The organism is Streptomyces sp. NBC_01294 (genome assembly GCF_035917235.1).
GTDB lineage: Bacteria > Actinomycetota > Actinomycetes > Streptomycetales > Streptomycetaceae > Streptomyces > Streptomyces caledonius.
Genome location: NZ_CP108423.1, coordinates 5,335,418 through 5,393,088, shown reverse-complemented (window position 1 = coordinate 5,393,088; position 57,671 = coordinate 5,335,418). Strand labels below are relative to the sequence as shown.

45 protein-coding genes and 1 tRNA gene (2 of these 46 running past the window's edge) are annotated in these 57,671 nt (G+C 72.8%); 33 read left to right on the top strand and 13 right to left on the bottom strand.

Translation table 11 applies throughout. The features are described from left to right. Positions 1-1,809 carry the 3' portion of a beta-N-acetylglucosaminidase domain-containing protein gene (locus tag OG534_RS24365; protein ID WP_326590684.1) on the top strand. Its footprint begins 1,215 nt before the window's first position, so 1,809 of the gene's 3,024 nt are visible here — the last part of the coding sequence; the start codon falls outside the window, past its left edge; the stop codon is at positions 1,807-1,809. Positions 1,810-1,969: 160 nt separating this feature from the next. Here OG534_RS24365 and OG534_RS24360 read toward each other — a convergent pair whose 3' ends face one another. Beyond that, positions 1,970-2,506: an HNH endonuclease gene (locus tag OG534_RS24360; protein ID WP_326590683.1), complete on the bottom strand. Its 537-nt coding sequence runs from the start codon at positions 2,504-2,506 to the stop codon at positions 1,970-1,972. Positions 2,507-2,764: 258 nt separating this feature from the next. Here OG534_RS24360 and OG534_RS24355 point away from each other — a divergent pair, with 258 nt between their 5' ends. The 14 genes from OG534_RS24355 to OG534_RS24290 all read left to right on the top strand — a co-directional run bounded on the left by OG534_RS24355 (position 2,765) and on the right by OG534_RS24290 (position 21,968). Next, complete coding sequence (locus tag OG534_RS24355; protein WP_442807143.1) at positions 2,765-3,844, top strand: mechanosensitive ion channel family protein; 1,080 nt, start codon at positions 2,765-2,767, stop codon at positions 3,842-3,844. 151 nt (positions 3,845-3,995) lie between these two features. After that, complete coding sequence (locus OG534_RS24350; protein ID WP_326590681.1) at positions 3,996-5,291, top strand: ROK family transcriptional regulator; 1,296 nt, start codon at positions 3,996-3,998, stop codon at positions 5,289-5,291. A gap of 128 nt (positions 5,292-5,419) precedes the next feature. Continuing rightward, positions 5,420-6,754, top strand: coding sequence for an ABC transporter substrate-binding protein (locus OG534_RS24345; protein WP_326590680.1), 1,335 nt, complete (start codon positions 5,420-5,422; stop codon positions 6,752-6,754). A 5-nt stretch (positions 6,755-6,759) separates the two neighbouring features. Continuing rightward, positions 6,760-7,704: a carbohydrate ABC transporter permease gene (locus tag OG534_RS24340; protein ID WP_326590677.1), complete on the top strand. Its 945-nt coding sequence runs from the start codon at positions 6,760-6,762 to the stop codon at positions 7,702-7,704. Further along, the gene (locus OG534_RS24335; protein WP_326590676.1) at positions 7,701-8,540 is read left to right on the top strand and encodes a carbohydrate ABC transporter permease; all 840 of its coding nucleotides are present in this window, start codon (positions 7,701-7,703) and stop codon (positions 8,538-8,540) included. The genes OG534_RS24340 and OG534_RS24335 overlap by 4 nt, the downstream gene beginning before the upstream one ends. Before the next feature lie 5 nt (positions 8,541-8,545). Next, the gene (locus OG534_RS24330; protein ID WP_326590675.1) at positions 8,546-9,820 is read left to right on the top strand and encodes a 6-phospho-beta-glucosidase; all 1,275 of its coding nucleotides are present in this window, start codon (positions 8,546-8,548) and stop codon (positions 9,818-9,820) included. Further along, a complete protein-coding gene (locus OG534_RS24325) occupies positions 9,817-10,821 on the top strand; it encodes an N-acetylglucosamine kinase (RefSeq protein WP_442807142.1) in 1,005 nt (334 codons plus the stop codon). The genes OG534_RS24330 and OG534_RS24325 overlap by 4 nt, the downstream gene beginning before the upstream one ends. Positions 10,822-11,026: 205 nt before the next feature. Continuing rightward, positions 11,027-12,412 carry a hypothetical protein gene (locus tag OG534_RS24320; RefSeq protein WP_442807141.1) on the top strand — a complete coding sequence of 462 codons (1,386 nt, stop codon included), beginning with the start codon at positions 11,027-11,029 and terminating at the stop codon, positions 12,410-12,412. Between the two features lie 170 nt (positions 12,413-12,582). Next, on the top strand, positions 12,583-13,533 hold the full coding sequence (locus OG534_RS24315) for a glutamate ABC transporter substrate-binding protein (RefSeq protein ID WP_326593793.1): 951 nt from the start codon (positions 12,583-12,585) through the stop codon (positions 13,531-13,533). 115 nt (positions 13,534-13,648) lie between these two features. Next, positions 13,649-14,929: a hypothetical protein gene (locus OG534_RS24310; protein WP_326593791.1), complete on the top strand. Its 1,281-nt coding sequence runs from the start codon at positions 13,649-13,651 to the stop codon at positions 14,927-14,929. Continuing rightward, positions 14,926-17,976 carry a tetratricopeptide repeat protein gene (locus tag OG534_RS24305; protein ID WP_326590674.1) on the top strand — a complete coding sequence of 1,017 codons (3,051 nt, stop codon included), beginning with the start codon at positions 14,926-14,928 and terminating at the stop codon, positions 17,974-17,976. Before OG534_RS24310 ends, OG534_RS24305 begins: the two co-directional genes overlap by 4 nt. 3 nt (positions 17,977-17,979) lie before the next feature. Then, positions 17,980-19,566 carry a protein phosphatase 2C domain-containing protein gene (locus tag OG534_RS24300; protein ID WP_326590673.1) on the top strand — a complete coding sequence of 529 codons (1,587 nt, stop codon included), beginning with the start codon at positions 17,980-17,982 and terminating at the stop codon, positions 19,564-19,566. Between the two features lie 33 nt (positions 19,567-19,599). Next, on the top strand, positions 19,600-20,925 hold the full coding sequence (locus OG534_RS24295) for a VWA domain-containing protein (protein ID WP_326590671.1): 1,326 nt from the start codon (positions 19,600-19,602) through the stop codon (positions 20,923-20,925). A 14-nt stretch (positions 20,926-20,939) separates the two neighbouring features. Then, on the top strand, positions 20,940-21,968 hold the full coding sequence (locus tag OG534_RS24290) for an FHA domain-containing protein (RefSeq protein WP_442807140.1): 1,029 nt from the start codon (positions 20,940-20,942) through the stop codon (positions 21,966-21,968). A 15-nt stretch (positions 21,969-21,983) separates the two neighbouring features. Here the strand turns inward: OG534_RS24290 and OG534_RS24285 are convergent, their stop codons facing one another. Continuing rightward, positions 21,984-23,000 carry a methyltransferase domain-containing protein gene (locus tag OG534_RS24285; RefSeq protein ID WP_326590669.1) on the bottom strand — a complete coding sequence of 339 codons (1,017 nt, stop codon included), beginning with the start codon at positions 22,998-23,000 and terminating at the stop codon, positions 21,984-21,986. A 99-nt stretch (positions 23,001-23,099) separates the two neighbouring features. Between OG534_RS24285 and OG534_RS24280 the strand changes: the two genes are divergently transcribed. Next, positions 23,100-23,504, top strand: coding sequence for a globin (locus OG534_RS24280; protein WP_326590667.1), 405 nt, complete (start codon positions 23,100-23,102; stop codon positions 23,502-23,504). Positions 23,505-23,614: 110 nt separating this feature from the next. On the opposite strand, the gene OG534_RS24275 is transcribed toward OG534_RS24280, so the two are convergent. The 4 genes from OG534_RS24275 to ettA form a co-directional block, all read right to left on the bottom strand. Continuing rightward, positions 23,615-24,733: a right-handed parallel beta-helix repeat-containing protein gene (locus OG534_RS24275; protein WP_326590665.1), complete on the bottom strand. Its 1,119-nt coding sequence runs from the start codon at positions 24,731-24,733 to the stop codon at positions 23,615-23,617. A gap of 202 nt (positions 24,734-24,935) precedes the next feature. Next, positions 24,936-25,667, bottom strand: coding sequence for a hypothetical protein (locus OG534_RS24270; RefSeq protein ID WP_326590664.1), 732 nt, complete (start codon positions 25,665-25,667; stop codon positions 24,936-24,938). After that, on the bottom strand, positions 25,664-26,134 hold the full coding sequence (locus tag OG534_RS24265; RefSeq protein WP_326590662.1) for an acyl-CoA thioesterase: 471 nt from the start codon (positions 26,132-26,134) through the stop codon (positions 25,664-25,666). The genes OG534_RS24270 and OG534_RS24265 overlap by 4 nt, the downstream gene beginning before the upstream one ends. 10 nt (positions 26,135-26,144) lie before the next feature. After that, on the bottom strand, positions 26,145-27,809 hold the full coding sequence (gene ettA, locus OG534_RS24260) for an energy-dependent translational throttle protein EttA (RefSeq protein WP_326590661.1): 1,665 nt from the start codon (positions 27,807-27,809) through the stop codon (positions 26,145-26,147). Between the two features lie 857 nt (positions 27,810-28,666). Between ettA and OG534_RS24255 the strand changes: the two genes are divergently transcribed. After that, positions 28,667-29,431, top strand: a complete 765-nt coding sequence (locus OG534_RS24255; RefSeq protein WP_326590660.1) for a maleylpyruvate isomerase family mycothiol-dependent enzyme — start codon at positions 28,667-28,669, stop codon at positions 29,429-29,431. Between the two features lie 9 nt (positions 29,432-29,440). Here OG534_RS24255 and OG534_RS24250 read toward each other — a convergent pair. Beyond that, a protein-coding gene (locus tag OG534_RS24250; protein WP_326593788.1) for an IS5 family transposase occupies positions 29,441-30,237 on the bottom strand; the annotation gives its coding sequence in 2 pieces (ribosomal slippage) (positions 29,441-29,902 and positions 29,905-30,237; 795 coding nt in all). A 732-nt stretch (positions 30,238-30,969) separates the two neighbouring features. Between OG534_RS24250 and OG534_RS24245 the strand changes: the two genes are divergently transcribed. The 3 genes from OG534_RS24245 (at position 30,970) to OG534_RS24235 (ending at position 33,866) form a co-directional block, all read left to right on the top strand. After that, complete coding sequence (locus OG534_RS24245) at positions 30,970-32,019, top strand: hypothetical protein (protein WP_326590659.1); 1,050 nt, start codon at positions 30,970-30,972, stop codon at positions 32,017-32,019. A gap of 325 nt (positions 32,020-32,344) precedes the next feature. Continuing rightward, positions 32,345-33,124, top strand: coding sequence for a hypothetical protein (locus tag OG534_RS24240; RefSeq protein ID WP_326590658.1), 780 nt, complete (start codon positions 32,345-32,347; stop codon positions 33,122-33,124). Between the two features lie 106 nt (positions 33,125-33,230). Next, a complete protein-coding gene (locus OG534_RS24235) occupies positions 33,231-33,866 on the top strand; it encodes a hypothetical protein (RefSeq protein WP_326590657.1) in 636 nt (211 codons plus the stop codon). 16 nt (positions 33,867-33,882) lie between these two features. On the opposite strand, the gene OG534_RS24230 is transcribed toward OG534_RS24235, so the two are convergent. The 5 genes from OG534_RS24230 to OG534_RS24210 form a co-directional block, all read right to left on the bottom strand. Next, a complete protein-coding gene (locus OG534_RS24230) occupies positions 33,883-35,358 on the bottom strand; it encodes a bifunctional phosphatase PAP2/diacylglycerol kinase family protein (protein WP_326590655.1) in 1,476 nt (491 codons plus the stop codon). A gap of 99 nt (positions 35,359-35,457) precedes the next feature. Then, the gene (locus OG534_RS24225) at positions 35,458-36,687 is read right to left on the bottom strand and encodes a thioester domain-containing protein (RefSeq protein ID WP_398562655.1); all 1,230 of its coding nucleotides are present in this window, start codon (positions 36,685-36,687) and stop codon (positions 35,458-35,460) included. Between the two features lie 74 nt (positions 36,688-36,761). Continuing rightward, positions 36,762-37,169: a single-stranded DNA-binding protein gene (locus OG534_RS24220; protein WP_326590654.1), complete on the bottom strand. Its 408-nt coding sequence runs from the start codon at positions 37,167-37,169 to the stop codon at positions 36,762-36,764. Positions 37,170-37,268: 99 nt separating this feature from the next. Further along, positions 37,269-39,113: a GTPase gene (locus OG534_RS24215; RefSeq protein WP_326590652.1), complete on the bottom strand. Its 1,845-nt coding sequence runs from the start codon at positions 39,111-39,113 to the stop codon at positions 37,269-37,271. 4 nt (positions 39,114-39,117) lie between these two features. Further along, a complete protein-coding gene (locus tag OG534_RS24210; protein ID WP_326590650.1) occupies positions 39,118-40,740 on the bottom strand; it encodes a dynamin family protein in 1,623 nt (540 codons plus the stop codon). 332 nt (positions 40,741-41,072) lie between these two features. Between OG534_RS24210 and OG534_RS24205 the strand changes: the two genes are divergently transcribed. After that, positions 41,073-41,145, top strand: a tRNA-Arg gene (locus OG534_RS24205). 111 nt (positions 41,146-41,256) lie between these two features. Continuing rightward, a complete protein-coding gene (locus OG534_RS24200; protein ID WP_326590648.1) occupies positions 41,257-41,406 on the top strand; it encodes a hypothetical protein in 150 nt (49 codons plus the stop codon). Here OG534_RS24200 and OG534_RS24195 read toward each other — a convergent pair. Then, positions 41,403-42,284, bottom strand: coding sequence for an AfsR/SARP family transcriptional regulator (locus OG534_RS24195; protein ID WP_326590646.1), 882 nt, complete (start codon positions 42,282-42,284; stop codon positions 41,403-41,405). The genes OG534_RS24200 and OG534_RS24195 overlap by 4 nt on opposite strands. A gap of 328 nt (positions 42,285-42,612) precedes the next feature. On the opposite strand from OG534_RS24195, the gene OG534_RS24190 reads away from it, so the two are divergent. The 11 genes from OG534_RS24190 to OG534_RS24140 form a co-directional block, all read left to right on the top strand. Next, positions 42,613-44,817, top strand: a complete 2,205-nt coding sequence (locus OG534_RS24190; RefSeq protein WP_326593786.1) for a TOMM precursor leader peptide-binding protein — start codon at positions 42,613-42,615, stop codon at positions 44,815-44,817. A 181-nt stretch (positions 44,818-44,998) separates the two neighbouring features. Continuing rightward, a complete protein-coding gene (locus OG534_RS24185; protein WP_326590645.1) occupies positions 44,999-47,026 on the top strand; it encodes a sensor histidine kinase in 2,028 nt (675 codons plus the stop codon). A gap of 60 nt (positions 47,027-47,086) precedes the next feature. Continuing rightward, positions 47,087-47,707 (top strand): response regulator transcription factor, encoded by a 621-nt coding sequence (locus tag OG534_RS24180; protein ID WP_326590644.1) that lies wholly within the window; start codon positions 47,087-47,089, stop codon positions 47,705-47,707. A gap of 111 nt (positions 47,708-47,818) precedes the next feature. Next, the gene (locus OG534_RS24175) at positions 47,819-48,595 is read left to right on the top strand and encodes an alpha/beta fold hydrolase (RefSeq protein WP_326590643.1); all 777 of its coding nucleotides are present in this window, start codon (positions 47,819-47,821) and stop codon (positions 48,593-48,595) included. Positions 48,596-48,788: 193 nt separating this feature from the next. Beyond that, on the top strand, positions 48,789-49,370 hold the full coding sequence (gene cysC / locus OG534_RS24170; protein WP_326593785.1) for an adenylyl-sulfate kinase: 582 nt from the start codon (positions 48,789-48,791) through the stop codon (positions 49,368-49,370). Continuing rightward, entirely contained in the window at positions 49,367-50,305 is a 939-nt protein-coding gene (gene cysD / locus OG534_RS24165) for a sulfate adenylyltransferase subunit CysD (protein WP_326590642.1), read from the top strand. Before cysC ends, cysD begins: the two co-directional genes overlap by 4 nt. Before the next feature lie 2 nt (positions 50,306-50,307). Further along, complete coding sequence (locus tag OG534_RS24160) at positions 50,308-51,696, top strand: sulfate adenylyltransferase subunit 1 (protein ID WP_326590641.1); 1,389 nt, start codon at positions 50,308-50,310, stop codon at positions 51,694-51,696. A 356-nt stretch (positions 51,697-52,052) separates the two neighbouring features. Beyond that, positions 52,053-54,767: an FAD/NAD(P)-binding protein gene (locus OG534_RS24155; RefSeq protein ID WP_326590640.1), complete on the top strand. Its 2,715-nt coding sequence runs from the start codon at positions 52,053-52,055 to the stop codon at positions 54,765-54,767. Between the two features lie 447 nt (positions 54,768-55,214). Beyond that, a complete protein-coding gene (locus tag OG534_RS24150; RefSeq protein ID WP_326590639.1) occupies positions 55,215-55,541 on the top strand; it encodes a TcmI family type II polyketide cyclase in 327 nt (108 codons plus the stop codon). Continuing rightward, positions 55,538-56,812, top strand: coding sequence for a beta-ketoacyl-[acyl-carrier-protein] synthase family protein (locus OG534_RS24145; protein WP_326590638.1), 1,275 nt, complete (start codon positions 55,538-55,540; stop codon positions 56,810-56,812). The genes OG534_RS24150 and OG534_RS24145 overlap by 4 nt, the downstream gene beginning before the upstream one ends. Continuing rightward, positions 56,809-57,671: the 5' portion of a ketosynthase chain-length factor gene (locus OG534_RS24140; protein WP_326590637.1), read on the top strand. It continues 358 nt past the right edge of the window; the window shows 863 of its 1,221 coding nt (coding positions 1-863); the start codon lies at positions 56,809-56,811; its stop codon lies beyond the right edge, outside the window. Before OG534_RS24145 ends, OG534_RS24140 begins: the two co-directional genes overlap by 4 nt.

The following is a 57,671-nucleotide window of genomic DNA, read 5'->3' as shown; positions in this document are numbered from 1 at the left end:
GCCTACCGGACGGCCCTGGCGGGCGCGCTGGACGCCCGGGTACAGGTGGCCTGGACGGGCGTGGGCGTGGTGCCGCGCACGATCACCGGGAAGGAACTGGCCGGGGCGCGCTCCGCCCTGGGGCAGCAGCCCCTGATCACCATGGACAACTACCCGGTCAACGACTGGGACCCGGGCCGCATCTTCCTCGGCCCGTACGCGGGCCGCGATCCCGCGGTGGCGGGCGGCTCGGCGGCGCTGCTGTCCAACGCGATGCAGCAGCCCATCCTGTCGCGGATCCCGCTCTTCACGGCGGCGGACTTCGCCTGGAACCCGCGCGGCTACCGGGCCGGCGAGTCCTGGCAGGCGGCGGTGCGCGATCTCGCGGGCTCCGACCCGCGGGAGCGCGAGGCGGTGGCGGCGCTGGCCGGGAACACCGCGTCGTCCGGGCTCAACCAGGAGGAGTCGGCGTACCTGAAGCCGCTGCTCGAACAGTTCTGGAAGGCCCGGGCCGCGGGTGATCCGGCGGCCGGGACCGAGCTGCGCAAGGCGTTCACGGTGCTGCGCGAGGCCCCCGCCCGGCTGACCGCCCTGTCGGACGAGGCCGGCCCCTGGCTGGAGCGGCTCGCGCGCTACGGAGCGGCCGGCGAACTGGCCGTGGACGTCCTTCAGGCCCAGGCCCGCGGGGACGGGGCCGCCGCCTGGCAGGCCTCCCGGGCCCTCGCCGAGGCGCGCGAGGCGCTGGCCGAGCCGGGACCCGCCCAGGTGGACCAGGCCGTCCTGGACCCCTTCCTGGCGAAGGCGGCGGCGGAGGCGGACGCCTGGACCGGCGTCGCCCGCACGACCGGCACGGTGACGAAGGACGCGCAGGCCTGGACGGTGCGGCTGGACTCCGCGCGCCCGGTGTCGGCGGTGACGGTGATGACGGACCCGTTCCCGACGGGCGCCCGGGGCGCCGTGGTGGAGCTGCACGTACCGGGCGAGGGCTGGCGCAAGGTCGGCGACGCGGCGGCGTCGGGCTGGACCCAGGTCGACACGGCGGGGCTGCGCGCGGACGCGGTGCGCCTGGCCTGGGCCGGGGCCGCGCCCGTGGTGCACCAGGTGGTGCCGTGGTTCGGGGACGGCCCCCGGGCCCGCTTCGAGCTGGCGGACGGCGGCAAGACCGATGCCGAGGTCGGCGGCGCCCCGCAGCGGGTCACGGCGCAGCTGTCCGCCCTCGGCCCCGGCGAGGTCCGCGGGCCGCTGTCGGCGCAGCCGCCGGCGGGCATCGAGGTCCGCCTCCCGCAGACCGTGGTGGTCCCGCGCGGCGGCCGGGCCTCGATCCCGCTGGAGGTCGTCGTCGCCGCGAACACCCCGCCGGGCAGCTACCAGGTCCCGGTGACCTTCGACGGGGAGTCCCGCACGCTGACCGTGCGGGCCGTGCCCCGTACCGGCGGCCCGGACCTCCTGCGCACCGCGCGGGCGAGCTCCTCGGCGGACGAGACGGCCGGCTTCCCGGCCTCGGCGGCCGCGGACGGCTCCCCGAACACCCGCTGGTCGTCACCGGCGGTGGACGGCGCGTGGTGGCAGGCGCAGCTGACCGCCCCGGCGCGGATCGGGCGGCTGGAGCTCCACTGGCAGGACGCGTACCCCTCGGCGTACCGGGTGGAGACCTCCGCGGACGGGGTGACCTGGCGCCCGGCGGCGGCCGTCACGGCCTCCCGGGGCGGCCACGAGTCGCTCCGGCTGGACGCCCCGGACACCCGTTTCCTGCGGGTCACGTGCGACAGGCGCGCGACGCGCTACGGGTGCTCCCTCTGGTCGGTGGAGGCGTACGCGGTCACGCCGTAGCCCTGGCGGGGCCCCGCGGTAGCCCTGGCGGGTCCGTGCCGGAGTCCTTGCGGAGCCGCGCCGACGCGGGGCACCCCCACGCGTCCGGGTGCGGCGCCGCTGCGGGGGCCTGCCCCCGGACCCCCGCGCCTCACACGCCGGCGGGGCTGGATTCTGCCCGCTATGACGCCGCGACTCCGATGCGTTCCAGCGCGTCCTCGGCCCCGTACGGCTGGAGGTACGGCATCCACCGGGGATCCCGGTGCCCCGTGCCGATGATGCGCCAGGCCAGGCCCGACGGCGGCGCCGGCTGGTGGCGCAGGCGCCAGCCGAGTTCCAGCAGGTGCCGGTCGGCCTTGACGTGGTTGCAGCGGCGGCACGCGGCGACGACGTTGTCCCAGGCGTGCAGGCCGCCCCGGCTGCGCGGGATGACGTGGTCGACGCTGGTGGCGACGGCCCCGCAGTACATGCAGCGGCCGCCGTCCCGCGCGAACAGGGCGCGCCGGGTGAGTGGAACGGGCCCCCGGTAGGGGACCCGCACAAAGCGCTTGAGCCGAACCACGCTGGGAGCGGGGACGACCCTCGTCGCGCTGTGCAGATAGGCGCCGGATTCCTCCAGGGAGACTGCTTTGTTCTCCAGGACGAGGACGAGCGCGCGGCGGAGCGGTACGACGCCGAGGGGCTCGTACGACGCATTGAGGACCAGGACGTGCGGCACGGACTGCCTCCTTGTACGCCGGCGGCGCGTGGCTCGCGCCGGGACGATCTGCTCTCCAGTCTCTCCTTACGGCTGGTCGAAGCGCCACCACGAGCCCGTAACGGGTCCGAGGTGTTTTCAACCACAGTCAGTTCATCCCCAGGTGAGTCTGGTCTCTCCCTCGAACACGGCACCAAGGTGAAGGGATTGCCCCGTTAGTGTGGTTGTTCTGCCCGTCACCGTTCTGCGCGCAGACCGCTATACCTGGAGGTTCCCGTCGTGCCCTGGCCCGCCGCTCTGCTGCCGTCGGCAGCCGAAGTCCCGGACGCGCCCGCCTCGGTCAAGGAGGCGCAGGCGAGCGTCACCGAGGCCGCCAGCTTCATCGAGCAGAACTGGGCCACCTGGCTGAGCATCGGCCTGCGGATCCTGCTGATCGTCGTCATAGCGGCGGTCATCCGCTCGGCGGTCCGCAAGGCACTGACCAAGCTGATAACCCGGATGAACACCAGCGCCGAGGCGGTCGAGGGCACCGCGCTCGGCGGGCTGCTGGTCAATGCCGAGCGGCGGCGCCAGCGTTCGGAGGCCATCGGCTCGGTCCTGCGTTCGGTCGCTTCGTTCCTTATCCTCGGCACGGCCGCGCTGATGGTCCTGGCCGCGCTGAAGATCGATCTGGCCCCGCTGCTGGCGAGTGCCGGTGTGGCCGGTGTGGCGATCGGTTTCGGTGCCCGGAACCTGGTGACGGACTTCCTCTCCGGCGTCTTCATGATCATGGAGGACCAGTACGGGGTGGGCGACAAGATCGACGCGGGTGTGGCCTCGGGCGAGGTCATAGAGGTCGGACTGCGGGTGACCAAGCTCCGCGGGGACAACGGCGAGATCTGGTACGTGCGCAACGGCGAGATCAAGCGGATCGGCAACCTCAGCCAGGGCTGGGCGACGGCGGGCGTGGACGTCCAGGTCAAGCCGTCGGAGAGCCTGTCCAGGATCCGCGAGGTGGTCCAGGAGGTCGCCGGCGCCATGGCGAAGGAGTCCCCGTGGGACGAGCGCCTGTGGGGTCCGGTGGAGGTGCTGGGCCTGGACGAGGTGCTGCTCGCCTCGATGACGGTCAAGGTGTCCGCGAAGACGATGCCGGGCCAGCAGTTCGCGGTGGAGCGGGAACTGCGCTGGCGGATCAAGGAGGCCTTCGACGCCGCGGGCATCGCGATCATCGGCGGCCTGCCGGCCGCGGACGAGGACGAGGCCGCGGCGGACCCGTCGGCCTCCGTCGCCCCGCCCTCCGCGCTGGCGAACCCGGCCTCCCCGCAGTCGCTGGCCACCGCCCCGATCCCGCCGCCGTCCGGCCCGCGGATCGCCAAGTAACCGCACGCACCCCCGCTGCCCCGCAGGTCATCAGGTCATCCGGTCATCCGGTCATCCGGAATGACAGCCTGCGGGGCAGCGCCATTGACACGGCTCGAAGAGTGATAGGAAACTTACCTAACAGATCACCTCGGTGAGGGAGAGCCGCCCGATGCCCGCCGCCACGCCCGGAACGCCCAGCCTGTTGCGCGCCATGAACGACCGGGCCGCACTCGAACTGCTGCTGACGCACGGCCCGCTGTCCCGGACCCGCATCGGGCACCTGACCGGCCTCTCCAAGCCCACCGCCTCCCAGCTGCTGGCCCGCCTGGAGGCCGCCGGACTCGTCGTGGCCACCGGCACCGACGGCGGCCGCCCCGGCCCCAGCGCCCAGCTCTACGCGATCAACCCCCGGGCCGCGTACGTCGGCGGCCTCGACGTCACCCCGGGACGCGTGCTGGCCGCCGTCGCCGACCTCACCGGCACGGTGATCGCCTCCCACGAGGTCCCGTACACCGAGGGCGCGCAGGCCGTCGACCAGGTGACCGAGGCCCTCGGCGGAGCCGTCAAGGCCGCCGGACTGCACCGCTCCGACCTGCACCGGGTGGTCATCGCCACGCCGGGCGCCTTCGACCCGCACACCGGCCGGCTGCGTTACGCCAGCCACCTCCCCGGCTGGCACTCCCCCACCCTCCTCGACGACCTGGCGGCGGCCCTGTCGATGCCGGTCGAGTACGAGAACGACGTCAACCTCGCCGCCGTCGCCGAACAGCGCCTCGGCGCGGCCCGCGGCCACGAGGACTTCGTCCTGCTGTGGAACGAGGAGGGCCTCGGCGCCGCCCTGGTCCTGGGCGGCCGGCTGCACCGCGGCTGGACCGGCGGCGCGGGCGAGGTGGGCTTCCTGCCCGTACCCGGCCGGCCGCTGGTCCGGCAGGTCACCCGGGCCAACTCCGGCGGCTACCAGGAGCTGGCCGGCGTGGAGGGGCTGCCCCGGCTCGCCGCGGAACTGGGCGTCGAGGCCCCGCCCGGGCCCGCCGCGCCCGCCGCGCCCGCCGCCAACGCCCCGGGCGCCCCCGGGACTCCTGACACCGATGCGCCCGGTGCGCCCGACGCACCGCCCGGCCCGCACAGCCCGGAGGTCGCCGCCGCCGTCGCACTGCTCGCGCAGGCCGCCGCCACGCCCGAGGGGCCCCACCTGGCCTTCCTCCAGGCCTACGCGACCGCGCTCGCCACCGGTCTGGCCTCGGTCGTCGCCGTGCTGGACCCGGAGATCGTCGTCCTGTCCGGAGCCGCGATCAGCGCGGGCGGCGAGCCGCTGCGCGCGCTGCTGGAGGCCGAGGTCGCCGAACTGGCACCCTCCCGGCCCCGCCTGGTCCCCGGCGGAGTAAGCGAACGGGCGGTCCTGCACGGCGCGCTGGAGAGCGCACTGGCCGCCACCCGGGACGAAGTGTTCGACACCTCCCGCTGAACCGCCCCACCCCCACCCCCGGCACCCCCACGCACCCCACCCCGCCCGCAAACCCACTGGCACCTGCCACTGGCACCTCCACCAGCCCCCACCGGAAGTTTCGTCCTCCGCAGAGAGCGAGCCCCGCCATGCCCAGAACCGGACGCCTGACCACCGCAACCGCCCTCCTCGCCGCGATATCCGCACTCGCCACCGCCTGTACGGGCCAGGGCGCCGACACCGCCGCCGACGATCCGAAGGCGGAGGTCACCCTCACCTTCTGGCACGGCTGGTCGGCGCCCGGCGAGACCAAGGCGATCGAGGACAACATCGCCCGGTTCGAGAAGGCGCACCCGAACATCAAGGTCGAGGTCACGGGCAACATGACCGACGACAAGGTCAACCAGGCGCTGCGCGCGGGCGGTGACAAGGCCCCCGACGTGGTCTCCTCCTTCACCACCGACAGCGTGGGCAAGTTCTGCAACTCCCGCGCCTTCGTCGACCTGAACCCCTTCCTGAAGAAGTCCGGGATCGACAAGACGAAGGTCTTCCCCAAGACCCTGCTGGAATACACGCAGTTCAACGACAACCAGTGCACGCTGCCGCTGCTGAACGACGCCTACGGCCTCGTCTACAACAAGACCGCCTTCGCGGCCGCCGGCATCACCGCACCGCCCAGGACCTGGAGCGAGTTCACCGAGGTCGCGCAGAAGCTGACGAAGCCCAAGGGCGACTCGTACGAGCAGGTCGGCCTGATGCCCACCTTCCACGGCTACGAGACCACCCCCATGCGGCTGGCCGCGCAGTGGAGCCCCGCCTACTTCGGCCCCGACGGGAAGTCCAACCTGGCCGCGGACCCGGCCTTCGCGAAGATGCTGACCGCGCAGAAGGACCTGGTGGCCAAGCTCGGCGGCTACGAGAAGCTGGAGCGGTTCCGCTCCACGTTCGGTGACGAGTGGAGCGCCGAACACCCCTTCCACACCGGCCGGGTGGCCATGCAGATCGACGGCGAGTGGCGGGCCCCGATGGCCAAGGAGGCCGGCGTCGCGTTCGAGATCGGCACCGCGCCGCTGCCCGTCCCGGACGAGCAGGCCGCCGACTACGGCAAGGGCTACCTCTCCGGCACGATCATGGGCATCGCCGCGGGCAGCAAGAAGCAGAACGCGGCCTGGGAGCTGGTCAAGTACATGACGACCGACACCGAGGCGGTGGTGGCCTTCGCCAACTCCATCCACAACGTGCCGTCCACGCTGGCCGCCCTGGAGTCCCCGAACCTCCAGGTGACCCCGGAGTTCAAGACGTTCCTCGACATCGCCCGGCACCCGAAGTCCAGCACCACCCCGGCCCAGGCAGACGGCGGCACCTACCAGCTGACCTTCACGGACTTCGCGTACGCGGTCGAGAAGGGCGACGTCGCCGACATCCCGGCCGGTCTCGCCAGGACCGACCGGCAGATCGACACGGACATCGCGAAGGCGAAGTAGCCGCGATGACCAGCGCGCACGCCCTGCGGTCGAAGCACCGCCGGTCCGCCCTGCGGACCGCGGCCTTCATGTCCCCCTGGCTGATCGGCTTCTCGGTCTTCTTCGCCTACCCACTGCTGTCCACCCTGTACTTCTCCTTCACCCGGTACGACGGCTTCCGGCAGCCCGCCTTCAACGGCCTGGACAACTGGAGCTACGTCTTCACGGACTATCCGCTGTTCTGGCCGGCGATGCGCAACACCCTGTGGCTGGTCGTGGTGATGGTGAGCTGCCGGGTCGTCTTCGGCCTCGGCGTCGGCCTGCTCGTCACGAAGATCAAGACGGGGGTCGGGGTCTTCCGGACCCTGTTCTACCTGCCCTACCTGGCCCCGCCGGTCGCCGCGACCCTGGCCTTCGTCTTCCTCCTCAACCCCGGCACCGGCCCCGTCAACACCCTGCTGGACTCCGCGGGCCTGCCCACCCCCGGCTGGTTCACCGACGCCGACTGGTCCAAACCCGCACTGACCGCCCTCGCCCTGTGGGGGGTGGGCGACCTGATGGTCATCTTCATGGCCGCGCTGCTCGACGTACCGAAGGAGCAGTACGAGGCCGCCGAGCTGGACGGGGCCGGCCCGTGGGCGCGCTTCCGGCACATCACCCTGCCGAACATCGCGCCGATCATCATGTTCGCCGTGGTCACCGGGGTCATCCAGGCCATGCAGTACTACGCCCAGCCGCTGGTGGCGGGAAAGGTCGCGGCCGGGGTGATCGGCGGCTCGGGCCAGCAGTTCGAGCCCGGCTACCCCGACAAGTCCACGCTGACCCTGCCGCAGCTCGTCTACAACCTCGGCTTCCAGCGCTTCGACTACGGCACCGCGTGCGTCGTCGCGCTCGTCCTGTTCGCCCTCTCCATGGCGTTCACCGCACTCCTGATGCGGCGCCGCGGCGGTCTGATCGGAGCAGGCGAATGAGCGCCCGCGGCCGCAAGGCGGTCCTGCACTGGGTCGGGGTGCACGCGCTCGGCGTGGCCGCCGCCCTCTTCTTCGTCCTGCCGTTCGTCTTCCTGCTCCTCACCTCCCTGATGGGCGACCGGCAGGCGCTGACCCGCGACCTGTGGCCCGACACCTGGGAATGGGGCAACTACACCGCCGTGTGGCACACCCCGGGCTTCCTGACCTGGTGGCGCAACACGCTGCTGTACGCCGGACTCGGCACCCTGTTGACCGTGGTCTCCTCCGTGCCCGTCGCGTACGCGCTCGCCAAGTTCCGCTTCCGCGGACGGCGGCTCTCCCTGCTCCTCGTGATCGCCATGATGATGCTGCCGCCGCAGGTGGTGGTCATCCCGATGTACCTCTTCTGGGCCAAGCAGCTCGACCTCTCGGGCACCCTGTGGCCCCTGATCATCCCGATGGCCTTCGGCGACGCCTTCTCCATCTTCCTGCTCCGCCAGTTCCTGCTGACCATCCCCGACGAGTACCTGGACGCGGCCCGCGTCGACGGCTGCGGGGAGGTGCGCACCCTGCTGCGCGTGGTCCTGCCGATGGCCAGGCCCGGGATCGCCGCCGTCGCGCTCTTCCAGTTCTTCTGCGCCTGGAACGACTACTTCGGCCCGCAGATCTACGCCTCCGACAACCCCGCCGCCTGGACCCTCAGTTACGGACTGGAGTCCTTCAAGGGGGCGCACCACACCAACTGGAACCTGACCATGGCCGCGACCGTGCTGGTCATGGCACCGGTGATCGTCCTCTTCTTCTTCGCCCAGAAGGCGTTCGTCGAGGGAGTCACCCTGACCGGCGTGAAAGGCTGACGACGATGAAACTCGCAGTGGTGGGCGGCGGTTCCACCTACACCCCCGAACTGATCGACGGCTTCGCACGGCTGCGCGACACCCTGCCCGTCAGCGAGCTCGTACTGATCGACCCGGCCACCGAACGGCTGGAGCTGATCGGCGGCCTGGCCCGGCGGATCTTCGCCCGGCAGGGACACCCCGGCCGCGTCACCACCACCGCCGACCTCGACGCGGGGGTCGAGGGGGCCGACGCGGTCCTGATCCAGCTGCGCGTCGGCGGGCAGGCCGCCCGGCTGCGGGACGAGACCTGGCCGCTGGAGTGCGGCTGCGTGGGGCAGGAGACCACGGGCGCGGGCGGGCTCGCCAAGGCGCTGCGCACCGTCCCGGTCGTCCTCGACATCGCCGAGCGGGTCCGGCGGGCCAGCCCGGACGCGTGGATCATCGACTTCACCAACCCGGTCGGGATCGTCACCCGGGCCCTGCTCCAGGCCGGGCACAAGGCGGTCGGGCTGTGCAACGTCGCCATCGGCTTCCAGCGGAAGTTCGCGGCCCTGCTGGAGCTGGCACCGGCCGACGTCCACCTCGACCACGTGGGCCTGAACCACCTCACGTGGGAGTTCGGCGTGCGCAGGGGCGGCCCCGACGGCGAGGACCTGCTGGCGCGGCTGCTGGCCGATCACGGCGAGGCCGTCGCCGCGGACCTCCACCTGCCGCGGGCGGTGCTGGACCGGCTCGGCGTCGTCCCCTCCTACTACCTGCGCTACTTCTACGCCCACGACGAGGTCGTACGGGAACTCGGCACCAGGCCCTCGCGGGCCGCCGAGGTCGCCGCGATGGAACGAGAACTGCTCGCCCTGTACGGGGACCCCGCGCTGGATGAGAAGCCGGCCCTGCTGGCCAAGCGGGGCGGCGCCTTCTACTCGGAGGCCGCCGTGGACCTGGCGGCCTCGCTGCTGGGCGACGGCGGCCCGGCCTTCCAGGTGGTCAACACCCGCAACGACGGCACACTGCCCTTCCTGCCGGACGACGCGGTCATCGAGGTGCAGGCGCGTGTCCGGGGCACGAACGGCTCCGGCCCGCGGCCGCTGCCGGTGCCGCGGCTGGACCCGCTGTTCGCCGGGCTGCTCTCGCACGTGACGGCGTACGAGGACCTCGCGCTGGACGCGGCGCTGCGCGGCGGGCGCGATCGGGTCTGCAAGGCGCTGCTGGCGCATCCGCTGGTCGGCCAGTTCGACCTGGCCGAAGGGCTGACCGACCGGCTCCTCGCCCACAACAAGGAGCACCTGCCGTGGGCATGACCCGCACGACCCGCATGAGCCTGCCTTCGGTGCTGGCGGTCGACGCGGGCAACAGCAAGACCGACGTGGCGCTGATCGCCGCCGACGGCACCGTGCTGGGCACCGGCCGGTCCGGGGGCTTCCAGCCTCCGCGCCACGGCGTGGAGGCGGCGGTGGACGTCCTCGGACAGGCCGTCGCCGAGGCGGTGGCCGCCGCCGGACTGCCCGCGGCCGGGCCCGGATCCCCGTACGCCGCCCGGGTGTCGGCGTGCCTGGCCAACGCCGACCTGCCGGTGGAGGAGCGCCGGCTCGCGGACGCGATCGGCGCGCGCGGCTGGGGCGCGGCCACCGACGTGCGCAACGACACCTTCGCCGTCCTGCGGGCCGGCGTGGACGAGCCCCGCGGTGTCGCGGTGGTGTGCGGGGCGGGCATCAACTGCGTGGGGATGACCCCGGACGGGCGGACCGCGCGCTTCCCCGCCCTCGGCCGGATCTCCGGCGACTGGGGCGGCGGGGGCAGCCTGGCCGAGGAGGCCCTGTGGTGCGCGGCCCGGGCCGAGGACGGGCGGGGCGGGGCGACGGAGCTGGCCCGGGCGCTTCCCGCGCACCTCGGCCACGACTCGATGGCCTCGCTGATCGAGGCGCTGCACCTGGGCGGCGTCCCGCACGGCCGGCGGCACGAGCTGACCGCGGTGCTGTTCGCGGTGGCGGCCGCCGGGGACCCGGTGGCGCTGTCGCTGGTGCACCGCCAGGCGGACGAGATCGTGGCGATGGCGTCGGTGGCGCTGTCCCGTCTGGGCCTGCTCGACGAGGAGGTCCCGGTGGTCCTGGGCGGCGGCGTCCTGGCGGCCCGGCACCCCCAGCTCAACGACCGGATCGCGACGGCCCTCACCGCCCGGGCCCCGCGCGCCCTGATCACCGTGATCACGGCCCCGCCGGTGCTGGGCGCCGGGCTCCTGGGCCTGGACGCGGTCGGCTCCCCTCCCGGGGCCCACGAAAAACTCCGTACCCATTTCGGATGAACCCGCCCCGGAAGGCGGCGGGTCTGGAACCGTGGCGCCGGTGAACGCGTATTGAGGTGAAGGGCGTGACGGAGGGCGCCCGCGGGCGCATCGCCCTGGATCCGGCACCGGGTGCTGTGGTCCACCGGCACTACGGCCATACTGCTGCGCAGGGGGTACCTCCCGGCGTTGGCCGGGGGACGACAGGACCGAGGGGGAGGTCACGGTGGCGATCACATCACGCGCGCCCGCGCCCGGGGGCGGTGTTTCCGTGCCGCCCGACGGGCCGCCGGGGCGCAGCACCGCCTGGGCCGAGGGCGTGGAGCGGCTGCGCGAGGCGGCGACCACCGAGCCGGGGCGGCTGCGGATCATCGGGGCCGTCCTGGCCGCGCTGATCGTGCTGTTCGGCACGGTGAGCGTGTGGGAGATCTCCGGCCGGTCGACCGCGGCCGACGACGTGGTGGGCCGCAGCCAGCCGCTGAGCGCGGACGCGGCGAGCATCTACCGCTCCCTCGCGGACGCCGACACGACCTCCTCCAGCGGGTTCCTCCTGGGGGGTCAGGAGCCGCGCGAGGTCCGCCAGCGGTACGAGAAGGACATCGCCAACGCCTCCAAGCTGCTGGTCAGCGCGGCCGCCAACACCGGCGGCAACGAGGACTCGCGCGAGCAGATCGCCCTGCTGAGCGAGCAGCTGCCGCGCTACACGGGCCTGATCGAGCAGGCCCGGGCCACCAACCGGCAGGGCCTGCCGCTGGGCGGTGCCTATCTCCGCTACGCCAACGAGCAGATGACCACCCAGCTGCTGCCCGCCGCGCAGCGGCTGTACGAGGCGGAGACCGGCCGGCTCTACACGGACCACGACGACGCCCGCTCCTGGCCGCTGGCCTCGCTCGGTCTGGGCGTGCTCGCGGTCGCCGCCCTGGTGTGGGCGCAGCGGCGCAACTACCTGCACACCAACCGGGTCTTCAACCACGGACTGATGGCCGCGACGGCCGCGTCGGTGGTGGTCCTGCTGTGGCTGGCCGTGGGGCACACCGTGGCCCGGTCGTCGCTGAGTGAAGCCCGGGCGGACGGGCAGGAGTCCATGAAGGTGCTCAACGACGCGCGGATCGCATCGCTGAAGGCGCGCGCCGGTGAGAACCTGACTCTGATCGCGCGGGGCGCCGTCCTGGCGGACGACAAGAAGTCCGACAAGTACGACGTGGAATTCACGAACAACATGAAGCAGCTGGACGCCGGACTGGCGACCGCGCTGCAACTGGCCGACGACGAAGCCGGCCGGACGCCCGTGAGCCGGGCCGTGGACGGCGTGAAGCAGTGGAAGCAGCGGCACACGGCGGCCCGGGAGGCGGACTTGAAGGGGGACTACGAGGCCGCGCTGCCCCTGGTCGTCGGGGACGCGAAGCACAAGGAGAGCAGCGGGGCCGCCTTCGACACGGTGGACGCCTCGCTGGAGCTGGCGGTGGCCCACGAACAGCGGGAGTTCACCCGTGCGGCCCGGGACGGGATCGGCGCGCTGGGCGGTCTGGTGACGGGGTCCGCGATCCTGGTGGTCGTCGGCGCGGCAGCGGCTCTGCTCGGTATCGGGCGCAGGCTTTCGGAGTACAGGTGAGAGCGATGCGGATACGAGCGAGGCGGGCCGCCGAAGGTCACGAGGGTTACGAGGGCCGCGAAGGCCGTGCGGGTCGCGGCGGCTTCGAGGGCCGCGAGGCGGCTCCGGTCGCGGTGTCCGGGATACGGCGGGCGGCGGGCCGGCTGCGCGGCTGGGGCGGGGTGAGCGCGATGGCCGCCGCCTGTGCGATGACGGCCGCGGTCGTGCTGCTGCCGCTGGCCCACGCGACGCCGGACGCGGGCGCGCCGCCGGTCCGCAGGCCCGCGGCCATGGCGGCGGCCCCGGCCGCACCGTGGGTCCTCACCGACACCTGCCAGGACCCCGAGGCCAGCCTGCGCCCGGCCGAGGTGGACGGGGCGGCCATCGCGCGGATCAAGGCTGCGGGCAAGCTCGTCGCCGGCGTGGACCAGAACAGCTTCCGCTGGGGCTACCGCAACCAGACGGCCGAGGGCAGCCGCCTGGACGGCTTCGACATCGACCTGGTCAAGGCCATCGCCAAGGACATCCTGGGCGACGAGAACGCGGTCATCTACCGGGCGATCCCCACCAGCCAGCGCATCCCTGCCCTGCAGGAGGGCCGCGTCGACATCGTCGTGCGGACCATGACCATCAACTGCAAGCGGCTGGAGGACGTCGCCTTCTCGACGGCCTACTTCGAGGCCGGGCAGCAGGTGCTGGCCCCCAAGGGCTCGCCGATCACCGGGTACGACACCTCGCTGAAGGACAAGCGGATCTGCTTCGCGGCCGGTTCCACGGCGGAGGCGGCGCTGAAGGCCCAGTCGTACGGCTCGGTGCCGGTCACCGTGGCCAACCAGCTCGACTGCCTGGTCCGGCTCCAGCTGGGCGAGGTGGACGGCATCATCACGGACAACGCCCTCGCGGCCGGCCAGGCCGCGCAGGACCCCGCGGTGCAGCTGGTGGGCTCGCCCTTCACCCGCGAGTTCTACGGGGTGGCGATGAACAAGGACGCGTCGGACCTGGTCCGCCGCGTCAACAAGGTGCTGGAGAACTACCGCGCGGGCGGCAGTGACAGCCCGTGGATGAAGGCGTACCTCAAGCACCTGCAGCCCGTGCTGCCCGGCGTGTCCGCGCCGCCCGCACCCAAGTACCGGGACGGCTGAGGCGGTGGCGATTTCGGGGCCGGAACCGGGCGCGGGGTCGGACACGGAGGCGGAGGCGGACACGAAGGCGGCAGCGGAAGCGGAGGCACGGTCGGTGGAGGCGTGGTCGGCAGTGATGGACAGGGACGGCGTCGACCGCGCCCTGACCCGGCTGGGCGCGGAGCACGAGGCCGTCGAGACCTCGCTGCTCGCCCTCCAGGACCACGCCGGGCGCCGGCTGCTGGAAGGCGCCGCGCTGACCGGGGTCACCAAGGAGCGTTGGGTGGTCGCCGACGCGGACATCACCCGGCTGTGGACGTACTTCGACGCGTACAGCGGGGCCCTGACGGCCGCCCGGGAGGTCCGGGAGCGGCGCCGCTGGCCGAACCGCGAGGACCTGATCGAGCTGACCGAACGGCTGCGCGGGCCCGGTGTGCTGATCGCCGGGGCCGCGGCGGAGGGCGTAGCGCTGGCCGAGCGGCTCTCGCTCGCCGAGCTGGTGGCCCGGATGAACGACCTGTACGCGCGGTCGCTGGACGTGGTGGTCGCCGCCGACGCCGTGTGGTCGGCGCTGCCCGCCAGGATCGACCTGCTCGGCGCCGAGCTGCACCGCACGCGCTCGCTGGCGCACTCGGTGGGCGTGCGCCCGGGCGAGCACCCCTCGGGCGACGACCTGGAGGACATCACCGCCGAGCTGGCGCAGCTGCGGGCGCAGGTGATCGCGGATCCGCTGGCGTTCTGGCTGCCGGCGCCGGGGAGTTCGCCGCCCGGCGGCGGCCGGCCGGACACCGGGCGCTACGACCGGGCCGCGCTGGCGCTGGAGGACGTACGCCGTGAGGTCGAGGCGGTCCTGGCGGTGCGGCAGGACGCCGAGCAGCGGCTGATCAGCCTGCGGGACGTGCTCTCGCGGGCGGACCGGACCCTGGCGGAGGCGCGGACGGCGCGCGGCGAGGTGCTGGCGAAGATCGCCGCGTCCGAGGTGCCCGCGGTCAGCGGCCCGCCGACGGTGCTGCAGGAACAGCTCGCGGCGGCGGCCGAGCACCGGCGCCAGGCCCGCTGGCACCGGCTGTCGCCCCTGCTGGAATCCCTGGAGGAGCGGGCCGAGGAGGAACTGCGCCGGGCCCGTGAATCGTTGACGGCGGTGACGGCGCCGCTGGCCGTACGGGCCGAGCTGCGCGGGCGGCTCGACGCGTACAAGGCGAAGGTGGCCCGCCACGGGATGGCGGAGGACCCCCTGCTGATCGAGCGGTACGACACGGCCCGGCGGATGCTGTGGAGCGCGCCCTGCGACCTGCGGGCCGCGGAACAGGCCGTCCTGCGCTACCAGCAGGCGACGGCGGAGTCGCTGGCGCCGCAGCCACCGGAGCACCTGCCTGAGCAGTTCCGGCCCGACGGGCCGGGGAAGGAGGACGCATGAGCCTGATCGGAACCGCGTGCGTTCGCCCCGGCTGCCCGGGGGCGTACGAGGACATGGGCGGCGGCGAGGTGTACTGCGACACCTGCGGGCTGGCGCCGATCGGCGCGGTCGCGGCGGGTGCGGACGAGCTGGTGTCGCCGCCGACGGGGATGACGAGCGCGGCCCGGGGTTCCCTGGGGTCCGGCGGGTCCCGGGGGTCGATGGGCTCGCAGGGGTCCCACGGTTCGGCACGGTCCTCGGCCTCGGCGCGCTCCTCCCGGTCCTCCTCCTCCCGGCGCTCGGTGTCGGGGCGGCTGTCGCGGTCGCTGCCGGGGACGGCGTCCACCCGGTCGGTGTCGGTGCGCAGTTCGGGCTCGGCGGCCTCGGGCCGCAGCCGGCTGGGGGCCGGGCTGGTCAACGTACCGGAGGTGCCGCGTCCGGATCCTTCGGCGGCGGTCCTGGAGAACCCGGAGGTGCCGGAGCGCAAGCGGTTCTGCTCGCGCTCGGACTGCGGGGCTCCGGTGGGCCGGGCCCGGGGGGACCGGCCGGGGCGGACGGAAGGGTTCTGCACCAAGTGCGGGCACCCCTACTCCTTCGTGCCCAAGCTGAACCCCGGCGACGTGGTGCGCGGCCAGTACGAGGTCGCGGGCTGCCTCGCGCACGGCGGACTCGGCTGGGTGTACCTGGCGGTGGACCGGGCGGTCGCGGACCGGTGGGTGGTGCTCAAGGGCCTGCTGGACACCGGGGACCAGGACGCGATGGAGGCCGCGATCTCGGAGCGGCGCTTCCTCGCGGAGATCGAGCACTCCAACATCGTGCGGATCTACAACTTCGTCGAGCACCTGGACCAGCGGACCGGTTCGCTGGACGGGTACATCGTCATGGAGTACGTCGGCGGCAAGTCGCTGAAGGAGATCGCGAACGAGCGGCGCCGGCCGGACGGGCGGCGTGACCCGCTGCCCGTGGAGCAGGCCTGCGCGTACGGCATCGAGGCGCTGGAGGCGCTCGGTCACCTGCACAGCAGAAACCTTCTGTACTGCGACTTCAAGGTCGACAACGCCATCCAGCAGCAGGACCAGCTGAAGCTGATCGACATGGGCGCGGTGCGGCGGATGGACGACGAGGAGTCGGCCATCTACGGCACGGTGGGCTATCAGGCGCCGGAGGTCGCGGAGCTGGGCCCGTCGGTCGCCTCCGACCTCTACACGGTGGCGCGGACGCTGGCCGTCCTGACCTTCGACTTCCAGGGCTACACCAACGTGTTCGTGGATTCGCTGCCGGACCCCGAGCACATCGAGGTGTTCCGGCGGTACGAGTCCTTCTACCGGCTGCTGGTCCGGGCGACCGACCCGGACCCGGGGCGGCGGTTCGCGTCCGCGCAGGAGATGGCGGACCAGCTGACGGGCGTGCTGCGGGAGGTGGTCGCGCTGCAGACGGGCCGGCCGCGGCCGCAGCTGTCGACCCTCTTCGGCCCGGAGCTGCGGGTTCCGGACACCCGGCTCTTCGCCGACGCGCCGGGGACGGCCGTGTCCCTCCTGGGCTACCGGCCGGTCGCTTCCCGGCCGTTCGCCTCCCGGCGGGGTGGCGGGCTGTTCGCGCGCGGCCGCGGCGCGTCCGTCCGGGCCTCCGCCGCGGCCGGGCAGCCCGGCCCGGGCGGACAGCCCGGCGGTACCCCGCCGGGCAGAAAGACCAGGCCGGCAGGCCGGACCGGGGCACACGCGCCTGGTGGCACGGCTCTGCCCGGGGCGGCTCCGGCCGCAGGACCGGGCGGGGCGCCCGGTCCGTGGGCGCAGGCGCCCGGGGCGGCCGGGGGCTCGGCCTCGACGCCTCCCGTCGGAGGCTCCGGACCGTGGGCGCCCACGCACCTCGGCACCACGCCTCCGGGCGGCACGCCCGTGTCCGGGGCGCCGGGAGGCGCCGGCCCGCTGGTGGCCGGTGGCGCCGCGTCGGCCTGGGGTGCGCCGTTGCCCGCGCTCGGGAGCACGGCCACGCACGTGGCGGCCGCACCGGTACCGGGCCCCCGGCAGGGGCCCGCGACCACGGGGACGCCGTCGGCTCCGGCCACGGGTGCGGGTGCGGGTGCGGGTGCGGCCACGGGTGCGGGTGCGGGTGCGGTGCTCGCCCCCGTGTCTCCGCCGGCACTCGCGGGAGCGGCCACCGCACGCGACACCGCGCTGGCCCTGCCCGTGCCGCTCGTGGACGCGGGCGACCCGAACGCCGGTTTCCTGACCGGACTGCTGGCCTCCGCGCCGGGCGACCTGCTGGGCGCCCTGGGCGCGGCGCCGTCCGACTCGGCCGAGCTGCGGCTGCGGGAGCTGCGGGCCCGGCTGGAGCTGGGCGAGCTGCCCTCGGCCGGGCGCACCCTGGCCGAGCTGGAGGCCCTGCACCCGGACGACTGGCGGGTGGTGTGGGCCCGCGGCATCGCCTCGCTGGCCACCGGCGACAACGAGATAGCGGCCCTGTCCTTCGACGCGATCTACGACGCCTTCCCCGGCGAGCCCGCACCGAAGCTGGCCCTCGGGCTGTGCGCGGAGGTGCTGGGCCAGCTGGACAACGCCGCCGAGTACTACCGCCTCGTGTGGATCACCGACCCCGGATTCGTGAGCGCGGCCTTCGGGCTCGCCCGGGTCCAGCTGGCCGCGGGCGACCGGGACGGAGCCGTGCGCACGCTGGAGTCCGTACCGGAGGCGTCGATCCACTACACCGCCGCCCGGGTGGCGGCCGTACGCGCACGTCTGCGCGACCGGTCCCCGCAGGAGCCGCTGCTGGCCGATCTGGGGGCCGCAGCCGACCAGGTGGAGGCCCTGCGGCGGTTCGGGCTGGACCCGGAACGGCAGGAACGGCTCGCGACGGAGGTTCTGGGCTCGGCCCTGGACTGGGTACTGTCGGGTAGCCGGGGTTCCGACCCCGGCCGGACCTCGCTGCTCGGCAGCCAACTGGACGAGCAGGGCCTGCGCTTCGGACTGGAGCGCTCGTACCGCGTTCTCGCACGGCTGGCGCGGCGCGGCGAGGAGAGGATCGAACTGGTGGAGCGGGCAAACCGTTTCCGTCCCCGGACGTGGGTGTGAGTGATGTCGATGCATCGGCTGTCGGGCTGCCCCAGCTGCGCGGAACCCCTGGAGGAGGGTGACCGTTTCTGCGGCGTCTGCGGCTACGCCGTGACCGCTCCTCCCCCGGCTGCGTCCAGGGACCACCCGACCCTCCCGATCCCGCAGGCGCCACCGGCTCCCCCGGCGCCGCCGGTCGCCGCCGGACCGGGTGCGGGCCCCGCCGCGGGCGGCTACGGGGTCCCGGCCCCCAGTGCCTCCCCCGGCGTCTCCCACGGCGCCGCCGAACCCGCCCCCGGCTGGGGCAGCGTGGCCGCGGCCGCGCCGACGCTGGTGGGCGACCCCGCCGACTGGGCGCTGGCCCCGGCGGAACCGGCGGCGGAATCCGCACCGGGCCCGGCCGGAGCCCCGTACGCGGCGGCCGGCCACGAGGACCCGTACGACACCGCCACGCCGCCGGACGGGACGCCGTGGGGCGCCGCGGAGCATGCGTACGGCGCCGGGGCGCAGGCGCCCCAGGCCGCCCGGTACGACCTGCCCGGCGACGCCACTCCCCCGGAGGGCACCGCGTATCCCGCGCAGCCCGCGGGCGACCCGTACGCCGCCGAGCCCGCCCCCGAGCCGGCGTACGGCACCCCGCCCCAGCCCGGCGCGGCGGAGGGCGGGAAGACGTGCGTCGCCTGCCGGGCCGGACACGTCGACACCGACGGGTACTGCGAGCACTGCGGGCACGCACAGCCCCGGGAGCGCGACCACCTCGAAGAGGAGCTCGGGAGCGTCGCCGCCGTCAGCGACCGGGGGCTGCGCCACCACCGCAACGAGGACTCGTTCGCGGTGGCCGCCACCGCCCTGCCCGACGGCTCCGCCGCCACCGTGGCCATCGTGTGCGACGGCGTCTCCTCCGCGAGCCGCCCCGACGAGGCCTCGGCCGCCGCGGCCGGCGCCGCCAACGAGGCGCTGCTCGAAGCGCTGCCCCGCGGCACCCACCCCCAGGAGGCCATGCACGAGGCGATCCTGGCCGCCGCGGCCGCGGTGAACGCGCTGGCCCCGGAGGTCCCCGGCGCGCAGAACGCCCCCGCCTGCACCCTGGTGGGCGCGGTCGTCAGCGGCGGCCTGCTCACCATCGGCTGGGTGGGCGACAGCCGGGCGTACTGGGTGCCCGACGACCGGGCCGCCCTGCCCCGCCGCCTCACCGAGGACGACTCCTGGGCCGCCCAGATGGTCGCCGCGGGCCTGATGGGCGAGGCCGAGGCCTACGCCGACGTCCGCGCGCACGCCATCACCGGGTGGCTGGGCGCCGACGCGTACGAACTCGAACCGCACACCGCGACCTTCAAGCCGGACCACCCCGGTGTGGTGGTGGTCTGCACCGACGGACTGTGGAACTACGCGGAGTCCGCGCGGGAGATGGCCCAGGTGCTGCCCGCCGACGCCGCGGTCCGCCCGCTGCACAGCGCGCAGGTGCTGGTGGGACACGCGCTCGACGGCGGCGGCCACGACAACGTCACCGTGGCCGTCGTGCCGTTCGCCACGCAGGAACCGGGACCCGCGGCGGAGCCGGGCCCGGCGGCACGACCGGAACCGGAAGTGGAAGCGCGCCCGCAGGTCTGACCCGCCTGCCCGAGCCCCCTAGGAGTCCCATCGATGGCGAATTTCGCCAAGCCGAGCGCCCCGCGCTTCAGCGTGGAGGTGTACCAGAACGAGTTCCTCCCGGAGGGCGGGCGGGACGTCCACGCGATCGTCACCGTGACCGCCACCGGCGGGGCCACCGCCACCCGCGCGGCGGCCGCCGAGGGCACGGCAGCCGTTGTGATCATGGTCGACTGCTCGGGCTCCATGGAGTACCCGCCGGAGAAGATGCGCGGCGCCCGCGAGGCCACGGCGGCCGCCGTCGACACCCTGCGCGACGGGACCTGCTTCGCGGTGATCGCCGGTACGCACGTGGCCAAGGAGGTCTACCCGGGCCAGGGCCGCCTCGCCGTGGCCGACCCGGCCACCCGCGCCCAGGCCAAGGAGGCCCTGCGCGGGCTCACCGCCGGCGGCGGCACCGCCATCGGCACCTGGCTGCGCCTGGCCGACGGCCTGCTGCGCCAGTCCACCGCCGCCATCCGGCACGGCATCCTGCTCACCGACGGACGCAACGAGCACGAGGAGCCGGCCGTGCTCCGCGCCACTCTCGACGCCTGCGCCGGGCGCTTCACCTGCGACGCCCGCGGGGTGGGCACGGACTGGGAGGTCAAGGAGGTCACCGGGATCGCGAGCGCGCTGCTCGGCTCCGCCGACATCGTGGCCGACCCGGCCCACCTCGCCGAGGACTTCACGCTCATGATGGAGAACGTCATGGGCAAGGAGGTCGCGGACGTCTCGCTGCGGCTGTGGACGCCGGTGGGCGTGGAGATCCAGTACGTCAAGCAGGTCGCGCCCACCGTCCAGGACCTGACACCCCGCCGCACCGAGGCGGGCCCGCGCGCCGGGGACTACCCGACCGGGTCGTGGGGCGACGAGTCCCGCGAGTACCACGTGTGCGTCCGCGTCCCGGGGGCGGCCGTCGGCCAGGAGATGCTCGCGGCCCGCGCCACGCTCGTCCTGCCGGGAACGGCCGGCGGGGCCGCGACCGTCCTGTCCCAGGGCCTGGTGCGCGCGGTGTGGACGACCGATCTGGCCGCGTCCACCGCCATCAACCCGCAGGTCGCCCACTACACGGGGCAGGCGGAGCTGGCGCAGGCTATCCAGCAGGGCCTCGAAGCCCGCAAACTGGGCGATGTCGACGGCGCCACGGCCAAACTGGGGCGCGCGGTACAGCTGGCGAGTGTCTCCGGGAACGCCGACACAGCAAGACTCCTTGCGAAGGTGGTGGATGTCGTGGACGCGGTGGCGGGTACTGTGCGGCTGAAAGCGAAGGTCGCCGATGCCGACGAGATGACTCTTGAAACGCGTTCGACACAGACCGTCCGAGTGAAGAAGACCTGAGAAGACCTGACGTGATGACGCAGGGAGAAGAAGGGGGAAGCGCCGCCATGCCGACCTGCCCGAACGGGCACCAGTCCGCCTCCGACGACTGGTGCGAGGTCTGCGGCCACCGCATGGCTGCCTCGGAGGGCCCGCCCGCGGTGCCCTCCTACGGCTACGGCTTCCCCCCGTCCGCCGGTGCCCCGACCGCCCAGGCCGAGCTCTGCCCGCAGTGCCGCACCCCGCGCGAGGCCATGGCCCCGTTCTGCGAGGAGTGCCGGTACAACTTCCTGACCCGTTCGGCGACCTCGTACGCGCCGCCGGCCCCGGACCCGGGGCCCCAGGCGACGGGCGTCGGCTCGGGTCCCGGTGCCCCGCCCCCGCCGCCGCCCGTGCCCGCTCCCGGGACCTACACGCAGGACCACTTCGAGTACCAGGGCTCGCGGCCGTCCCGGGTCAACCGGCCGGCCGAGCCGCTCCAGCGCGAGGACGACTGGCTGCTGCCGCCGCCCGCGCACGAGCCGCAGCGGGAGTACCAGCAGACCCCGCAGCCCCAGTACCAGCAGCAGCCCCCGCAGCAGCAGCAGTACCAGGCGCCTCCGCAGCAGCAGTACCAGCAGCAGCCTCCGCCGCAGCACCAGTCCTTCCCGATGCAGGGCGGGGCCTGGACCGCGACGATCGGCCCCGACCGCTCGTACTTCATGGCGATGATGCAGCGCAGCGGCCCCGAGGCGGCCGGGCTCAACCTGCCCGCCTACTCCCCGGAGCAGCACCTCCCGCTGTCCGGCGGCCAGATCACCATCGGCCGCCGCCGCGCCTCCACGGGCGAGTCCCCCGACATCGACCTGTCGGTGCCCCCGGAGGACCCGGGCGTCTCCCACCAGCACGCGGTCCTCGTCCAGCAGCCCGACCTCAGCTGGGCGGTGGTGGACCAGAACTCCACCAACGGCACCACGATCAACGGCGGCGAGGAGCCGATCCAGCCCTACGTCCCGGTGCCGCTCTCCGACGGCGACCGCGTCCACGTGGGTGCCTGGACCACCATCACCATCCGCCGCGGCTGATCCGCTCCGGCCGATTCATCCCTCCCCCAGGGGCCATACGTACGGTCCCTGGGGATCGTCGAGCCATGACCACTGGCCCTCCGCGCTGACCGAGACCCCGAAGCGCTCACGGGCCGGCCGGCCCTCGCGGCGCCACAGGTCCAGGGCCTCGCGGGGGTGCAGTACGCCCGCGGTCAGCACGAGCATGAACTGGAAGCGCTCGTTCTCGACCAGCTCGTACGGGATCCCGTACGACACGCCGTCCGGGTCGGGCGGCGGCGCCGCCGTGGCCCCGCGCAGCGGGACGAAGTAGGCCGAGGTGTGCAGGAAGTTGCCCTCGGCGAAGTCGGGGTCCCGCACCGTGAGCGCGATCAGGCCGGTCGACAGCGGGGCCAGGATCCGCGCCCCCGGCCGGCACTGGCCGAGCCAGGCGTGCGGGATCAGCGGCAGCGTGCAGGTCACCATGATCCGGTCGAAGGGGCCCCGGGCGGGGCAGCCGCGCGCGCCGTCCCCGGTGACCACGGCCGGATGGTAGCCGAGCTGGGCCAGGTGCGCCCGCGCGGACTCGGTGATCTCCTCGTCCAGGTCCACGGTGGTCACGTGCTCCTCGCCGAGCCGGTGGCAGAGCAGGGCCGCGTTGTAGCCGGTGCCCGCCCCGATCTCCAGCACGTCGTCGCCGTCGCGCACGTCGAGGGCGGCCAGCATCTTCGCCATCAGGGAGGGCTGGCTGCTGGAGGAGACCAGCCGGCCGTCGCGCAGCCGGGTCGCCAGCGGGGTGTCCACGTAGACCCCGCGCAGCCAGCGGGCACGGCGCTCGGGGTCGGGGTCCTCGGCCCAGAGCCGTTCGTGACCGGCGCCGCGGCCGGTCCAGAAGTAGGGGACGAAGACGTGCCGGGGCACGGCGGCGAACGCCGCCAGCCAGCGCGGGTCGTCCAGCACGCCGGCGGCGGCCAGCTCGCGCACCTGGGCGGCGTGCGCGGTCTCCCGCAGGTCGCGTGTCCCGGTCTGCTCGGTGCGTGCGGAGCGTGGGGTGTGTGCCGTGTGTGCACCCATGCCTCCACTGTCCTGCGCGCGGCCGCCGGGTGCGAGCGCGGGCCCCCGCGAAGTCCTGGGACCCCGGTCCTCCGTCCGGGCGTCTGAGACGATGGTCGGGTGAATGACATTCCGCACGGCACGCTTCAGGAGCAGACCTTCTACGAGCAGGTGGGCGGCGAGGAGACCTTCCGCCGCCTCGTCCGGCGCTTCTACCAGGGGGTCGCGCAGGACCCGCTGCTGCGCCCGATGTACCCGGAGGAGGACCTGGGCCCCGCCGAGGAGCGCTTCACGCTGTTCCTGATCCAGTACTGGGGCGGTCCGACCACCTACAGCCAGCACCGCGGCCACCCGCGCCTGCGGATGCGGCACGCCCCGTTCCAGGTGGACGCGGCGGCCCACGACGCCTGGCTGAAGCACATGCGGGTCGCATTGGACGAGCTGGGCCTGGCGCCGGAGCACGAGGCCCAGCTGTGGAAGTACCTGACGTACGCCGCCGCGTCGATGATCAACACGGCGGGCTAGGCCGTTCCTCACAGATCATCGGAGCGTTGGTCTGGTGATGTGGGAGCGCGTCTTCGGTCCTCGCCCCCGGGCAGGCCGGGGACGCACCCGTTTTCACCCAGGTCGGCCGATTACGGCTTCACCGTCGCCGTGGCGGTGAACCCGCAACACTCGAAGGTCTGTACCGGCGCGCCCGACGTCCGTGTGATCTTCACACCTTCGAGCACCGCGTTCGTGTCGACCTCGGTTGCGATGACCGCGACGCCGTGCACCCCGCCCTGGATCCGGTCCCTGCGGACTGTGAACGAACCGTCCTGGAGGGCGATTCCGACGTACGAGCTGCGTTGGATGGCGTTGTGGGCGATGTCGATCCCCACGCCGGCCACGTAGATCCCGACCTGGTTGCCGACGATCCAGTTGTGCTGCAGGACGGTGCCCGGCGTGTCGGCGGCGATGCCCGCGTGCTGGAACTCGTTGAAGAAGTCGGGGCCGCAGCCCGGGTCGGGCTCCCGGCACCCGTTGTCGCTGATGGTGCTCCGGGTGACGCGGCCGACCGCGCCGGCCGCGAACTCGATGCCGTCGGTGGACAGCGTCCGGTGCCCGGTGACGGTGCTGTGCTCGACGGTGGCGGTGGACCCTTGGTTGAGGACGACCACGCCTGCGCCCTGGTAGCCCGTGATCTTGGTGTCACGGATCGTCGCCGAGCCCCTACCGGTCGGCATCTCTCCGATGAAAACGGCGGTCGCACTGCGGAAGCAGGGTGCGGCGGGGGTGTCGGTGATGTGGGTGACGGCAGCGTGGGCGAGGTCGAGACGGGCACCCCCGAGCACGCGAATGCCGGAGCGGAGTGCGCCGCTGTCGCACGTGCCGGAGCCCGGCCCGCTGACGGCGAGCCGAGACAGCGAGACGGACGCGCCGTTGTGGATCTCGACGATCGAGTTGCCGCCGTCGTCGCCGGGGATGAGCTTCGGCGGAGCCTGAATCGTCGTCTTCTGGTCGCCCCAGCCCGTGATCGACACATCCTTGCCGATCACCACTTGCTCGCGGTAGACACCCGGCCGGACGGCGATCCGGTCACCGGGGCGGGCGGCGTCGACCGCTGCCTGGATGGTCGGATAGTCCTTGGGGACCACGAGGGCGCGTGACCCGTCGGCCGCCGCCGTCGTCGTCGGCACCAGCGGACAGACGGCGATTGCCGTGACGACGCAGAGGCCCAGCCGGGCGACCGTCCTGATCAGTGGGATTGCCATGCCGATTCCGTCCTTGTGCGGTACTCACACCGTGGATCCGGGGGCCCCGGGACCCGCCTGCCGGAGGCCCGGCCGCGCTGCAAACCTACGGACGGCTGTGAGCACAAAGCGCTCTCGAACGTCCGACATGGATTCGGTTTCCCTCTGCCGGCCCATCAAAGGCCTGGCCGCACACCCTCAGGGCCCCTCGTCGGGCCCGGGGTCAGACCGGCCGGACCTGGAGGGCGCCCAGGCCGCCGGTGGCGCCGGGGCGGCGGGTGGCGACGGAGCCGTACGGGGTGCGCAGCCGCAGCCAGCTCCCGGCGGAGAGCAGCGCCACGGGGGCGGAGGCGGGAGCGGGGGCGGCGGAGCCGGGGGCGGCCGCGGGGGCGGGCACGGCGGCCCGTACCGGCCGCAGGAAGCCCAGGGACTGCGAGGCGTGCACGGCGCGCAGCGGGAGTTCGGTGTCGCCCAGGGTGCGGGACCAGATCTCGCGGCCGATGCGGTCGCGCTCGGAACGGGTCCGGTGCTGCACGGGCAGGGCCTCGTCGCGGGCCCGGAACTCGGCGACGGCGGCCGCGACGGCCTCCCCGATCGCCTCGGGGCCGGGCAGCCCCGGCAGGCGGCGCCAGCCGCCGCGGGGCGGGAGCACCCCGGTCCAGGGCGGTCCGGTGACGGCCCCGGGCACGGTGGCCGCGGCCGAGGCCTCGTCCACCGACTCCAGGAGCTCACCGGCGGACACCGTCAGGTCCAGCGGCGCCGCGACGGGCACGGCGAGCCGCACCGTGCGGATGGCCAGGACCTCGAAGGACGGCGGGCGCCCGAAAACGGCGAGCGCGCCGCCGCCCGCCTGGAGGCGGACCGCGGCGGCGCGGTCGTAGTGCACCAGCCGGCCCAGGAAGGCGGCGAGGTCCGCCGCCTCCCCGGAATCGGCGAAGCGCAGCTGATCGGTCATGCCGCGAGGCGTCCTTCCCGGCGCGTGCCGGAGACGGACGCGGGCTCGTCGAGGTACTCCTCCAGGAAGCGCTTCTCCTCGGCCGTGATGCGGCGGGGCCGCCCCGCGGCGAGGTCGTAGGGCACGACCACCGTCTCGGCGCGCACGTAGACCGTCTCGGGCGAATCCGCGGTCGCCTCGTCCTTGACCTCGTAGCGGATGGTCAGGGACGCGGCGCCTATCCGGGTCACCCAGGACTCGATGAGGACCGGCTCGTGACGGTGCACGAGGGGCAGCTTGTAGTCGATCTCGTGGCGGGCCACGACGGATCCGCCCGTGAACGACGCGCTGCCCTCCCCCGGCGCGAGGCGGAACATGAAGTCGATCCGCGCCTCCTCCAGATAGCGGAGGAAGACGACGTTGTTGACGTGCCCGAAGGCATCCATGTCCGCCCAGCGCAGTGGGCACCGGTAGTGGTGTCTGGCCATGGTCTCCGACCTAGCCCCGGGTGAGCTTCTTGTAGGTGGCGCGGTGCGGACGGGTGGCGTCCGGGCCGAGCCGCTCGATCTTGTTCTTCTCGTACGACTCGAAGTTGCCCTCGAACCAGTACCACTTGGAGTCACCCTCGTACGCGAGGATGTGCGTGGCGACCCGGTCGAGGAACCAGCGGTCGTGGGAGATGACCACGGCCGCACCGGGGAACTCGAGCAGGGCGTTCTCCAGCGAGGAGAGCGTCTCGACGTCGAGGTCGTTGGTGGGCTCGTCGAGGAGCAGCAGGTTGCCGCCCTCCTTGAGCGTCAGGGCCAGGTTCAAGCGGTTGCGCTCACCGCCGGAGAGGACGCCGGCCGGCTTCTGCTGGTCCGGGCCCTTGAAGCCGAAGGCGCTGACGTACGCGCGGGACGGCATCTCGACCTGGCCCACGTTGATGTAGTCCAGCTCGTCCGACACGACCGCCCAGAGGGTCTTCTTGGGGTCGATGTTGGCGCGGCTCTGGTCGACGTAGCTGATCTTGACGGTCTCGCCGACCTTGATGGCGCCGGAGTCCGGCGTCTCCAGGCCCTGGATCATCTTGAAGAGCGTGGTCTTGCCGGCGCCGTTCGGGCCGATGATGCCCACGATGCCGTTGCGCGGCAGCGTGAAGGACAGGTCGTCGATGAGGACCTTGTCGCCGAAGGCCTTCGAGAGGTTGTTGACCTCGACGACGATGGAACCGAGGCGCGGGCCCGGCGGGATCTGGATCTCCTCGAAGTCCAGCTTCCGCATCTTGTCCGCTTCGGCTGCCATCTCCTCGTAGCGGGCCAGACGGGCCTTGGACTTGGTCTGACGCCCCTTGGCGTTGGACCGCACCCACTCGAGCTCTTCCTTGAGGCGCTTCTGGCGCTTCTCGTCCTTGCGGCCCTCGACCTTGAGACGGGTGGCCTTCTTCTCCAGGTAGGTGGAGTAGTTGCCCTCGTACGGGTGGGCGCGGCCGCGGTCGAGCTCGAGGATCCACTCGGCGACGTTGTTCAGGAAGTACCGGTCGTGGGTGACGGCCACGACGGCACCCTTGTACTGCGAAAGGTGCTGCTCCAGCCAGTTCACCGACTCGGCGTCGAGGTGGTTGGTGGGCTCGTCGAGGAGGAGCAGGTCCGGGGCCTCGATCAGCAGCTTGCAGAGCGCGACACGGCGCTTCTCGCCGCCGGAGAGGTTGGTGACGGGCCAGTCGCCGGGCGGGCAGCCCAGGGCGTCCATGGCCTGCTCCAGCTGAGCGTCGAGGTCCCAGGCGTTGGCGTGGTCCAGGTCTTCCTGGAGCTTGCCCATTTCGTCCATCAGCGCGTCGGTGTAGTCGGTCGCCATTTCCTCGGCGACCTCGTTGAAGCGCTTCAGCTTGCCCATGATCTCGGCCGCGCCGTCCTGGACGTTCTCCAGGACGGTCTTCGACTCGTCGAGCTTGGGCTCCTGCATCAGGATCCCGACGGTGTACCCGGGCGACAGGAACGCGTCGCCGTTGGAGGGCTGCTCGATGCCCGCCATGATCTTCAGAACGGTGGACTTACCGGCACCGTTCGGGCCGACCACACCGATCTTGGCTCCGGGCAGGAAGTTCAGGAAGACGTCATCGAGGATCACCTTGTCGCCGTGCGCCTTGCGCGTCTTGCGCATGGTGTAGATGAACTCAGCCAAGAGAAACCGTCCGGCAGATCGATGGTGGGCAGATACACCCCATCTTGCCAGGCGTCCATCCCTTGGGGGAAACGCGTATGGTCAGGGCCCCTGAGCTGGGGCGCGGCCGGAGGCCGACCTCACGCCCTGGTCACCGTTGGTCGTCATTGGTGGACGTTGGAGACCCTTCGACGGCCCACAGACGGCCCGGGACGGGGCCGCAGGGGGCGCTACCGGTAGCGACCAGCCTCGCTAGCGCTAGCAACCCTGCTAGCGACCAAAACCGCCGTTGATCAGGTCGTTAGCAGATAGCGACCGAGCAGCAGGAACACGAAGATCCGGCCTCAGGCGCGGTTTTCGGGACTCTCCCCGGTCGCTATCGGCAGTCCGGCCGGCGTGTGGCCGTCACAACGAAGGCAAGAAGGACCACCCTCCGGGCGGACGACCTCTCGGCGCCTACCGGCCGCGCAGAGGAACCACCCCGGGCGGCTGCCGCTCCCACGTGGCCGCTCTGGCCTCAGCCACGTGGGAGGGCGGGATGCCTCAGTAGCGGAAGCCCGTCGGGCCTCTGCTGCTGCGTGCTCCTCTTCGGGCCTTTCAAGAAGAGCAGCCCCCTTGGAAGGCCGTCCTGCTGCCGTCCTAGAGAGTTGAGAGAAGATAGCGTCCGCAGCGTCCGCCGTCCTCTCCACACTCCCGCTGACCTGCACTTTCCGTGCGGACGCTAAACAAAATGTATAGCGTCCGCCAGCGTCCGCAGCGTCCGCAAGATCCACACTCCACCAAAGGCGTCGCCGCAGGTCAGAACGTTCTTAGAGGACATCTCATTTGGGGGCCTAAATCGAGTGCGAGAGCTCCGGTCCGGGTGGTACAAGGTCTGCGTGACTGAGCATCTCTACTTCCCCACCCTGCTGCGGATGATTGACGAGCGGTCCGCCGCGTTCCGCGACGCCGTCGCCGCGGCCCCCAGCCTCGACGCCGACGTCCCGTCCTGCCCGGGCTGGACGCTGTACGACCTGGCGAACCACCTCAGTGAGGGGGACCGCTTCTGGGCCTACATCGTGCGGAACACCGCGCCGGGCGACGAGCGGCCGAGCAAGGACGGGCTGGCGGCGCCCAAGGAGCGCGAGGCCCTCATAACCTGGCTGGCCGACTCGACGGAGCAGCTGCTTACTACTCTGCGCGAGGCCGGCCCGGACCGGGGCTGCTGGGCCTGGTGGGAGCCGCTGGCCTCGCCGCACACGGTGGCCGCCGTGGCCCGCCGCCGCGTCCCGGAGTCGCTGATCCACACCTACGACGCCCAGCTGGCCTCCGATAACCCGCAGGAGCTGCCGACGACCGAGGCGGTCGACGCCATCGAGGAGTTCCTCGCCACCGTCTGCACCGTCACGGTCCCGTGGCCGGGCGAGCCCGCGACCATGGACTACCACGCAGCCGAGGCTGGCTCCTGGCGCCAGACGGTGGACGCCGCCGGTTCCCGCTTCACCCGCCTCACCGCGGCGGAGGCCGCCGAGAGCAAGCCCACCGCCGCCATCTACGGCACGGCGAGTGAGATGGCCCTGCTCATGTACATGCGCATCCCGGCCGGCTCGCTGCGGATGGAGGGCGATGCCGACCTGCTCCAGCAGCTGCAGAACTGGGGCTAAGAGAACATCTCATTCGGAGAGTCTGCGGGTGCAGATGATGGCTGCTGCGATGCTGGCGAAGGCGGCGAAGTGGTCGGCCTTGCGTTCGTAGCGGCGGTGGAGCCGGCGGAAGCCGCCGAGCCAGGCGACAGTGCGCTCGATCACCCAGCGGTGCCGGCCGTGGCGGTTGGAGGTCTCGATCCCGCGGCGGGCGATGCGGGCTGGTATCCGCCGACGGCGCAGGAAGGCGCGGACGAAGCGGTGGTCATAGGCTTTGTCGCCGTGCAGCTTGCCGGGTCTGCGCCGTCTCGGGCCGCGTCGCGAGCGGATTGGCGGGATCGCGTCGACGAGCGGGATCAGGGCCTGGCTGTCGTGGACATTCGCCCCGGAGATCGCGAGCGACAGGGGTAAACCGGTGCGTTCGTTGAGCAGGTGGATCTTCGACCCGTACTTGCCCCGATCCACAGGATTCGGACCCGTCAGCTCCCCCTTTTCAGGGCCCGCATGTTCACCGAATCGACCGCGCACCTCGACCAGTCCAGCTCGCCATGCGCGCCGAGTTCGTCCAGGACGACCCGGTGGAGCTTGGCCCACACCCGGGCCCTGCTCCACTCGGTGAAGCGCCGATGGGCGGTAGGCCCGGACGGGCCGAAACAGGGCGGCAGCTGAGCCCACGTACACCCCGACGTCGCCACGAACACGATCGCCGCCAACACCTCCCGGTCCCCGTACCGACGCCGACCGCCGCCCTGCGGGCGCGTCGGCGCATCCGGCACCACCAACTGGAACAACTCCCACAACTCGTCCGGGACGAGACGCTCCACGATCGTCACACGTGCAGCCTACTTAGGCCCCCAAATGAGATGTCCTCTTAGAGGGTTCTGGCCTGCGGACGCTGAGCCGCTCGGATCCCGCCCGCTCTCGCCGATCCGGGCGCGGAAAGCACTCGGGGAAGAGTCCACGGCCCGCGCGGGACCTGGAGCATCCGGGCGCGCAGGAGGCGGTGGTCTCTTCGCCCTCAGCCACATGCGGCTACGGCGTGCCGCCCTTGTCGCTTGTCACTTGTCTTGTCGCTTGTCTTGTCGCTTGTCTTGTCGCTTGTCGCCACGCAGGTCAGAGCCCCTATCCCCCGCATCTGGCGGGTGCATGGACGTTCGGGCTCAGGCGGCGCCCACCGTTGACCTGAAGGGACATCCTCGCCCTGTCCTCACCTCCAGTGGTCGCAAACCATGCCCACACAAGCGAACGGGCTTGCGACCACTGGCCCAACAATCCGACACGTAAGGCGATCGTTTCTGCAGTGAATTTCCTAACCCAGTCGGGTGTACCTCCATCAGGACCTGCCACATTTCGGCCGATTCATCCATCCCCCCAACCGGGAGCTGCCGAGATCCAGCGGAGTCAACATGGCTAAGTGGACAGTGGATGCATCAAAGGGCCGAGCAGCCCGAAATAAGGACGCACCGCCACCCGAGGACGGAGCACGCCCAGAAGGCCGGTTTAGCAGGGCGCTAGGCCTGGTAGGAAAAAGAATTCCGTTCTGGGCCTCTCGCGGGGAAATGGGGCCGTGGGAACAGAAAGAGGGGCTGCTGGGAAGGATTGCCGAACTAGAGCCGATTCTTGTGGCTGCCGAGAAACGCGCGCTGGCTGATCCCGAACGGCGCGGTTTGGCGAAAGCGTACACAGATCAGGCTCGCGCGGAGCTAAAGGTGGCAAAGGATGCGCTCGCGCATAAATCTCATCCGACCATGAGGCGTGCGGCGCACTTGGGTGTCGCGCAGTCGCGTGTCGATACCGCCCTGAACCTCATCGTCTGGATGGCTTCCGGTGATGACGTCAAGGCTCTGCTGCCTCAAATTTCGGCTCTTGTCGACGAACATTTCGCCGCCAGCGATCTCCGCCGGATGCGGGTCACAGAGATCGCAAACGAGCTCAAGCAGAACAGCGATCGCGAGATCACCCCCAGCGAACGCGCATTTCTTGCCGAGACAGCCAGTCTCGCTCGACGCCTCCTGCGGAAAGAAACACTTCGCGTCCGCAGCTTCGTGCGAATCGTTACATTCGTGACAGTGGGCTTGGGTACCATTGCGGCCGCTGTCGCATTTTTCTCTGTCGGCTGGGAAGACACGATTCCACTGTGCTTCACCCCAGAGAACATGGGGGAGTATGCGGTTGTCTGCCCAACGAACAGCCGAGACGTCGGGGAGTCTCCGCCGAGCGTCCGCGAAATCGCCAGCACCACGCGACCCCAGGACTACATCGTTATCGAGTTCGTCGGTGTCGTAGCCGCTGCCATTGCTTCTGCAGCATCGCTGAGACGGATTAGGGGAACAGCACTGCCGTACAACGTGCCTGTCGCCCTCGCCCTCTTGAAGCTACCCACCGGGGCACTGACAGCCGTACTCGGATTGCTGCTCATGGGTGGCGGCTTCGTCCCGGGCCTTAGCGCTCTCGACTCTTCGGCCCAAATCATCGCGTGGGCCATCATCTTCGGGTACTCCCAGCAGCTGTTCACGAAGTTCGTCGACGCACACGGACAAGCCATGGTGGACGCTGTTCAGGGTCCGAACAGCCCGCCTGCAACCCCCAGCCCAGAGGTAAGACCGTGACCTTGGGCGCTGGAAGGAAATCGCTTCCTAGCAACCTCTCCCCCGCCGACGGCGGCCCACAGACGGCCCAGGCGGCATGAGACGGCCCCCCGCTTGCGGTTCCGCCGCAGGTGGAGGGCGGTTTTCCGTGATCCAGCAGCCAGTAACACCCCATCTTGTCGTACGTCCATACCCGCGGGCGAATGGGTAGGTCAGAAGCCTTCAGCCGGGGCACGGCCCGGGGCGGGTCCCACGCTCCGGTCACCACCGGTCATCACCGGTGGAGACCGAGCCCTGCGCGGCCCGCGGACGGCCCAGGACGCGCGCTCCCGACTAGGCTGTGAACATGACAAACTCCCCCGATTTCGGCATGGCGCTGGGGCGGTTACTGGACGGTAGGGGGGTCGGCGTGCAGCACCTGGCCGACCTCGCCGGGGTGACCGCGGACGAGATCCGGGCCGTGCTCGCCCGGGAGACGCCCGGAGAGGGGCTGCTCCGACGGCTCGCGACCGCGCTGGGTTTCCACGCCGTCGATCTGTTCGTCCTCGCAGGAGTGGAGGTTCCGGCGGACTTGGCGCCGCTGGACGCCGCGGCCGCCTCATGGGTTCCGAACATCGTGATGGATGCGGTCCACCTCCCCTCGGCGGGACGACGCGAGCTCCTGCAGATCATCCGCTCGCTGCCTCGGGAGGAGCGCCGTTCGCGCTTCGCCCCGGAGAAGCCGGCACCGCTCGCCGACAGTCCGGGTGGTCGGCTGATCCGCATGTGCCGGTACCGCAACCTGAAGTGGAGCGGCCTGGCGCACATCCTGGCGGTCGTGACGCCCACGTACCTGTCGACATCCACCTACGGCGTGATCAGCGACGGCCACAAGGAGCTGACGCCCCGCCTGGTGACGGACTTCGCGGCCATCCTGGGGATCGAGGCCCGCGAACTGGCCGCGCTGACCGGCGTCTTCCTGCCGGAGACGCCGGAGCCTGCGGCCCCGGAGGCCGTGGACGCCGCGGCGCTGCTGTGGGAGGTCCGGTGCCTGTCCGCGACCCAGGCGCAACACGTCGCCGAGCTGGCGGATTCCATGCGCGGTGACTCCCGCACCGAGTACCGCCTCAACCTGCCTGCATGGTGACGCCGGCCACTCACGTTCCGGCCGCCCCGGGCCGGACGGGGCAACGGTCAATGCTCGCAAGATCGCCCCGGACCGCCCGGGCGCACGGCAGGATGACGCGGGTGGCATGGTCACGACCACTCGGGAACCGCTCGGAGGCACGGTGGACAACGCACTGCTCGCGCTCGCCGGCGCGGTCGTCGCGGTGACGGGCACGCTGCTCGCGCCGATCCTGTCGCAGCGGGTGCTGGGCCGCGTGCAGGCGGAGCAGTTCTCCCGTGAGGAGCGCGTGGCCCGTGCCCAGTGGCTGCGCGAGCGGCAGGTCGTCGAGCTGGAGACCCGGCGCGCGTGCTACGTGACGGCCAACGCGGGCTACCGCCGCTACCGCGTGGAGCTCATGAACTACCTGTGGCTCGTCCACAAGGATGCGGTCACGGCGCAGGGGCGGGCCGGCCTGGAGGAGGCCCGGCACGCCATGCACGCCTCGTTCGCGGAGGCCCAGATGATCGCTTCCGAGGCGGTGCTGGCGCAGCTGGACGCCATGACCCGGATCCTGTCCAGCGCGTACAACCGGACCATGCGCCTGGAGGAGGGCAGCCCGCGGCCCGGCCAGTCGTTCGAGGAGATACACGCCCTCCTGGCGGGCATCGAGGAGCAGTGGCAGGCGATGCGCGGGGCCATGCGGGACGACCTCGGGGTGGATCCGGGGGTGGGTCCGGGGGTGGATCCGGGGCCGGCCGGGCCCGCGGCGGTCGAGTCCTGACGGGCGGCGGCCGGGGTCAGCGGGGGCGGTAGACCGTGAGGGCGTCCGGGATCTCGTCGAGGACGAGTGCGGCCGGCGCCTCGGCGTACTCGCCGTCGTAGGCGAGCGGGGTGCCCTCCGGGATGTCCCCGATGCGCAGGCTGCGCAGGCGGGTGGCGGTGTGGACCGGGGAGCGGCTCAGGGGGCCCGCGAGGGCCGCGGCCAGCAGCCGGGGGCCGGGGCGGCCGCCGCCGTAGACGAGCCGGAGGTCGAGCAGGCCCTCGCCGAGGCTGTCGCGGCGGCGGGGGGTGGGGCCGGTGCCGTGGTAGGTGCCGTTGCCGGCGAAGAGCAGCCACACGGACCGGGGCCGCCCGGCCAGCCGCAGCCGTACGGGCCGCTGGGAGCGCAGCACCCGCCAGGCCGCCAGCAGCGCGGCCGGGCCGCCGCCGATGCGCGGGCCCCAGCGCAGCCGGTGGCCGAGCAGCTCGGGGTAGGCGCCGATGCTGAAGTTGTTCAGGAAGTAGCCGTGCTCTCCCCCGGGCCCCGGGGAGAAGCGGCCCACGCCGACGCTGACGGCCTCGCCCCGGACCAGGGCCAGGCAGGTGTCCTCGGCGCCGGCGAGGCCGAGGTCCATCGCGAAGTGGTTGAGGGTGCCGCCGGGGAACACGGCCAGCGGCACCCCGGCCCGCAGTGCCGCGGTGGCGGCCGCGTTGACGGTGCCGTCGCCGCCGCAGACGCCGAGGACGGTGGCCCGCGAGGCCGCCGACGCCAGTTCGGCGGGCAGCTCCGAGGCCTGGCACGCGATCACCTCGGCCTTGGGGAGCCGCCGGCGCAGTACGTCGAGCCCCGCGGTCGCGGCCGTCCCCGACCCGTTGTTGACCACCACCGTGAGCCCGGCCCCGTCGGGCAGGGCGGGGACGCCGGTGGCCGTCCGCTCGTCGCCCGGCACGACCCGGGCCTCCTGCGCGTCCCGCGCGAGGCGGCGTACGACGAAGGCCGCGGCCACCCCCAGTGCCGCGCCCGCGAGCACGTCGGAGGGGTAGTGCACGCCGGTGTAGACCCGGGAGAACGCCACGGACGCGGCCACGGGAGCGACCGCGGCCCCCCAGCCCGGGGACTCCAGGGCCACCCCGGCGGCGAAGGCGAAGGCCGACGCCGAGTGCCCGGACGGGAAGGAGGTGGTCTGCGGCTGCGTGGCCAGCTGCCGCACCGGCGGCACGCCGTGCAGCAGCGGCCGCGGCCGACGTACGGACCATTTGCCGACGGTGTTGATGGTCGCGGAGGCCAGCGCCAGCGAGGCGACGCCGCGCACGGCGGCCTTGCGGGCCCCGGCCGAGCCGAAGACGGCGATCGCCGCGGCGGCCCCGCCCCACAGCACGCCGTGGTTCGCGGCCCTCCCGAGCCGCGGCAGCACCCGGTCGGCCCCCGGCCAGTGCCGCCGGGCCACCGCGTCGAACAGCCGTCGGTCCCCTCGTGCGAGGAGGCGCGGCCAGGTCAGTTCTTGATCAGCCATCTCCTGCCCCTACCCCGGGCAGCGGGTCCGAAATCGAACCCGCGGCCACCCGGCCCACGCGGACCCACCCGGGCCCACCGGGTCCCACCCGCCGGGCCCTCAGTCCTCCTCGTCCAGCGGTCGCTTGCGGAGCAGCAGGACCACCAGGCCGCCCAGGACCACCAGGCCCACCGCGAGGGAGGCGATGACCGGGGTGGCCGCCGAGCTGCCGCTGGTCGCCAGGCGCTCCTCTTCCGGGGAGGTCGGGACGGCCGCGGACGGCGCGCCCAGCGCCTCCACCGCCGAACCGGCGGTCGTGCCCGGGTCCGTCCCGGCCTGGGCCACCGGGGGCTGCGGCCACAGGGCGCGGGCCGTGGCGGCGGCCGCGGACTCGCTGGAGCCGGCCACGATCTGCGCCTGGGCCGGCACCCCGCTGGTGAAGACCCGGCCGACCGGCACCTTGGTCGCGCCCTGGACGGTGACCGAGGCCGTCCCGTCGGGGGTGCCCTCGGGCACCTCGAAGTACAGCCGGCTCCCGTTGACGGCGGTGTCCAGCGGCCGCCCCTCGGCGTCGACCACCCGCACCCCCATCGCGACGGCCGCCGCGTCCGGGATGACCGACACGCTCCGCGCCCCGGTCCGCACGGTCACCGGGCCGAGCCGGGTGCCCACCGCGCCCGACACGTCGCCCGGGTCCAGCCCCAGCGAGGCCGGCGGCTCCGGCAGCTGCCGCGCCGCCCGCTGCAGGTAGTCGGCCAGCTTCTCCGCGGCCGGGTCCGCGGCCTCGACCCGCACGCCGTCCGACAGCCGCCAGATCGCCACCTGGGTCCCTGCGGCCGCGCTCTCCGCGGTGAGCGAGACGGCGCCGGCCGCCTTGGCGAGCCCGGCCAGGTCGTTCAGCTGCGGGTAGGAGTGCTCCAGGACCCAGCGGATCCGGCCCGCCTCCCGGTTCCCGGCGAGCGGGCTGCCGCCCCAGCCGCTCTCGGTGTACCGGGCCTGCGGCTGGGCGTTGCCCGCCACGCCGACCCCGTACGTCTGGAGCATCCCGCCGCCGTCGACCCGCATCTCGTAGAGACCGGCGGGGATGTGCCGGACCGAGCCGTCCCCGGAGTGGAGGACCGCCTGCCCGTACGTCTTCAGCCCGTCGAGCACGGCGCTCGCGCCCTCCGGTGACCGGGAGGCGACCGGGCCGGAGTCGGCGGCCGCCCGGGCGCCGGGCGCGGCGGCGAGGGCCGCGGCCAGCAGGGCGACCGCGAGCGGCCGGCGCGCGGAGCCCCGTACCGCGGCGGGAGGTTCGAGAGAGGCAGGCGCGGGAGTGGAATCAGGAGCGGAGGATGCGGGAACGGCAATCGACACAGTCTTCCCCTTCGGGCCAAAGACCCAGGTGCCCGTGAGTACCGGGGAATCCTAACCGTCTCGAACACTCAGACCACCGCCGCCTTCTGAGTAGCCATCAGCGGCGTGTCCGTCTTCACCACGCGCCGGAAGGCCGCGGTGCCGCGGGTCAGGTCGTGTCCGATGGCGCTCGCGTCGATCTCCGCGCTCACCCACCGCCTGCCCTCGCCGTCGGGCGGGTCCTCCCGCACGCGCAGCCGGCCGTGCACCACCAGCGGTTCGCCGACCGACACGGAACCGGCGAGGTTCACGGCGAGGGTGCGCCGCGCCCACACGGTGTAGAAGCTGGTGGCCCCGTCGGTCCAGACCTCCTTGCGGCGGTCGAAGTACCGCGGCGTCACCGCGAAGCGGAACCGCGCCGACGGACCGTTCACCGTCTCCTTGTAGTCGATCTGTGTCGCCACGCAGCCCACCAGCGTCACCTGGGTGTCGTTCATCCCGGCCGCCCTCCCCCGTCGATCGGGCCCGCACGGGCCATCCGTACGAGCTACGACCCATGCTGGGGCAGGCCGCCGATCCCGGCTCCGGCCTGTGGATTACTGGCGGGTTGTGGACAACCTGCTCCCCCCTGCGGCCACCGCGGCGTACTGCTCCCGCACCTCCCGGTAGCGCAGCAGCTCCGCCGCGACCGGCTCCAGCACCCGGGCCCGCCCGCAGCCGGCCGCCGCCTCCCGCAGCCTGCGGTCCGCGTCCTGCCCGAACCGCCGCGCCGGGCCCCGGGCCGCGATCGAGCAGGCCCATTCCACGAGCGGCCCGCCGATGATGCCCGCCACCATCAGCAGCACCGGCGGCAGCAGTTTCGGCTCCAGGACCCCGACGATCTGCCCGACCAGCCACAGGCCGCCGTAGATCTGCAGCAGGGTCATGGCCGCCTGCGCCAGGACCGCCGCCGGCCACCAGGCCGGCCGGGGCGGTTTGACGCTCGGCACCGCGACCGCCGCGCCGAGGGTCACCGCGATCTCGTCCAAAGCCTCCGGAAGCCGGTCGGCGCCGCGCACCGCGGTCTCCCGGACCGCCTGCGCCCACGGTTCGGGCAGGCCGGCGACCGCCTCGTCGGCGACCGCCCGGACGGCCTGCTCCACGCGCTGACGCGCGGTCACCTCCTCCTCGACCGGTGCCTCCGCGACGGGCCGGCCCCGGCCGCCGATCGCCGCCAGGGCGGCCAGTCCCGCGAGGGTGCGCGGCGCGCGGCGGCCCTCGTACCACCGCCACAGCCGCAGCCACGGCGTCCCGCACGCCTTCCCCGCGTTGCGCCGCCAGGCGCGCTCGGCGGCGAGCCCGGCCGCGTAGGCCCCGACCGCCTCGGCGAGCCGGTCCTCGAACTCGGCGCGCGCGGCCTCGCCGATCTCCGGCGCGGAGTGCCGGTCGGCGACGTAGAGCGGCCGCAGGCGCACGGCCGCGCGGTCGACGTCGGCGCAGATGCGCCGGGTCGCGGCGCCCTTCTCCTGGGTGAACTGTCCGAGGAGTTCGCGCAGTTCCCCGACGCCCTCTCCGGTCAGCGCGGACAGCCCGAGGACCGTGGCGCCGGGCTCGCCGTGTTCGCCGAGCGCGATGCCGTCCTCGTCGAGGAGCCGGCGCAGGTCGTCCATTACGAGGTCGGCGGCCTCGCCGGGCAGCCGGTCGACCTGGTTCAGCACGACGAAGGTCACCTCCGCGTGCCCGGCCAGCGGCCGCAGGTAGCGCTCGTGCAGCACCGCGTCGGCGTACTTCTCCGGGTCCACCACCCACACCACGGCGTCGACGAGCGCCAGGACGCGGTCCACGTGGTCGCGGTGCGCGCCGACCGCCGAGTCCAGGTCCGGCAGGTCGACGAGGACCATCCCGCGCAGCGCCTCTGCCTCCGAGGTCTCGCGGGGCCGGCGCCGCAGCCGCCCCGGGATCTCCAGCCGGTCCAGGAGTCCGGCGGCCCCGTCCGACCAGCTGCACGCGATGGGCGCCGCGGTGGTCGGGCGACGCAGCCCGGTCTCGGAGATCTGCACCCCGGCGAGTGAATTGAAGAGCGTGGACTTGCCGCTTCCGGTGGCTCCGGCGATCGCGACGACCGTGTGCTGGGGGGAGAGTCCGCGCCGCGCCGCCGCCTCGTCCAGGACCCGCCCGGCCTCGGCGAGGGTCTTGCCGTCGAGCCGGGTCCGGGACAGCCCGACCAGCTGGCGCAGCGCGTCGAGGCGCAGGCGCAGCGCCTGCCCCTCGGGGCTGAGCGGCGGCGCGGTCGACTTGCCGCCGTCGCTGCCCGCGCCGGAGACGGCCCGTACGAGGGCCTCGTCGCCCTCGTCGCCCCCGTCGGCCCCGTCCTCCTCGCCCCCGCCGGCGGTCCGGGGGCGCGAGCGCGCGATGAGTCCGTCGTCCCAGCGGTCGTCGGTGCGGTCGGTCAGGGCGGTCACCGCGTCACCTCTCCTTCTGCAGTACGGACAGCGCGGCAATCAGCTCGGCCTGTGGTTCCGGGGACACTTCGAGCGCTTCCAACGGGGCGAGGCGGCGGTCGCGTTCGCCGCGCAGCACCTGGTCGAGGTGGTCGCCGACCAGCTCCCCGCCCCGGTCGCGCAGCCGCAGGGCGGCCTGGGCGCCGATCCGTTCGGCGAGCCGTTCGCCCGCGGGCCGGGCCCGCTTGCCGCCTAGGAGGGCGGCGACGAGGAGGGCCGCGACGCCGTCGGGGTCGGGCGCGGGCTGCCGGTCCAGCTTGGCGACCTCCTCCTCGGCGAGTTCCTCCAGCACGCGCCGCCAGTGGCGTACGGCCATGCCGATGCGTTCCCCCGCCTCCCGGTCGGGCGCGGGCAGCGGCACGGCCCCGGCGGCCGGCTCGCGCCGCCAGGCCTCGGCGATCCGTTCGTCGGCGGCGGCGACGGCGCACTGGAGCAGTGCGGCGAGGGACTCGGCGAGCGAGTCCAGGAGTTCGTCGGCGCTGGTGTCGAGCGGGTAGCCGCGCCACCGGGTCAGCGCGTCCCCGGCCAGTACGGCGCCGTGGTCGAGGCGGCCCCGGACCCGCTTGCCCTCGCGTTTGTACGCGTCCTCGACGGCCGACGTCAGCCGTACGGCGGCGGCGTGCTGGGCGGCGACGGCGGAGGCGAGTTCGGGCATCCGGCGCCCGAGGGAGTCCAGCGCGCCCAGCGCGGTGCGCCCGACGGCGTACTGCCGGGCGGCCGGGTCCTGCGCGTGGTGGGCGAGCCAGGCGAAGAGCGGGGCGACGGCGCTGGCCGGCAACAGCCCGCCCCCTCCGGCCGACTCGGGCAGCTCCGGGACGGTGAAGCGCGGTACGTCGCCCAGCCCGGCCTTGGTGAGCAGGGCCCCGTACTGCCTTGAGACCTCGGCGAGGACCTGGTGCGGGACGCGGTCGAGGACGGTGATCAGGGTGGCCTTGTACTGCTTGGCGGTGCGCAGCAGGTGCCAGGGGACGGCGTCGGCGTACCGCGAGGCGGTGGTGACCATCACCCAGACGTCGGCGGCGCAGATGAGTTCGGCGGCGAGTGTCCGGTTCTCGACCACGAGGGAGTCGATGTCGGGGGCGTCGAGGATGGCCAGGCCGCGCGGCAGGGTGGAGACGGTCTCGATCCGCATCTCGCGGGTCGCGTGGCCGGCGCCGGCGCCGTGGCCGCGGTCGCGGGCCGGGGACTTGGCGGCGGGGGGCCTGTCCTCCTCTTCGTGCGGCACCCACACCCGCATCAGATCGGGCAGGACGCGCATTCCGGCGAACCAGTGGTGGTCATCCGGGTGGCAGACGAGCACCGGTGTGCGCGTGGTCGGACGCAGCACCCCGGCTTCGCTGACCTGTCGTCCGACGAGGGAGTTGACGAGGGTGGACTTACCGGCCCCGGTGGACCCGCCCACGACGGCGAGCATGGGCGCCTCGGGCGCCTTCAGCCGGGGTACGAGGTAGTCGTCGAGCTGCGCGAGCAGCTCGGCTCTGGTCTGGCGGGCGCGCGGAGCGCCGGGCAGGGGCAGCGGCAGACGCACGGACGCGACCCGGTCGCGCAGGGCGGACAGGGCATCGAGCAGCTGAGGCCGAACATCCAAGGTCACCACATGCGAAGAATGCCCAATTTGGGACCATTTTTGAAGCTTATAAGTCCTCTGCGCGCCGACCGCGACTCCAGTGGGACAATCTGGGCACGACGGACGAGTGGGGCGCAGGCATAACGAGTGCACAACACCAGGGGCGCCGCGGCGCAAAAGCGATGCGAGAATCGCACCTGCCTGCGATTATCGGGACCGCTTCACCGAACCTCCACATCGTGGCCCGCGAGTGAAGCAACCGGGACAAGGCAACCGGAGCCCTATCCTTGACCCGGTACGGATCGAAGTCCCACCCCCACCAGGGGCTCCAGGCCCACCAAGGCCACCTTCCGGCCCCCGTAGCTCAGTGGATAGAGCAGGTGCCTTCTAAGCACTTGGCCGCAGGTTCGAGTCCTGCCGGGGGCACTCTCACGTCCCACCCTCAAGCCCTCCCTCGCGGAGGGCTTTCCTGCAGGTCCGCCGTCTGCCGCAATGTAATGCGCGTACCGTAGCGGCGGCGTAAGCCCTCCTCGTGCTGTGCTCGCGCTCGTCGAGCACAGCCTCGCGGACCTTGCTCCATACGCGCCGGAAGACCCGTCCGGCGAGCAGCCCACCCTTCTTTTTTCCCTTCTGGGCGACGGCCGGCAGGTGACCGGCACGCGGCTCCCGTCCGCCGAGGCCGGCTAGACCCGTGCGAGGCGGCTCGCGGCGAACTCCTCGGGGGACCACGACACGGACCAGACGTCCAGCGCCGGCGCCCCCGACAGGATCGCCGTCTGCAGGTTCTGCAGGCGCGGGCAGGGCTCGACGCCCAGCTCGTGGTTGAGCACGGCCCTGAGGTGGTGGAACGCCTCCAGCGAGCGTCCGACCCGGCCCGCCCGGTAGAGCGCGATCATCAGGTAGGCGCAGAGGTTCTCGTTCATCGGGTTCCTCGCCACCACCCGCGTCAGCTCGCCGAGCAGGTCGGCGTGGCGCCCGAGGGCCAGGTCCGACTCGATGCGCCGCTCCAGCGCGCCGAGCCGGCTCTCCTCCAGCGACACCGCCTCGATCTCCAGGACCGTGCCCTTGCGGACGTCCACCAGCGCGGGCCCCCGCCACAACTGCAGCGCCTGGCGCAGCTCCTCGGAGGCGCGGCGGTGGTCGCCCGCCTCGGAGGCGGCGCGTCCGGCGCGCACCCGGTACTCGAACACCTCGACGTCCGTCGTACAGGCGCCGTCCTCGAGGAGGTAGCCGTTGTGGCAGGTGCTGAGTATCTGCCGGACGCCCGGACGGCCCGAGTCGGCGGCCGCCAGCGCGTTGCGCAGCTGCAGGACGTACGTCTGCAGGGTGGTGGCGTGGCTGCGCGGGGGCCGGTCGCCCCACAGCTCCTCGATGAGCGCCGGCACCGTGACGACCCTGCCCGCGTTCAGCGCGAGCAGAGCCAGCACCTGCCGCTGCTTGGGCGCGCTGGCCGTCACCGGCGTCCGGTCGAGATGCAGGGACAGCGAGCCGAGCAGCCCGATGCTCAGCGGTCCGGGGCGCTGCCCGGCGTTGACGGGGTCGAATCCTTTGGGGCCTTCGGACATTGCATTCCTCCAGGCATCGCACCTATCGATCTCGACTCCCAGCATGCCGAGACGGCCCGGAGTTGCCCACTGAGCTGCACATCTCTCCCATGTGAAGAATTCACACGGGGAACGTGAATCAGCGTATGGCGTAGCGCAGTTGACGCGCTGGAGACTTCGGGCACCGCAGCGACGACCGGCTGCGGATCAGAGGAGGCGGCAATGCAGATCAACTCCGGCACCGACGACCTGATCATAGAGAACCTCGACGGCTCCGCCCTCGGCACGGACGACCCCACCGGATGGTGCTTCGTCCTGATTTCCGAGGCAGCACGGTAGAGCGGCGATGATGCTGGCGGACGAACGGCAGATCGGATTCCGGCGGCACCTTCGGGCCGAGATCGTCCCGGGCGAGGCGGTCTACCTCGTCTCGCCCCGCGGCACGACGGCCCTCTCGGGAACCGCCATCCAGCGGGTGGCCCCCCTGCTCGACGGTTCCCTGACCCTCGCCGAGCTGCGGGCGACCGCGCAGATGCCGGCGAAGGAACTGGACGGCATGCTCGACCGGCTCGCCGCGGCAGGCCTCGTCGGCTTCCGCACGGGCCCGCAGGACGCGGCGGCCGGAGCGTACTGGGACCTGGCCGGAGTCGGCTGCCCGTCCGACGCCGCGGTGAACGTCGTCGCCTTCGGCGGGGCCGACGCGGCCGCGGCCGAACGGGCCTGCCGCGCGGCGGGCCTGTCCTGCGGCCCCGAGGCGCCCTTCACCCTGGTGGTCTGCGACGACTACCTCGACCCGGCGCTGGGCGAGTTCAACGCCGCCCGGCTCGCGGACGGCCGGCCGTGGCTGCCGGCCAAGCCGTACGGGGCGCAGCTGTGGATCGGCCCGGTCTTCCGGCCGGGCACCGGGCCCTGTTGGTCCTGCATGGCCGTGCGGCTGCGCTCCCACCGGCGCGGCGAGACCCACGTACGGCGCGCGCTCGGCCTGGCCGGCCCGGTGCGGGTTCCGGAGGCCTCGCTGACGGCGACCCGCGAACTCGGGCTCCAGACGGCGGCGCTCGAGGCCGCCAAATGGCTCGCCGGCCTGCGCGACGACAATCAGAACGCCGTCTGGACACTGGACACCCTGACGCTCAGCGCCACCCACCACCCGGTCTCCCTGCGGCCCCAGTGCCCGGACTGCGGCGACCCCGGCCTGGTCTCCGACCGCGCCCTGCGGCCGGTCCGCCCGGTCTCCCGGCCGAAGGGCGTGGCAGCCGGCAACGGGCACCGCGCGCTCTCCGCCGAGCAGATGTGGGAGCGCCACGGCCACCTCGCCGATCCCGTCACGGGCATCGTCGAGCGGGTGGTCCGCGACCCGCGCAGCCCCTCGTTCCTGCACTGCTACAAGGCCGGGCCCAACCTGGCCCTGAGCGACTGCGACCTGCGCTCGTACCGTGCCGGACTGCGCATGCAGAGCGGCGGCAAGGGGCGCACCGACCTGGACGCCAGGGTCAGCGCGCTGTGCGAGGCGGTCGAGCGGTACAGCGCGACGCGCTTCGGTGACGAGGCCACGGTGCTCGGCAGTTACCGCGACCTCGCGCCCGATGCCGTCCATCCGGGTGAATGCATGCAGTTCGACGCACGCCAATACCAGGAGCGCGAGCGGTGGAATGCCCCGGGCATTCCCTTCCAGCACGTGCCCGAGCCTTTCGACGAGGACGTCAAGACCGAGTGGACGCCGGTCTGGTCGCTCACCGGGGGTACGCACCGGCTCCTGCCGACCGACCTGCTGTACTTCGGCGGCGACGGGACCGCCTCGATCGTCGCCGACTCCAACGGCAACGCCGCGGGCGGCACCGTCGAGGACGCCATCCTGCAGGGCTTCCTCGAACTGGTCGAGCGGGACGCCGTCGCCCTGTGGTGGTACAACCGGACCCGCCACGCCGGCGTGGACCTCGACTCGTTCGGCGACCCGTGGATCTCCGCCCTGCCCGACCGGTTCCGCGAACTGGACCGCACGATCTGGGTCCTCGACCTGACGGCCGACCTGGGCATCCCGGTCATGGCCGCGGTCTCCCACCGCGTCGGCGCACCGGCCGAGGACATCATGCTCGGCTTCGGCGCGCACCTCGATCCCGCCGTCGCGCTGAGCCGTGCCGTCACCGAGCTGGGCCAGATGCTGCCCGCCGTGACCGGCGGCTACGCGTCGGGGCTGCCCGGGCACCTGCTCGACTGGCTGCGCGGGGCGACGGTCGCCTCGCAGCCCTACCTCGTGCCCGACCCCGAGCGTCCCGCGCGCACCCGAGCCGACTACGCCCACGTCCCGCGCGCCAACCTGCGCGACGACCTGGACCACCTCTGCGCGCTGGCCCGGAGCCACGGTCTGGAGGTGCTCGTGCTCGACCAGACCCGGCCCGACCTCGGGCTGCCGGTGGTGAAGGTGATCGTCCCGGGTCTGCGGCACTTCTGGGCCAGGTTCGCGCCCGGCCGTCTGTTCGACGTACCGGTGCGGCTGGGCAGGCTCGACTCACCCACCCGTTACGAGGATCTCAACCCGATTCCACTTTTCCTCTAGAACCCGAAAGGCCACCAATGGCGGCGATCTGACGCGGAAAAAGAAGCCGGAAAAATTGAAGATTGTGGTCATGACAAGCTGATGCTTCGCAGGTAAGATCACCGCGGTATTCAAGGGGCGGGTAGACGGGCGCTTGCCCGCGCTCCCAGTCACCGCAGGTCGGACCAGGAGGCACGCGCCGATGCTCGACGCACTCCACGGGCACGGCCAGGAGGACGAGTCCGGGCTGCAGGCGCCGCGCATGGCCCTCCTGGTCACGCTGGGAGTCCTCGGCGGCCACACGCTCGTCACCGTGCTCGGCGTGCTCGACGAGCATCCCGGTCCCGCACGGCTGATCTTATTGGGGCTGTGCCTGGCGGCCGTCCTCGCCCTGCAGTTCGCACACTCCACCCGGCGACCCCGCACCTGGCCCGTCCGCGTCCGCGCGTCGACCCTCACCGCCCAGGCCCTGGTCACCTACCTGCCGCTCCCCTGGCTCGGACTGCCGTGGGGCGCGATGGCCGGACTCCTCGCCGGCTCGGTGCTGCTGGCCGTGCCCGGCCGGCTCCGCTGGCCCCTGTACGCCGCGGTCACCGCGGGCATCGTCCCCGCCGTCGTCGCGATCGCCGGTCCGGGCGTCGCGGTCTACAGCATCGGCGCCACGCTGCTCGCCAGCCTCATCATCTACGGGGTCAGCTCCCTGTCCGGTCTGGTCGCCGAGATCCGCGAGACCCGGCGCGCGCTGGCCGGAATGGCCGTCGTCCAGGAGCGCCTCCGCGTCGCCGGCGACCTGCACGACCTGCTCGGCTACAGCCTGTCGGCCATCGCACTGAAGACCGAACTCGGTTACCGGCTGCTCCCGTCCGCGCCCGACCGGGCCGGGGCCGAGGTCGCCGAGGTGCTCGGCATCGCCAGCGAGGCGCTGGCCGACGTACGCCTGGTCGCGACCGGCTACCGCGACATGTCGCTGGCCGCCGAGACCGAGTCCGCGCTCTCGGTGCTGTCCGCCGCACAGATCGAGGCCGGGGCCGACCTGAGCTGCAGCCCGCTCCCGCGGGAGGTGGACACCGTACTGGCGATCGTGCTGCGCGAGAGCGTCACCAACGCGCTGCGGCACAGCAAGGCGCAGCACTGCACGATCACCGCCTCCCTGGACGGCGGGACGGCGACCCTGCGGATCCGCAACGACGGCGTCGGGGACGCCAGTACGGACACCATCGCGGGCGGCGGCAGCGGGCTCGGCAACCTGGCGACCCGGCTGCGCGGCGTCGGCGGCGATCTGAGCAGCGGGCCGACCGGCGACGGCTGGTTCGAGGTCGTCGCCCACGCCCCGGCCACCGCCACGGGCCCGGGAGACGACCGGGGCGCCGAGCCCGAACCCGAGGACCACGGGCGGGACGCCCGGAACTGGGCGCCCCGGATGGCACGGAGCATGCTCGTGGCCGTGCTGGCCGGCTACAGCCTCATCACCGTGATCAACGCCGCGCAGATCGCCGGGTCCGGGGCCGCCGCGCTCGCCTTCCTCGGCTGCTTCGCCGTCGTCGTGGCGCTGCAGGTGCTGCACTCGCTGCGCCGCGCGCGCACCTGGCCCCCGCACGTGCGGGCGCTCACCCTCGGGCTCCAGGCCGCGGCCACCTACGCCCCCCTGCTGTGGCTCGGCGGACCCTGGGGCTCCATGGCCGGCTTCCTCGCCGCATCGCTCCTGATCACCGTGCCGGGCAAGCTCCGGCTGGCACTCAGTACGGCCTCGGTCGCGGTGATCGTGCCGCTGGCGGCGGCCGGCGGCACACCGCTGTCCGACATCGTCTACCTGGCCGACTCCTCACTGGTGGCGGGCCTGGTCATCTCCGGCTTCACCGCGCTGTACCGGCTGGTCACCGAGCTGCACGAAGCCCGGGGCGCGCTGGCGCGGCTGGCCGTCGCCCGCGAGCGCCTGATCGTGGAGCGCGAGCTGCACGAGGTGCTCGGATCGAGCCTGTCCACGGTCACGATGAAGTGCGCGCTCATCCACCGGCTGCTCCCGCAGGCACCGGAGGCCGCGCGGGACGAGCTGACCACCGTGCTCTGCATCTCCCGCCAGGCGCTCGCCGACGTCCGGCTCGTGGCGCGCGGGTACCGCGGGCAGCTGGGCGCACACGACCCGTCCGAAAGCCGAGGGGCACGGCCGGAATTCTCCTCCCCCACGGAGGATCCGCCGTCCACACTCCGAGAGGCGGACGCAGCGGTCTGATATTTCATGGATAATTCTGAAGAATTGCACACCATTCGGGGGATGGTAAAAGGGGGATAGGTGGACAATCGGGGGATCAGAATTCTCCTCGCCGAGGACATGCACATGGTGCGGGGAGCACTGGTCGCGTTGCTCGAACTGGAGCCGGACCTGGAAGTCGTCGCCGTCGTGGACAGAGGTGACCTGATCGTCCCGACCGCACTGGAGTGCCGGCCGGACGTGGCGATCATGGACGTCGACCTGCCGAACATGGACGGCCTCACCGCGGCCGAGATGCTGCACGACCAGCTGCCGGCCTGCCGCACGCTGATCATGACCGGACTGGGACGTCCCGGCCTGCTGCGCCGCGCGATGGCCGCGCGCGTCTCGGGCTTCCTGCTCAAGGACTCCCCGGCCGAAGGGCTCGCGCAGGCCGTCAGGGAGGTCGCCGCCGGCCGCCGGGTGATCAACCCTCAGATCGCCATGAGCGCCTGGGACATCGGGGAGAACCCCCTGTCCGAGCGCGAGATCGAGGTACTGGGCATGGCCGCCCAGGGCGACGAGCCCCGGGAGATCGCCGCGAAGCTGCACCTGTCGATCGGCACGGTGCGCAACTACCTGACGACGACCGTGGTGAAGCTCAACGCCCGCAACCGGATCGATGCCGTCCGCATCGCCACCGAGGCCGGCTGGCTCTCGTGAGGGGCGCGGGCCGCCACCCGCGACCGGTCCTCGACCGGTGATCCACCGACGCGCTCGAAGATGCCGACATACGGCGAGGTGAGAGCACCTCCGCGGCATGAGGAGTGCGTGATGCGCAAGGTCGTTTCCCGGGACGGCACGACGATCGCCTATGAGAAGGCGGGCGAAGGCCCGCCGATCGTGCTTCTCAACGGTTCGTTCCGCGATCACACCATCTTCGACGCCCTGGTGCCCGAGTTGGCACCGCACTGCACCACCTACGTCTACGACCGCCGGGGGCGCGGCCAGAGCGGCGACGCCCCCGAGTACGCCGTCGAGCGGGAGATCGAGGACCTCGAGGCGGTGATCCAGGAGGCCGGCGGCTCGGCCGTCGTGTTCGCCGGGTCCACGGGCGCGAACCTGGCGATCGAGGCGGCGCTCGCCGGCGCCCCCATCACCAAGCTCGCGCTGCACGAGCCGTTCTTCCGGGTCGACGGATACCCGAAGCCCGTGTGGAACTTCGCGAAGACGCTGCGGGTCATCCTGGCGGAGGACCGGCGCGACGAGGCGGTCGAGCACTTCCTCGGCGGCTTCCTGGGCTTCACGCCCGACACCATCGCGGAGTGGCGCAAGGGCCCCATCTGGGCGATGAACGAGGCGAACGCCCACACCCTCGCCTACGACACCGAGATCTGCGGCGACTACACCGTCCCGGTCGATCGGCTCGCCGGGTACCGCACCGAGACCCTGGTCCTCAACAGCGAGGGCACCAGCGGCTGGCTGCGCGCGGCGGCGCAGGCGACCGCCGCCGCCCTGCCCAACGGCCGGGGGATCGAGCTGCCCGGTGCCTGGCACCGGATCGACATGGACGTCCTCGGCCGGGTCCTGGCCGAGTTCGCCACCACCTGAGAGATCCCGCCACCCCGGCGGACGGTTCCTGCCGTCCGCCGGGGGGTGCGCGCCGCTCCGTTCAGCCGGCGGCCGGCGGGAGGGCGTGGTTCTCGCGGGACGGCCGGATCGGGCAGGGCCGCGCGCGGCAACCGCCCCTGACAGCCCGCCATCCCACTTTCAGGAGAACACCGCCGTGACCACAGCTCACGCCCTGGCCGCCGGGGACACCGCGCAGGCGCCACCCGCCCGCGACCCCCGCGAGCGCGGCGCCACCGTGTGGCTGACCGGGCTGCCCAGCTCGGGCAAGACCACCCTCGCCTTCGCCCTCGCCGAGCGCCTGCGCGCCGAGGGCCACGAGGTCGAGGTGCTCGACGGGGACGAGATCCGTGCCTTCCTCTCCGGGGGACTGGGGTTCGGCAAGGAGGACCGGCACACCAACGTGACCCGGATCGGCTTCGTGGCGCAGCGGCTGGCCTCCCACGGCGTCAAGGTGCTGGCCCCGGTCATCGCCCCGTACGCCGAATCCCGCGCCGCCGTCCGCGAGCGGCACGCCGCCCACGGCACGGAGTTCCTGGAGATCCACGTGGCCACCCCCGTCGCGCTCTGCTCCGCGCGCGACGTGAAGGGCCTGTACGCCAAGCAGGCCGCCGGTGAGATGTCCGGTCTCACCGGTGTGGACGACCCGTACGAAGCCCCGGAGAACCCGGAGCTGCGTATCCAGACACAGGGCCGCTCGGTGGCCGAGTCCGCCGCCGAGCTGTACACCTTCCTGACCGAGAGGGACCTGGTATGACGACCGCGACCCGGAGTCCGATCGAGGCGTCGGAGAACCCCTTCGCGCTGTCGCACCTGGACGCCCTCGAGGCGGAGTCGGTGCACATCTTCCGCGAGGTGGCCGGTGAGTTCGAGCGGCCGGTGATCCTGTTCTCCGGCGGCAAGGACTCCATCGTCATGCTGCACCTGGCGCTGAAGGCGTTCGCGCCGGCGCCGGCGCCCTTCTCCCTGCTGCACGTCGACACCGGGCACAACTTCCCCGAGGTCATCGAGTACCGCGACCGCGTGGTGGCGCGGCACCACCTGCGCCTGCACGTCGCCCGCGTCCAGGACTTCATCGACGACGGCCGGCTGCGAGAGCGCCCCGACGGCACCCGCAACCCGCTGCAGACGGTGCCGTTGCTGGACGCCATCGGCTCCCACCGCTTCGACGCGGTCTTCGGCGGCGGCCGCCGCGACGAGGAGAAGGCCCGCGCCAAGGAGCGCGTCTTCTCGCTGCGCGACGAGTTCGGTGCCTGGGATCCACGGCGTCAGCGGCCCGAGTTGTGGCAGCTCTACAACGGCCGCCACGCGCCCGGCGAGCACGTGCGCGTCTTCCCGCTCTCCAACTGGACCGAGCTGGACGTCTGGCAGTACATCGCCCGCGAGGGCATCGAGCTCCCGGAGATCTACTTCGCCCACAAGCGCGAGGTGTTCCTCCGCAACGGCATGTGGCTCACGGCCGGCGAGTGGGGCGGTGCGAAGGAGGGCGAGACGCCCGAGACGCGCCTGATCCGCTACCGCACCGTCGGCGACATGTCCTGCACCGGCGCCGTCGACTCCGACGCCGCCACGCTCGACGCCGTGATCGCCGAGATCGCCGTCTCCCGCCTCACCGAGCGGGGAGCGACCCGCGCCGACGACAAGATGTCCGAGGCCGCGATGGAAGACCGCAAGCGCGAAGGGTACTTCTAGACATGGCCTCTCTCACCGAGCAGGTCGCCGGCCTGGCCGACGCCTCGGCGACCACCCTGCTGCGCTTCGCGACCGCCGGATCCGTCGACGACGGCAAGTCCACCCTGGTCGGCCGGCTGCTGCACGACTCCAAGTCGGTCCTGACCGACCAGATGGAGGCCGTCGAGGCCGTCTCCGCCCAGCGCGGCCAGGACGCCCCCGACCTCGCACTGCTCACCGACGGCCTGCGCGCCGAACGCGAGCAGGGCATCACCATCGACGTCGCCTACCGCTACTTCGCCACCGCGCGCCGCCGGTTCATCCTCGCGGACACCCCCGGGCACGTGCAGTACACCCGCAACATGGTCACCGGCGCCTCCACCGCCGACCTCGCCGTGGTCCTGGTCGACGCCCGCAACGGCGTCATCGAACAGACCCGCCGCCACGCCGCCGTCGCCGCCCTCCTGCGCGTCCCCCACGTCGTCCTCGCCGTCAACAAGATGGACCTCGTGGGCTACCAGGAGTCCGTCTTCGCGGCCATCGCCGAGGAGTTCACCGCCTACGCGGCCTCCCTCGGGATCACGGGCGTCGTCGCGATCCCGATCTCCGCGCTGGCCGGTGACAACGTCGTCGAGCCCTCGGCCCGCATGGACTGGTACGGCGGCCCGACCCTGCTGGAGCACCTGGAGACCGTCCCCGTCGGCAGCGACCCGGGCGGGCAGCCCGCGCGCTTCCCGGTCCAGTACGTGATCCGCCCGCAGAGCCCGGAGTACCGCGACTACCGCGGCTACGCTGGCCAGCTGGCCTCCGGCGTGCTGCGGGTCGGGGACGCCGTCACCGTCCTGCCCTCCGGCCACACCACCACCGTCGCGGCCATCGACGCGCTCGGCCGGGAGAGCGACGTCGCCTGGGCGCCGCAGTCGGTCACGCTCCGGCTCGCCGACGACATCGACATATCCCGCGGCGACCTGATCGCGGGCGGCGGCCCGGCCCCGGTGCCCACGAGGGACATCGAGGCCGACGTCTGCCACCTCAACGACCGCCCGCTGCACATCGGCGCCAAGGTGCTGCTCAAGCACACCACCCGCACCGTGCGCGCGCTGGTCACGGACATCGCGTACCGGATCGACATCGGCACGCTCGAACAGCGCTCCGGGGCGCAGGGGTTGAAGAGCAACGACATCGGACGCGTGGTGCTGCGCACCGCCGAGCCGGTGGCGCTCGACCGCTACACCGGCAACCGCCGGACGGGCTCGTTCCTGCTGATCGACCCGGCCGACGGCGCCACCCTCACCGCCGGCATGGCGGGCGAGGCCTTCTCCACCAGCGCCACCGTCAGCGCCCACGCCACTCCCGACGCATCCGACTCGTATGACGCGTCCCCCTCGTCCGAAGAGAACGGCTGGGTCTGATGCCCGGCAAGGCGTCGCACCCCATGGACCCGACGGACCCCGTGCACCCCGTGCGCCCCGTGGCCCCCGTGCACCCCGTGCGCCCCGTGGCCCCCGTGCACCCCGTGCACCCCGTGGCCCCCGTGCACCCCGTGCACCCGCGAAGACGCGGCGCCACCGCGCCCGTTGCGCACCGGTCGTGTCGTCATGGTCGCCAGGCCACCGCCTCGTAGCGGAACCGCACTCTTCGAACCCCTTTCGGACGAGCACGACGCTGCCGCCTCGGGCACCGCGCCGGCCGGCGCCTTCCGCCCGGCCGCCCGACCCGTTCGGAGTCCACCAGCGACGAGTCGAAGTCAAGTGAAGCAGGGAGTGGAATGGTGAGCTGGAATTTGTCCTCGCGTCATATCGCCGTTGTCGGGGCCGGCGCGGCAGGGACCCTGACGGCGGTGCAGTTGATGCGCCAGGCCGAGCGACTCGGCCGGGCGCTGGAAGTCTGGCTGATCGACCCCGCCGAACAAGCCGGCCCGGGCACCGCCTACGGGACGTCCGACCCGCGCCACCTGCTCAACGTGGCCGCCGGCCGGATGAGCGCCTTCCCCGACGACCCCGGGCACTTCCTGCGGTGGCTCGCCGCGGAACGCCCGTCCTGCGCACCCGGGGACTTCGTCTCCCGTCAGGAGTACGGCCGGTACCTGACCGAGGTGCTGCGGGACACCACCGCCCGGTGCGAACGGGCCCGTCTGCACCGGGTCCGCGACCGGGTGGTCTCCGTACGCCGGCAGGGATCCGGGCTGGCGCTGCGGCTCGCCGACGGCAGTGAGCTGCGGACGGCCGCGGCGGTGCTCGCGCTCGGCAACTTCGCCCCCGGCCAGGACTGGGCCGGGGCGGACCTGCGGCGGTCCGACCGCTACGTCGCCGATCCGTGGGCGCCCGGCGCCCTGGACGCCGTACCCGAGGACGGGGACCTGCTGCTGGTCGGCACCGGTCTGACCATGGCGGACGTGGCGATCACCCTGGCCCGCCCGGGCCGCGTCGTGCACGCGGTGTCCCGCCACGGGCTCCTCCCCGGGGAGCACCTGGCGGCTGCGGCCCCGGCGGCCGAGCCACCGGGTCTCGACGGTTCGCACGGTCTGGACGCGCTGCGCCGGGACGTCCGGCGCCACCTCGCCGCGAGCCGCCGTGCCCACGGCGACTGGCGCCCCGGGATGGACGGGCTGCGGCCGGTGACGGCGGCCCTGTGGCAGCAGTTGTCCCCGGTCGACCGGACCCGTTTCCTCCGGGAGGATCTGCGGACGTGGGAGGTGCACCGTCACCGCATGGCGCCCGGGACGGCCGCGCGGGTCCGGGAGCTGCGGGCCGCGGGCCGGCTGCGGACCGGCGCCGCGCAGCTGGTCGGGGCCGTGCCCGGCGAAGAGGCGGTCTCGGTTCGGCTGAGCGACGGGAGGGAGCTGCGCGTCGCCGCGGTGGTCAACTGCACCGGAGTGCAGACCGACCTCGGCCGCACGGCCGACCCCCTGGTGCGCTGTCTGCTGGACGGGGGCCACGCCCGGACCGGCCCCGCCGGCCTCGGGTTCGACACGGGGAGCGACGGGCGCGTGGTGCCGGCGGCCACCACCTCGGCCGCGCCCCTGTGGACGATCGGGGTCCTGAGGCGGGGCAACCTGCTGGAGAGCACGGCGCTTCCGGAGATCCGCACGCAGGCCGCGGAGGTCGCGGCCGGCATCCTGACCACGCTCGCCGAACGCCGCACGTCCAGGCCGACCGACCGCTACGGCCTGAGCCTGAGCACGACCCGTGAGGCGGCCGGGCTCTACGACCGGGCGCTGGAACGGATCCTGGCGGGCCGGTTCGGTGCCGAGGCGCTGCTGACCGAAGCGGTGGGCGCGGACCCGGATTTCGCCGCCGGCCATGCGGCCCTGGCGCTGCTCGGCCACGAGTGCGAGGCCCCCGTGAACACGGCCGCCGCGCTCGCGGCCGCCCGCCGGGCCGCGGCGCACCGGGCGGACGACCGCGAACGCGGCCTGGTCGCCGCGGTGACCGCCCGCCTGACCGGCAGCGAGGAGAGCGGCAAGGCGGCGTTACTGGGCCACATCGCCGCGCACCCCCGTGACGCACTGATGGTGAGCGTCGCCGTGCCGACCGTCTCGTTCAACGGTGTCACCAGCGGCAAGGAGGCCTGGACCCTGGTCGAGGGCCTGTCCGGCACCTACGGCACCGACTGGTGGTACCTCGGACAGCTCGCCTTCGTCCGGCAGGAGCAGGAGCGCTGGGAGGAGGCCGAGGACCTGGCCGTGCGCGCGCTCGCCGACCATCCCACGGCCGGCCACGCCGTCCACGCCCGGACGCACGTCTTCTACGAGACCGGCGAGCACCGAGCCGGGCTGGCATGGCTGGACGAGTGGATGCGCCGCCACGGGGCCGGATCCCCGCACCGCTCCCATTTCTCCTGGCACGCCGCCCTGCACGAGCTGATGCTCGACGACCGGCCCGCGCTGCACCGCCGCTACCATCGCGAACTCACCGCGTCCCGGGTGAGCCGGGGCCGGGTGCTGGTCGATTCGGCCTCGCTGCTCTGGCGCGCGCGCATGACGGGCAGCTGGAGCGGCGAGCTGCCCCTCCCCGATCTGCTGGACACGGCTCCCGAGCGCTGGCTGACCGCGCCTCCCACGGCCTTCACCGCCCTGCACGGCGCGCTGGCCCTCGCCGCGTGCGGCGACCTCGACGGGCTGGGGCGGCTGGAGGCCCATGCCCTGACGCACGGGCATGCGGACTTCCTGCCGATCGCCCCGCTGTGCGACGCCCTGTCGGCGGTGGTGCGGCAGCACTGGCGGCAGGCGGCGCTGCGGCTGCGGCCGTTGCTGCCCGCGATCGCCCGGGTGGGCGGCAGCAAGGCGCAGCACGAGGTGCTGGAGGAGACCCTGCTGCACGCCCTCGTCGCGGGGGGCGAGCACGACCGGGCCGCGGAACTGCTCGCGGCCCGGCTGGACCGTCGCCCCTCGCCGCTGGACCGCCGGCGGCTGGGCACCGTGGCCGGCCCGCGCGAGGCGCTGGATCCGGTCCCCGCCGGCGGCGTCGCCCACGCTCGTTGAAACGCCCGACCCCGCACGACCAGCTGAAAGGGCGGTTCCTTCCAGGAACCGCCCTTTCGCGTTCCGCGCCGCCCCGGAGCGCCGCCGCCCGCTTCACGGATCCCCGAAGTCCGCTCGTCTCCAGCGGCATTCGACGCCGTCCCGACCCCCTCTTGAGGCACGTCGCACAAGGTGGCGATGGGCGGTTCCCCGGCGAATGGAGATTGACATGGGCGCGAGGCTCAGGTCCGCCATGCGATCCATATGGAAGAACCTCGACGAGGGCCTTATGTGGATGGGACTTGCGTGGAGCGGAACATATCCCCCCATCGAAAAATGGGAGGAATCCAGCATCCTGCCCGCCGACCAGCCCTGCCTGCCGCCGTTGTCGGAAGAGGAAAACGCCACATGGGCGGCACTGGTCAAGCATCTGCGATAGGCGCAGCAAACCCTCGAGGAGGCGGTCGAATGCACAGCAATCTGATAGTGGCCAAAATGGATTCTCGTTCGAGTGCCGACGTGGCACGGCTCTTCCAGGCTTTCGACGAGACGGACATGCCGCACCGCATGGGGACTCGGCGACGTCAGCTCTTCATGTTCAACGGCCTGTACTTTCACCTGCAGGACTTCGACGGCGACAACGGCGGAGAACTCATCGAGCAGGCGAAGGCCGATCCGCGCTTCATGCAGATCAGCCAGGACCTCAAGCCGTTCATCGAGGCCTACGACCCGGCCACCTGGCGCTCGCCCGCGGACGCCATGGCGCAGCGGTTCTACACCTGGGAGTCGGCGTGAGCGGCCGCCGTGTGGTCATCACCGGCATCGGGGTGACGGCTCCGGGAGGCATCGGGGTCAAGAACTTCTGGAGCCTGCTCAGCGACGGACGGACGGCGACCAGGGGGATCACCTTCTTCGATCCCACGCCGTTCCGCTCCCGGATCGCGGCCGAGATCGACTTCGACCCGTCGGAGCACGGTCTCACTCCGCAGGAGATCCGGCGCACCGACCGGGCCGCGCAGTTCGCCCTCGTCACGGCACGTGAGGCCATGGCGGACAGCGGACTGGACCTGCAGGGCGTCGCGCCCCACCGGGTCGGTGTGGCGGTCGGCAGCGCCGTGGGCGCCACCATGGGCCTCGACGAGGAGTACCGGGTGGTCAGCGACGGCGGCCGGCTCGACCTCGTCGACCACGAGTACGCCGTCCCCCACCTCTACAACTACTTCGTGCCGAGCTCCTTCGCCGCCGAGGTGGCCTGGGCGGTCGGTGCCGAGGGTCCCTCGACCGTCGTCTCCACCGGCTGCACCTCGGGCATCGACTCGGTCGGCTACGCGGCCGAACTGATCCGCGACGGCTCGGCCGACGTGATGATCACCGGTGCCACGGACGCGCCGATCTCCCCGATCAGCGTGGCGTGCTTCGACGCGATCAAGGCGACCACCCCGCGCAACGACGACCCCGAGCACGCCTCCCGGCCGTTCGACATCACCCGCAACGGCTTCGTGCTGGGCGAGGGCGCAGCGATCTTCGTCCTGGAGGAGCTGGAGTCCGCACGCCGGCGCGGTGCCCACGTGTACGCCGAGATCGCCGGGTACGCCAGCCGGTGCAACGCGTTCCACATGACCGGGCTGCGTCCCGACGGCCGGGAGATGGCCGAGGCCATCCGCTCGGCGCTGGGCGAGGCGCGGATCAACCCCGAGGCCGTCGACTACATCAACGCGCACGGCTCGGGGACCAAGCAGAACGACCGGCACGAGACCAGCGCCTTCAAGCACAGCCTCGGCGAGCACGCCCGCCGTACCCCCGTGAGCTCGATCAAGTCGATGGTCGGCCACTCGCTCGGCGCGATCGGCTCGATCGAGATCGCCGCCTCCGTCCTGGCCATGGAGAACAACGTGGTGCCCCCAACAGCGAACCTGCACAGGCCCGACCCCGAATGCGACCTCGACTACGTGCCGTTGACCGCGCGCGACTGGCGCACCGACACAGTGCTGACGGTCGGCAGCGGGTTCGGCGGCTTCCAAAGCGCGATGATCCTCGCCCGACCTGACAGGAACACGACGGCATGAGCTCCCAGGTCGTGGTGACCGGCATCGGCATCGTCTCCCCCAACGGCTTCGGCGTGGAGGACTACTGGGACGCCACCCGCGCGTCCAGGAGCGGCATCGGCCGCATCACGCGCTTCGATCCGGAGCGCTACCCGTCGAAGCTGGCCGGGGAGGTCGACGGGTTCACCGCCTCGGAGCACCTCCCGAGCCGGCTCATCCCGCAGACCGACCGGATGACCCAGCTCGCCCTCGTGGGCGCCGATCACGCCCTGACCGACGCCGGCGTGAGCACGCAGGACGCGGACGAGTACGGCATGGGCGTGATGACCGCCAGCAGCTCCGGCGGCTTCGAGTTCGGCCAGGGCCAGCTCCAGAACCTCTGGAGCCAGGGCAGCCAGTACGTCAGCGCCTACCAGTCGTTCGCCTGGTTCTACGCGGTCAACACCGGCCAGATCTCCATCCGGCACGGTCTGCGCGGTCCCAGCGGCGTGGTGGTCAGCGACCAGGCGGGCGGCCTCGACGCCCTCGCGCACGCGCGCCGTCTGGTCCGCAAGGGCAGCGATCTGATCCTGTCCGGCGGCGTGGACGCCGCCATCTGCCCCTGGGGATGGGTGGCCCAGCTCACCACCGGAGAGCTGAGCACCGACGAGCGCCCCGACCGGGCGTACCTCCCCTTCGACGCGGACGCGGCCGGGTACGTGCCCGGTGAGGGCGGGGCCCTGCTGATCCTGGAGGACGCCGAGGCCGCGCGCCGGCGCGGCGCGACCCAGGTCTACGGCGAGATCAGCGGCTACGGGTCCACCTTCGACCCGGCTCCGGACAGCGGTCGGGAGCCGACGCTGCGCAAGGCGATCGAGATCGCACTGGACGACGCGGGCCT

Excerpts from the sequence above, each read along its gene's own strand:
- OG534_RS24265 (WP_326590662.1), bottom strand. The coding sequence starts at position 26,134 with ATGGCCAGACACCACTACCGGTGCCCACTGCGCTGGGCGGACATGGAT.
- OG534_RS24160 (WP_326590641.1), top strand. The coding sequence starts at position 50,308 with ATGGCCTCTCTCACCGAGCAGGTCGCCGGCCTGGCCGACGCCTCGGCG.
- OG534_RS24315 (WP_326593793.1), top strand. The coding sequence starts at position 12,583 with ATGGCCGCCGCCTGTGCGATGACGGCCGCGGTCGTGCTGCTGCCGCTG.
- OG534_RS24240 (WP_326590658.1), top strand. The coding sequence starts at position 32,345 with ATGACAAACTCCCCCGATTTCGGCATGGCGCTGGGGCGGTTACTGGAC.
- OG534_RS24155 (WP_326590640.1), top strand. The coding sequence starts at position 52,053 with ATGGTGAGCTGGAATTTGTCCTCGCGTCATATCGCCGTTGTCGGGGCC.
- OG534_RS24330 (WP_326590675.1), top strand. The coding sequence starts at position 8,546 with ATGAAACTCGCAGTGGTGGGCGGCGGTTCCACCTACACCCCCGAACTG.
- OG534_RS24310 (WP_326593791.1), top strand. The coding sequence starts at position 13,649 with ATGGACAGGGACGGCGTCGACCGCGCCCTGACCCGGCTGGGCGCGGAG.
- OG534_RS24325 (WP_442807142.1), top strand. The coding sequence starts at position 9,817 with ATGACCCGCACGACCCGCATGAGCCTGCCTTCGGTGCTGGCGGTCGAC.
- OG534_RS24190 (WP_326593786.1), top strand. The coding sequence starts at position 42,613 with ATGCTGGCGGACGAACGGCAGATCGGATTCCGGCGGCACCTTCGGGCC.
- OG534_RS24245 (WP_326590659.1), top strand. The coding sequence starts at position 30,970 with ATGGGGCCGTGGGAACAGAAAGAGGGGCTGCTGGGAAGGATTGCCGAA.
- OG534_RS24345 (WP_326590680.1), top strand. The coding sequence starts at position 5,420 with ATGCCCAGAACCGGACGCCTGACCACCGCAACCGCCCTCCTCGCCGCG.
- OG534_RS24295 (WP_326590671.1), top strand. The coding sequence starts at position 19,600 with ATGGCGAATTTCGCCAAGCCGAGCGCCCCGCGCTTCAGCGTGGAGGTG.
- OG534_RS24195 (WP_326590646.1), bottom strand. The coding sequence starts at position 42,284 with ATGTCCGAAGGCCCCAAAGGATTCGACCCCGTCAACGCCGGGCAGCGC.
- OG534_RS24350 (WP_326590681.1), top strand. The coding sequence starts at position 3,996 with ATGCCCGCCGCCACGCCCGGAACGCCCAGCCTGTTGCGCGCCATGAAC.
- OG534_RS24185 (WP_326590645.1), top strand. The coding sequence starts at position 44,999 with ATGCTCGACGCACTCCACGGGCACGGCCAGGAGGACGAGTCCGGGCTG.
- OG534_RS24150 (WP_326590639.1), top strand. The coding sequence starts at position 55,215 with ATGCACAGCAATCTGATAGTGGCCAAAATGGATTCTCGTTCGAGTGCC.
- OG534_RS24175 (WP_326590643.1), top strand. The coding sequence starts at position 47,819 with ATGCGCAAGGTCGTTTCCCGGGACGGCACGACGATCGCCTATGAGAAG.
- OG534_RS24335 (WP_326590676.1), top strand. The coding sequence starts at position 7,701 with ATGAGCGCCCGCGGCCGCAAGGCGGTCCTGCACTGGGTCGGGGTGCAC.
- cysD (WP_326590642.1), top strand. The coding sequence starts at position 49,367 with ATGACGACCGCGACCCGGAGTCCGATCGAGGCGTCGGAGAACCCCTTC.
- OG534_RS24340 (WP_326590677.1), top strand. The coding sequence starts at position 6,760 with ATGACCAGCGCGCACGCCCTGCGGTCGAAGCACCGCCGGTCCGCCCTG.
- OG534_RS24305 (WP_326590674.1), top strand. The coding sequence starts at position 14,926 with ATGAGCCTGATCGGAACCGCGTGCGTTCGCCCCGGCTGCCCGGGGGCG.
- OG534_RS24300 (WP_326590673.1), top strand. The coding sequence starts at position 17,980 with ATGTCGATGCATCGGCTGTCGGGCTGCCCCAGCTGCGCGGAACCCCTG.
- OG534_RS24270 (WP_326590664.1), bottom strand. The coding sequence starts at position 25,667 with ATGACCGATCAGCTGCGCTTCGCCGATTCCGGGGAGGCGGCGGACCTC.
- OG534_RS24290 (WP_442807140.1), top strand. The coding sequence starts at position 20,940 with ATGACGCAGGGAGAAGAAGGGGGAAGCGCCGCCATGCCGACCTGCCCG.
- OG534_RS24230 (WP_326590655.1), bottom strand. The coding sequence starts at position 35,358 with ATGGCTGATCAAGAACTGACCTGGCCGCGCCTCCTCGCACGAGGGGAC.
- OG534_RS24275 (WP_326590665.1), bottom strand. The coding sequence starts at position 24,733 with ATGGCAATCCCACTGATCAGGACGGTCGCCCGGCTGGGCCTCTGCGTC.
- OG534_RS24285 (WP_326590669.1), bottom strand. The coding sequence starts at position 23,000 with ATGGGTGCACACACGGCACACACCCCACGCTCCGCACGCACCGAGCAG.
- OG534_RS24235 (WP_326590657.1), top strand. The coding sequence starts at position 33,231 with ATGGTCACGACCACTCGGGAACCGCTCGGAGGCACGGTGGACAACGCA.
- OG534_RS24220 (WP_326590654.1), bottom strand. The coding sequence starts at position 37,169 with ATGAACGACACCCAGGTGACGCTGGTGGGCTGCGTGGCGACACAGATC.